At 67.0% G+C, this 54,298-nt stretch carries 58 protein-coding genes and 1 tRNA gene (1 of these 59 only partly in view); 26 read left to right on the forward strand and 33 right to left on the reverse strand.

Annotated elements, in window-relative coordinates; all coding sequences use genetic code 11:
- Positions 1–22 precede the first annotated feature (22 nt).
- Complete coding sequence (gene yddG / locus ACZLZY_RS20050; RefSeq protein WP_472935927.1) at positions 23–922, forward strand: aromatic amino acid exporter YddG; 900 nt, start codon at positions 23–25, stop codon at positions 920–922.
- 33 nt (positions 923–955) lie between these two features.
- Here yddG and ACZLZY_RS20055 read toward each other — a convergent pair whose 3' ends face one another.
- Together ACZLZY_RS20055 and gloB are read right to left on the reverse strand one after the other, a co-directional pair.
- The gene (locus ACZLZY_RS20055; protein WP_472935817.1) at positions 956–1,402 is read right to left on the reverse strand and encodes a cupin domain-containing protein; all 447 of its coding nucleotides are present in this window, start codon (positions 1,400–1,402) and stop codon (positions 956–958) included.
- Positions 1,402–2,166, reverse strand: a complete 765-nt coding sequence (gloB, locus tag ACZLZY_RS20060) for a hydroxyacylglutathione hydrolase (RefSeq protein WP_472935818.1) — start codon at positions 2,164–2,166, stop codon at positions 1,402–1,404. The genes ACZLZY_RS20055 and gloB overlap by 1 nt, the downstream gene beginning before the upstream one ends.
- A 216-nt stretch (positions 2,167–2,382) precedes the next feature.
- Between gloB and ACZLZY_RS20065 the strand changes: the two genes are divergently transcribed.
- The 3 genes from ACZLZY_RS20065 to ACZLZY_RS20075 all read left to right on the forward strand — a co-directional run bounded on the left by ACZLZY_RS20065 (position 2,383) and on the right by ACZLZY_RS20075 (position 5,882).
- Positions 2,383–3,126 carry a class I SAM-dependent methyltransferase gene (locus ACZLZY_RS20065; RefSeq protein ID WP_472935819.1) on the forward strand — a complete coding sequence of 248 codons (744 nt, stop codon included), beginning with the start codon at positions 2,383–2,385 and terminating at the stop codon, positions 3,124–3,126.
- 311 nt (positions 3,127–3,437) lie between these two features.
- Positions 3,438–4,601, forward strand: coding sequence for an N-acetylmuramoyl-L-alanine amidase (locus ACZLZY_RS20070; protein ID WP_472935820.1), 1,164 nt, complete (start codon positions 3,438–3,440; stop codon positions 4,599–4,601).
- 297 nt (positions 4,602–4,898) lie between these two features.
- Positions 4,899–5,882: an aldo/keto reductase gene (locus ACZLZY_RS20075; protein ID WP_472935821.1), complete on the forward strand. Its 984-nt coding sequence runs from the start codon at positions 4,899–4,901 to the stop codon at positions 5,880–5,882.
- Here ACZLZY_RS20075 and ACZLZY_RS20080 read toward each other — a convergent pair.
- The 4 genes from ACZLZY_RS20080 to metX form a co-directional block, all read right to left on the reverse strand.
- Entirely contained in the window at positions 5,872–6,150 is a 279-nt protein-coding gene (locus tag ACZLZY_RS20080) for a BrnA antitoxin family protein (RefSeq protein WP_472935822.1), read from the reverse strand. The two genes, ACZLZY_RS20075 and ACZLZY_RS20080, sit on opposite strands and share 11 nt — an antisense overlap.
- On the reverse strand, positions 6,134–6,397 hold the full coding sequence (locus tag ACZLZY_RS20085) for a BrnT family toxin (protein WP_472935823.1): 264 nt from the start codon (positions 6,395–6,397) through the stop codon (positions 6,134–6,136). Before ACZLZY_RS20085 ends, ACZLZY_RS20080 begins: the two co-directional genes overlap by 17 nt.
- 120 nt (positions 6,398–6,517) lie before the next feature.
- Positions 6,518–7,171 carry a methionine biosynthesis protein MetW gene (gene metW / locus ACZLZY_RS20090; protein ID WP_472935824.1) on the reverse strand — a complete coding sequence of 218 codons (654 nt, stop codon included), beginning with the start codon at positions 7,169–7,171 and terminating at the stop codon, positions 6,518–6,520.
- Complete coding sequence (gene metX, locus ACZLZY_RS20095) at positions 7,168–8,349, reverse strand: homoserine O-acetyltransferase MetX (protein WP_472935825.1); 1,182 nt, start codon at positions 8,347–8,349, stop codon at positions 7,168–7,170. Before metX ends, metW begins: the two co-directional genes overlap by 4 nt.
- 164 nt (positions 8,350–8,513) lie before the next feature.
- On the opposite strand from metX, the gene pheA reads away from it, so the two are divergent.
- From pheA to ACZLZY_RS20120, 5 genes are all read left to right on the forward strand, one after another.
- Positions 8,514–9,320 (forward strand): chorismate mutase, encoded by an 807-nt coding sequence (gene pheA / locus ACZLZY_RS20100; RefSeq protein ID WP_472935826.1) that lies wholly within the window; start codon positions 8,514–8,516, stop codon positions 9,318–9,320.
- 45 nt (positions 9,321–9,365) lie between these two features.
- Complete coding sequence (gene hisC / locus ACZLZY_RS20105) at positions 9,366–10,475, forward strand: histidinol-phosphate transaminase (RefSeq protein ID WP_472935827.1); 1,110 nt, start codon at positions 9,366–9,368, stop codon at positions 10,473–10,475.
- Positions 10,472–11,428: a prephenate/arogenate dehydrogenase family protein gene (locus ACZLZY_RS20110; RefSeq protein WP_472935828.1), complete on the forward strand. Its 957-nt coding sequence runs from the start codon at positions 10,472–10,474 to the stop codon at positions 11,426–11,428. The genes hisC and ACZLZY_RS20110 overlap by 4 nt, the downstream gene beginning before the upstream one ends.
- A gap of 135 nt (positions 11,429–11,563) precedes the next feature.
- Positions 11,564–11,854, forward strand: a complete 291-nt coding sequence (locus ACZLZY_RS20115) for a ribbon-helix-helix domain-containing protein (protein WP_472935829.1) — start codon at positions 11,564–11,566, stop codon at positions 11,852–11,854.
- Positions 11,841–12,161, forward strand: a complete 321-nt coding sequence (locus tag ACZLZY_RS20120; protein WP_472935830.1) for a type II toxin-antitoxin system RelE/ParE family toxin — start codon at positions 11,841–11,843, stop codon at positions 12,159–12,161. Before ACZLZY_RS20115 ends, ACZLZY_RS20120 begins: the two co-directional genes overlap by 14 nt.
- On the opposite strand, the gene ACZLZY_RS20125 is transcribed toward ACZLZY_RS20120, so the two are convergent.
- Positions 12,158–13,186 (reverse strand): DUF2125 domain-containing protein, encoded by a 1,029-nt coding sequence (locus ACZLZY_RS20125; protein ID WP_472935831.1) that lies wholly within the window; start codon positions 13,184–13,186, stop codon positions 12,158–12,160. The two genes, ACZLZY_RS20120 and ACZLZY_RS20125, sit on opposite strands and share 4 nt — an antisense overlap.
- A gap of 56 nt (positions 13,187–13,242) precedes the next feature.
- Between ACZLZY_RS20125 and ACZLZY_RS20130 the strand changes: the two genes are divergently transcribed.
- Complete coding sequence (locus tag ACZLZY_RS20130) at positions 13,243–13,761, forward strand: gamma-glutamylcyclotransferase (protein WP_472935832.1); 519 nt, start codon at positions 13,243–13,245, stop codon at positions 13,759–13,761.
- 88 nt (positions 13,762–13,849) lie between these two features.
- Here the strand turns inward: ACZLZY_RS20130 and ACZLZY_RS20135 are convergent, their stop codons facing one another.
- The 4 genes from ACZLZY_RS20135 to ftsE form a co-directional block, all read right to left on the reverse strand.
- The gene (locus tag ACZLZY_RS20135) at positions 13,850–14,626 is read right to left on the reverse strand and encodes a lysophospholipid acyltransferase family protein (RefSeq protein WP_472935833.1); all 777 of its coding nucleotides are present in this window, start codon (positions 14,624–14,626) and stop codon (positions 13,850–13,852) included.
- A gap of 97 nt (positions 14,627–14,723) precedes the next feature.
- Positions 14,724–15,341, reverse strand: a complete 618-nt coding sequence (locus ACZLZY_RS20140; protein ID WP_472935834.1) for a YdcF family protein — start codon at positions 15,339–15,341, stop codon at positions 14,724–14,726.
- Between the two features lie 242 nt (positions 15,342–15,583).
- Positions 15,584–16,570, reverse strand: a complete 987-nt coding sequence (locus ACZLZY_RS20145; RefSeq protein ID WP_472935835.1) for a cell division protein FtsX — start codon at positions 16,568–16,570, stop codon at positions 15,584–15,586.
- Entirely contained in the window at positions 16,563–17,222 is a 660-nt protein-coding gene (ftsE, locus tag ACZLZY_RS20150) for a cell division ATP-binding protein FtsE (protein ID WP_472935836.1), read from the reverse strand. The genes ACZLZY_RS20145 and ftsE overlap by 8 nt, the downstream gene beginning before the upstream one ends.
- Positions 17,223–17,421: 199 nt before the next feature.
- On the opposite strand from ftsE, the gene ACZLZY_RS20155 reads away from it, so the two are divergent.
- The 3 genes from ACZLZY_RS20155 to ACZLZY_RS20165 all read left to right on the forward strand — a co-directional run bounded on the left by ACZLZY_RS20155 (position 17,422) and on the right by ACZLZY_RS20165 (position 19,142).
- The gene (locus ACZLZY_RS20155) at positions 17,422–18,078 is read left to right on the forward strand and encodes a hypothetical protein (RefSeq protein WP_472935837.1); all 657 of its coding nucleotides are present in this window, start codon (positions 17,422–17,424) and stop codon (positions 18,076–18,078) included.
- Positions 18,075–18,614, forward strand: a complete 540-nt coding sequence (gene hpt, locus ACZLZY_RS20160) for a hypoxanthine phosphoribosyltransferase (RefSeq protein ID WP_472935838.1) — start codon at positions 18,075–18,077, stop codon at positions 18,612–18,614. The genes ACZLZY_RS20155 and hpt overlap by 4 nt, the downstream gene beginning before the upstream one ends.
- A gap of 111 nt (positions 18,615–18,725) precedes the next feature.
- Positions 18,726–19,142, forward strand: coding sequence for a response regulator (locus tag ACZLZY_RS20165; RefSeq protein ID WP_472935839.1), 417 nt, complete (start codon positions 18,726–18,728; stop codon positions 19,140–19,142).
- Between the two features lie 6 nt (positions 19,143–19,148).
- Here the strand turns inward: ACZLZY_RS20165 and ACZLZY_RS20170 are convergent, their stop codons facing one another.
- From ACZLZY_RS20170 to tlpA, 3 genes are read right to left on the reverse strand one after another with little or no spacing between them, the layout of a single operon-like run.
- Positions 19,149–19,547, reverse strand: a complete 399-nt coding sequence (locus ACZLZY_RS20170) for a type II toxin-antitoxin system VapC family toxin (protein ID WP_472935840.1) — start codon at positions 19,545–19,547, stop codon at positions 19,149–19,151.
- Positions 19,544–19,765 carry a type II toxin-antitoxin system VapB family antitoxin gene (vapB, locus tag ACZLZY_RS20175; protein ID WP_472935841.1) on the reverse strand — a complete coding sequence of 74 codons (222 nt, stop codon included), beginning with the start codon at positions 19,763–19,765 and terminating at the stop codon, positions 19,544–19,546. The genes ACZLZY_RS20170 and vapB overlap by 4 nt, the downstream gene beginning before the upstream one ends.
- A 60-nt stretch (positions 19,766–19,825) precedes the next feature.
- Entirely contained in the window at positions 19,826–20,488 is a 663-nt protein-coding gene (tlpA, locus tag ACZLZY_RS20180) for a thiol:disulfide interchange protein TlpA (RefSeq protein WP_472935842.1), read from the reverse strand.
- 36 nt (positions 20,489–20,524) lie between these two features.
- Here tlpA and argH point away from each other — a divergent pair, with 36 nt between their 5' ends.
- The 5 genes from argH (at position 20,525) to tam (ending at position 27,397) form a co-directional block, all read left to right on the forward strand.
- The gene (gene argH, locus ACZLZY_RS20185) at positions 20,525–21,931 is read left to right on the forward strand and encodes an argininosuccinate lyase (RefSeq protein WP_472935843.1); all 1,407 of its coding nucleotides are present in this window, start codon (positions 20,525–20,527) and stop codon (positions 21,929–21,931) included.
- A 58-nt stretch (positions 21,932–21,989) separates the two neighbouring features.
- A complete protein-coding gene (locus tag ACZLZY_RS20190; RefSeq protein WP_472935844.1) occupies positions 21,990–22,289 on the forward strand; it encodes a hypothetical protein in 300 nt (99 codons plus the stop codon).
- A 72-nt stretch (positions 22,290–22,361) separates the two neighbouring features.
- Positions 22,362–23,630, forward strand: a complete 1,269-nt coding sequence (gene lysA, locus ACZLZY_RS20195) for a diaminopimelate decarboxylase (RefSeq protein WP_472935845.1) — start codon at positions 22,362–22,364, stop codon at positions 23,628–23,630.
- 148 nt (positions 23,631–23,778) lie between these two features.
- The gene (locus ACZLZY_RS20200) at positions 23,779–26,535 is read left to right on the forward strand and encodes a TIGR02302 family protein (protein WP_472935846.1); all 2,757 of its coding nucleotides are present in this window, start codon (positions 23,779–23,781) and stop codon (positions 26,533–26,535) included.
- Positions 26,536–26,608: 73 nt separating this feature from the next.
- A complete protein-coding gene (tam, locus tag ACZLZY_RS20205; RefSeq protein ID WP_472935847.1) occupies positions 26,609–27,397 on the forward strand; it encodes a trans-aconitate 2-methyltransferase in 789 nt (262 codons plus the stop codon).
- Positions 27,398–27,579: 182 nt separating this feature from the next.
- Here tam and ACZLZY_RS20210 read toward each other — a convergent pair whose 3' ends face one another.
- The 9 genes from ACZLZY_RS20210 to ACZLZY_RS20250 all read right to left on the reverse strand — a co-directional run bounded on the left by ACZLZY_RS20210 (position 27,580) and on the right by ACZLZY_RS20250 (position 37,299).
- On the reverse strand, positions 27,580–28,461 hold the full coding sequence (locus tag ACZLZY_RS20210) for a 3-hydroxybutyryl-CoA dehydrogenase (protein ID WP_472935848.1): 882 nt from the start codon (positions 28,459–28,461) through the stop codon (positions 27,580–27,582).
- A gap of 183 nt (positions 28,462–28,644) precedes the next feature.
- Complete coding sequence (locus ACZLZY_RS20215; RefSeq protein ID WP_472935849.1) at positions 28,645–29,574, reverse strand: electron transfer flavoprotein subunit alpha/FixB family protein; 930 nt, start codon at positions 29,572–29,574, stop codon at positions 28,645–28,647.
- 25 nt (positions 29,575–29,599) lie between these two features.
- Positions 29,600–30,349 carry an electron transfer flavoprotein subunit beta/FixA family protein gene (locus ACZLZY_RS20220; protein ID WP_472935850.1) on the reverse strand — a complete coding sequence of 250 codons (750 nt, stop codon included), beginning with the start codon at positions 30,347–30,349 and terminating at the stop codon, positions 29,600–29,602.
- 247 nt (positions 30,350–30,596) lie between these two features.
- Positions 30,597–31,328 carry a rhomboid family intramembrane serine protease gene (locus ACZLZY_RS20225; RefSeq protein ID WP_472935851.1) on the reverse strand — a complete coding sequence of 244 codons (732 nt, stop codon included), beginning with the start codon at positions 31,326–31,328 and terminating at the stop codon, positions 30,597–30,599.
- A 91-nt stretch (positions 31,329–31,419) separates the two neighbouring features.
- A complete protein-coding gene (locus ACZLZY_RS20230) occupies positions 31,420–34,533 on the reverse strand; it encodes an autotransporter domain-containing protein (RefSeq protein ID WP_472935852.1) in 3,114 nt (1,037 codons plus the stop codon).
- 510 nt (positions 34,534–35,043) lie between these two features.
- On the reverse strand, positions 35,044–35,484 hold the full coding sequence (locus ACZLZY_RS20235; protein WP_472935853.1) for an antibiotic biosynthesis monooxygenase family protein: 441 nt from the start codon (positions 35,482–35,484) through the stop codon (positions 35,044–35,046).
- 2 nt (positions 35,485–35,486) lie between these two features.
- Entirely contained in the window at positions 35,487–36,059 is a 573-nt protein-coding gene (locus tag ACZLZY_RS20240; RefSeq protein WP_472935854.1) for a cob(I)yrinic acid a,c-diamide adenosyltransferase, read from the reverse strand.
- A gap of 73 nt (positions 36,060–36,132) precedes the next feature.
- The gene (locus tag ACZLZY_RS20245; RefSeq protein WP_472935855.1) at positions 36,133–36,324 is read right to left on the reverse strand and encodes a twin transmembrane helix small protein; all 192 of its coding nucleotides are present in this window, start codon (positions 36,322–36,324) and stop codon (positions 36,133–36,135) included.
- Positions 36,325–36,405: 81 nt separating this feature from the next.
- On the reverse strand, positions 36,406–37,299 hold the full coding sequence (locus ACZLZY_RS20250; protein WP_472935856.1) for a DMT family transporter: 894 nt from the start codon (positions 37,297–37,299) through the stop codon (positions 36,406–36,408).
- A gap of 294 nt (positions 37,300–37,593) precedes the next feature.
- Between ACZLZY_RS20250 and ACZLZY_RS20255 the strand changes: the two genes are divergently transcribed.
- On the forward strand, positions 37,594–38,550 hold the full coding sequence (locus ACZLZY_RS20255; RefSeq protein ID WP_472935857.1) for an AEC family transporter: 957 nt from the start codon (positions 37,594–37,596) through the stop codon (positions 38,548–38,550).
- 50 nt (positions 38,551–38,600) lie between these two features.
- Here ACZLZY_RS20255 and gluQRS read toward each other — a convergent pair whose 3' ends face one another.
- On the reverse strand, positions 38,601–39,473 hold the full coding sequence (gluQRS, locus tag ACZLZY_RS20260) for a tRNA glutamyl-Q(34) synthetase GluQRS (protein WP_472935858.1): 873 nt from the start codon (positions 39,471–39,473) through the stop codon (positions 38,601–38,603).
- Positions 39,474–39,545: 72 nt separating this feature from the next.
- On the opposite strand from gluQRS, the gene ACZLZY_RS20265 reads away from it, so the two are divergent.
- On the forward strand, positions 39,546–40,232 hold the full coding sequence (locus tag ACZLZY_RS20265) for a DNA-3-methyladenine glycosylase family protein (RefSeq protein WP_472935859.1): 687 nt from the start codon (positions 39,546–39,548) through the stop codon (positions 40,230–40,232).
- Between the two features lie 142 nt (positions 40,233–40,374).
- A complete protein-coding gene (locus ACZLZY_RS20270) occupies positions 40,375–40,935 on the forward strand; it encodes an HNH endonuclease (RefSeq protein ID WP_472935860.1) in 561 nt (186 codons plus the stop codon).
- Between the two features lie 49 nt (positions 40,936–40,984).
- On the opposite strand, the gene ACZLZY_RS20275 is transcribed toward ACZLZY_RS20270, so the two are convergent.
- Positions 40,985–41,506, reverse strand: coding sequence for a disulfide bond formation protein B (locus ACZLZY_RS20275; protein WP_472935861.1), 522 nt, complete (start codon positions 41,504–41,506; stop codon positions 40,985–40,987).
- Between the two features lie 177 nt (positions 41,507–41,683).
- Here ACZLZY_RS20275 and ACZLZY_RS20280 point away from each other — a divergent pair.
- Positions 41,684–41,768 (forward strand) — tRNA-Leu (locus ACZLZY_RS20280).
- A gap of 115 nt (positions 41,769–41,883) precedes the next feature.
- On the opposite strand, the gene ACZLZY_RS20285 is transcribed toward ACZLZY_RS20280, so the two are convergent.
- Positions 41,884–43,650, reverse strand: coding sequence for a putative bifunctional diguanylate cyclase/phosphodiesterase (locus ACZLZY_RS20285; protein ID WP_472935862.1), 1,767 nt, complete (start codon positions 43,648–43,650; stop codon positions 41,884–41,886).
- Between the two features lie 592 nt (positions 43,651–44,242).
- Here ACZLZY_RS20285 and ACZLZY_RS20290 point away from each other — a divergent pair.
- Positions 44,243–45,037, forward strand: coding sequence for a phosphodiesterase (locus ACZLZY_RS20290; protein ID WP_472935863.1), 795 nt, complete (start codon positions 44,243–44,245; stop codon positions 45,035–45,037).
- A gap of 28 nt (positions 45,038–45,065) precedes the next feature.
- On the opposite strand, the gene ACZLZY_RS20295 is transcribed toward ACZLZY_RS20290, so the two are convergent.
- The 4 genes from ACZLZY_RS20295 to ACZLZY_RS20310 all read right to left on the reverse strand — a co-directional run bounded on the left by ACZLZY_RS20295 (position 45,066) and on the right by ACZLZY_RS20310 (position 49,087).
- Positions 45,066–45,575, reverse strand: coding sequence for a hypothetical protein (locus ACZLZY_RS20295; RefSeq protein WP_472935864.1), 510 nt, complete (start codon positions 45,573–45,575; stop codon positions 45,066–45,068).
- A 45-nt stretch (positions 45,576–45,620) separates the two neighbouring features.
- A complete protein-coding gene (locus ACZLZY_RS20300) occupies positions 45,621–46,892 on the reverse strand; it encodes a GNAT family N-acetyltransferase (RefSeq protein ID WP_472935866.1) in 1,272 nt (423 codons plus the stop codon).
- Complete coding sequence (locus tag ACZLZY_RS20305; protein ID WP_472935867.1) at positions 46,889–48,313, reverse strand: flippase; 1,425 nt, start codon at positions 48,311–48,313, stop codon at positions 46,889–46,891. Before ACZLZY_RS20305 ends, ACZLZY_RS20300 begins: the two co-directional genes overlap by 4 nt.
- Positions 48,314–48,541: 228 nt before the next feature.
- Entirely contained in the window at positions 48,542–49,087 is a 546-nt protein-coding gene (locus ACZLZY_RS20310) for a DUF924 family protein (RefSeq protein WP_472935868.1), read from the reverse strand.
- 92 nt (positions 49,088–49,179) lie between these two features.
- On the opposite strand from ACZLZY_RS20310, the gene ACZLZY_RS20315 reads away from it, so the two are divergent.
- The gene (locus ACZLZY_RS20315) at positions 49,180–49,428 is read left to right on the forward strand and encodes a sulfurtransferase TusA family protein (protein ID WP_472935869.1); all 249 of its coding nucleotides are present in this window, start codon (positions 49,180–49,182) and stop codon (positions 49,426–49,428) included.
- 75 nt (positions 49,429–49,503) lie between these two features.
- Here ACZLZY_RS20315 and ACZLZY_RS20320 read toward each other — a convergent pair whose 3' ends face one another.
- Positions 49,504–50,670: a CobW family GTP-binding protein gene (locus ACZLZY_RS20320; protein ID WP_472935870.1), complete on the reverse strand. Its 1,167-nt coding sequence runs from the start codon at positions 50,668–50,670 to the stop codon at positions 49,504–49,506.
- A 5-nt stretch (positions 50,671–50,675) separates the two neighbouring features.
- Positions 50,676–51,917 carry a D-alanyl-D-alanine carboxypeptidase family protein gene (locus ACZLZY_RS20325; RefSeq protein ID WP_472935928.1) on the reverse strand — a complete coding sequence of 414 codons (1,242 nt, stop codon included), beginning with the start codon at positions 51,915–51,917 and terminating at the stop codon, positions 50,676–50,678.
- Between the two features lie 160 nt (positions 51,918–52,077).
- On the opposite strand from ACZLZY_RS20325, the gene ACZLZY_RS20330 reads away from it, so the two are divergent.
- Entirely contained in the window at positions 52,078–53,247 is a 1,170-nt protein-coding gene (locus ACZLZY_RS20330) for a M20 aminoacylase family protein (protein ID WP_472935871.1), read from the forward strand.
- A 13-nt stretch (positions 53,248–53,260) separates the two neighbouring features.
- Here ACZLZY_RS20330 and ACZLZY_RS20335 read toward each other — a convergent pair whose 3' ends face one another.
- Positions 53,261–53,755, reverse strand: a complete 495-nt coding sequence (locus ACZLZY_RS20335; RefSeq protein WP_472935929.1) for a CreA family protein — start codon at positions 53,753–53,755, stop codon at positions 53,261–53,263.
- Between the two features lie 229 nt (positions 53,756–53,984).
- Between ACZLZY_RS20335 and ACZLZY_RS20340 the strand changes: the two genes are divergently transcribed.
- Positions 53,985–54,298: the 5' end (the start) of a hypothetical protein gene (locus ACZLZY_RS20340; RefSeq protein WP_472935872.1), read on the forward strand. Its footprint extends 376 nt past the window's final position; the window shows 314 of its 690 coding nt (coding positions 1–314); it begins with the start codon at positions 53,985–53,987; its stop codon lies beyond the right edge, outside the window.

Raw genomic sequence — 54,298 nt, forward strand, 5'->3', positions numbered from 1 at the left:
AAGCCACGCGAACCCGAGGGGAATCACCGTGGCGACATTGCTGGGCTTTTCGGCCGTCCTGATGTGGTCGCTGCTGGCGATGCTGACGGCGCGCAGCGGCGCGGTGCCACCGTTCCAGATGAACGCGATGACATTCGCGATCGGCACGCTCGTCGGGCTTGGCTGGCTCGCCTTTCGCCGCCGCGACGGCACGCCGCTGGCGGCGACCTTTCGCCAGCCACCGGCAGTCTGGGGGCTCGGCATCGTCGGATTGTTCGGGTACCACGCGCTCTATTTCGCCGCCCTGCGCAACGCGCCGGCGGCGGAGGCGAGCCTCATCGCCTATCTCTGGCCGCTGCTGATCGTGCTCGGCTCGGCGCTTCTCCCGGGTGAGCGGCTGCGCTGGTATCACTTCGCCGGCGCCGTGCTGGGACTCGCAGGCGCAGCGCTCATCATCCTCGGCAAGGGCGATGCCGGCTTCTCCGGAGACTATGCGCTCGGCTATGGCCTTGCCGCGCTTTGCGCCGTGTTCTGGTCGGCCTACTCGCTGCTGTCGCGCCGCTTCGGCACGGTGCCGAGCGAGATCGTCACCGGCTTCTGCGCGGCGACGGCCGCGCTGTCGCTGATCGCCCACCTCGCCTTCGAGACAACGGTCTGGCCGGCGGACGCGGGACAGTGGGGGGCGGTGCTGCTGCTCGGACTGCTGCCGGTCGGCGCGGCGTTCTACATCTGGGATCACGGGGTCAAACACGGCGACATCCAGCTGCTTGGCGCCGCCAGCTACGCCGCCCCGCTTTTATCGACGCTTGTCCTGGTGCTGGCCGGCGAAGCCGAGATCACCGGCGCCGTGGTTGGCGCCGCGGTGCTGATCACCGTCGGCGCCGCCCTTGCTGCCTTGCCGCTGTTCAAGCGGCTCCTCGACAAACGCTCTGCAGTTTCCTGAAATCTCGCAACCGCGCGTCGCACAGCGTTCTCGTCAGCGGCGCGGGCGCGGCGTCGGGCGCCAGTTCGGCGGTGCCATCTCAAGGCTCTCGAACTGGAAGCCGGGCGAGACCGTGCAGCCGACGAGGGTGAACTCGCCGAGCGTGGTCGCCGTCTGCCACGCGCCGGCCGGTACAACGAGCTGCGGCATTTCGTTCTCGGAAAAATTCGGCCCGAGCCGGTGAGCGGAGGCGTCGTGGCCGTTCGGCGAGAGGGTGATCACCATCGGCGCGCCGGCATACCAATGCCAGACTTCAGCCGCATCGGTGACGCGGTGCCACTCCGACGTCTCCCCGGCCTCCAGCATGTAGTAGATCGCGGTCGAGCGGGGACGGCCGGACTCGTCCACCGCCTCGTCGCGGAAACTCTCGCGGTACCAGCCGCCCTCCGGATGGGGTTTAAGGCCGAACTGGCGGACGATCGAAAGCGCCTTGGAGCTCATCAGTAGCCGTTCCTCTTTTCACGCAGCATGGCAAAGGTCGCGACCGGGTCGGCGGTGCCGAGTTCGGCCATTAGGTCGGGATTATCGGCCCGCAGGAAGGGGTTGGTGTGCTTTTCCTGGCCGAGCGGGACCGGCAATGTCGGCTTGCCCGCAATGCGCAGCCGTTCGATTTCCTCCACCCGGTTGCGCAAGGCGGTGTTGCCGGGGTCGACGTCGACGGAGAAGCGCGCATTGGTGGTCGTGTACTCGTGTCCGCAGTAGAGCGCGGTGTCGTCCGGCAGCTCCCGCAGCCGCTGCAGCGAGGTCCACAGCATGGCAGCATCTCCCTCGAACAGCCGCCCGCAGCCGAGCGATAACAAGGCATCGGCGGCGAACAGCGCCTTCGCCTCCGGCAGGTAGTACGAGACCTCGCCAAGAGTGTGGCCGGGCGTGTCGATCACTTCGACGTCGATGGCACCGAGGGTCAGCCGGTCACCGCCGGTGACGGTGCGGTCGATGCCGGGGATCTTCGCCTTCTCCTTCACCGGTCCGATGATCTCGCAGCCATAGGCGGCCTTCAGCGCCTCGTTGGCGGCGACATGGTCGGTGTGGTGGTGGGTCGTCAGGATGTGCGTCAGCGTCCAGCCTTCGGCTTCCAGCACCGCCACGATCGGGGCCTCTTCCGGCGCGTCGATCGAGACCGTCACCCCGGAAGAGGCGTCGTGCACGAGCACGCCGAAATTGTCGCTTCGGCACATGAACTGGCGGATGTCGATGTCGGCCATGTCGGTTCCTTGGAGGGAGGATGCGACAGGAGCTAGCGCGCGATGCCGATCCGGGGAGTGCGCCTTTCCTCAGCCGGCGAAGAGGGCCGGCCACGCTCCGCTGTTTCCCGCAGCGAACTCAGGTGGTTCGCCGGCGGATGAAGTTTTCTTCACCCGGCGCTGCACGGATGGGGCTATAGACGGGGGACCGCATCCGCCGGAGCAGCCCCGCTGAGCATGAATGCCGATATCGTCGATCTCCGCGACTTCTATTCGGGCCGCCTCGGTCAGGCCGCGCAAAGGGCGATCGCCGCCGGGCTGACGCCGATGTGGCAGCCGATCCCACAGGAGCGCCTCCTCGGCCTCGGCTATGCCCTGCCCTATCTCGACCGCTTCTCCGCCGATTGCGAACGCGCGCTCGCCTTCATGCCTGCGAGCCAAGGCGCGGTGAACTGGCCGCTCGGCGCGGCGTCGCGCACCGCCCTGGTCGGGGCCGAGGAACTGCCGCTCGGCGACGCCGCGATCGACCGCATCCTCCTCGTCCACGCGCTGGAGTTTGCCGAGAGCCCGCTCGACATGCTCAGCGAATGCTGGCGGGTGCTGGCGCCGGGCGGGCGCATCGTCATCGTCGTGCCGAACCGGCGCGGCGTCTGGACGCGCTTCGAGCACACGCCCTTCGGTTCCGGCCGGCCGTGGTCGCGCGGACAGCTGCTGCGGCTTCTGCGGGAAGCGATGTTCACGCCGACCGCCTGGTCCGACGCGCTGCTCTTTCCGCCCTTCCAGCGCCGCACCCTCCTCGGCCTCGCCCCGGCGCTCGAGCGCTTCGGGCGCAAGCTCTGGCCGCTGTTTTCCGGCGTCATCCTGATCGAGGCGACCAAGCAGGTCTATCGCGGCGTGCCGGTGGCGTCAGTGCGGCGCGAGCGGCGACGGGTGGTGAAGCCCGTGCTGGTGCCGCAGGGCGCCGGGGCGCACCGGCGCTAGAGCATCCGAAAGGATAGAGCGCCCTTTGTGCGTCTTTACGGACGCTTGGCGCTCTAGCGAGTGCCGGCAGCGTCCTTCAAAGCGGTAGGTCAGACCTTACCCAAGCATCCACGCCACCCTGGACACATGCGCTGCGGCTTGGCGAAACGCCCGTCTCCGCATTTTCGCGGACGCGCTCATGGTGCGCGCCCGCCGAAGACGCTTGGCCGGATACACATTTCCCAAGGGAAGGTTCATGGACGCCGCGAGCGCACTGTGCAATCATGGATTGCAGTCCACTTATCAGTCTTGGCCGTTTAATGGAGCTCATTATGGGTACGCCAGAGCAGCGCCTTGAATCCGCAAAATCCATTCTGAACCTCGAAGCCCGGAGAGATGCGCGCGGCCATCTCGCCGTCTACCACCTCCCCATAGAGGACGGCGGCGGCACCTACGAAGTCGCCGGTATTAACGAGAAATACCATCCGGACGAGGCCGCGCGGCTGGCCTCTCTGATCGGGGAAGGAAAACACGATCAGGCCGAAAGCGAGGCGATCGAGATCATCGCCAAGTTTACCGATGTGGTGTCGCCCTGGTGCGACGTGTTCGCCATCGAATGCTATCTCCGAGACTGCACCTTCAACCGCGGCCCGCGGGGCGCTGCACGAATACTACAACGTGCGGTAGAAGTTGAGGACGATGGCGACATCGGCCCGCTAAGCAAGGCTGCCATCGCTAACCGGAAGAGGAACCCCAACGCCTTTCTCACTGCGCTGCGGGCGGCCCGTGAAGACTACGAGCGCAAAGTGGTCCACCGTGACGAAGGCAGCATTTTCTGGAACGGTCTGGTCAACCGCTGGAACAAGGCCTTGGCTTTCGCGCAGGGCTTCGTCGTTGCGCCGGCACTGGCGCTCGACAGGACGCAGGCTGGGCAACCACCTGAAACGCCGGCTGGCGCAGTCTGCGAGAGCTGCGGTCCGGACGCCGATACCTTCGCGAAGCCCATCGTCCATCGTTGGGAGCCCACCTCCCACCAGTCCAGCCGCAACAACCGGGATATCGACCGGGTCGTCATTCACTACACGACGTCCAGAAACATCGAGGGATCAATCTCCTGGTTCAAGCATGGCAGCCCGCGCACCTCTGCCCATTACATCGTGGGGCAGGACGGCGCGCTGGTTCAGATGGTCAACGACAGCGACCGCGCTTGGCACGCAGGCAATGCCGATATGAACGCCCGGTCCATCGGCATCGAGCACGTGGCCGCCGTGGGCGATCGAATCACCGGCGCGCAGGCCAAGACATCGGCGGCGCTGATCGCCTGGCTTATGGCGGAGTACAACGTCGACAAGGATGGCGTCATCCCGCATTGCTGCGTCAAAGACACCAGTTGCTGCGGCGATCTGTTCCAGGATTTCGGTGGCGGTGCCGGCAAGTCCTGCGACGTGCAGAAAGGGGCGCTTTACAAGTGGATGACGTCCGCGGGGATCAACTGACTAAGTGGACGTTGCGGCAAGGGACGAAGAGGAGCGACAGCGCCGAACTAAATGACAGCGTGTAGTCGTGCCGGAGGAGAGACACAGAACAGCGTCCTTCGTGCAAAGCGGCATCAGCACTTTGCGGCCTTGCGAAAGAAGATCCTTTCGAACATCGGAAGCATGGGATCTACAGCGTCCTGCTGAGAACCGCGCCCCGGCAACGCCGTGCGCCTTATCGCACGGGCGGCGTTGTAGGATGACGGATGACCGCGTCGCCCTACTTGAACCTTCATCCGACCACAGGAAGGTTCATCCATGGAAAAGCGCACACTCGGCCGCGATCTCGACGTCTCGGCACTCGGCCTCGGCTGCATGGGCATGTCGGAATTCTATGGCGAGGGCGACGACGCCGAATCAATGAAGGTGATCCAGCGGGCGATCGGGCTCGGCGTCAGCTTCCTCGACACCGCCGACATGTACGGCGTCGGCAAGAACGAGGAGTTGGTTGGCAAGGCGATCAAGGGGCGACGCGACGACGTCGTGCTCGCCACCAAATTCGGCAATGTGCGCGGACCGAAAGGCGAGCGGCTCGGCATTTCCGGCCGGCCGGAATATGTCCGCAGCGCCTGCGAGGCGAGCCTCCGGCGGCTCGGCGTCGAGGTGATCGACCTCTACTACCAGCACCGCGTCGACCCCAACACGCCGATCGAGGAGACGGTCGGCATGATGGGCCGGCTGAAGGACGAGGGAAAGATCCTGCATCTCGGCCTCTCGGAAGCCGCACCCGAGACCATCCGCCGCGCCCACAAGGAGCGCCCGATCGCCGCGCTGCAGACGGAGTATTCACTCTGGAGCCGCGAGCCGGAAGAGGAGATCCTGCCGACGGTGCGCGAGCTCGGCATCGGCTTCGTGCCCTATTCGCCGCTCGGCCGCGGCTTTCTCACCGGCAAGTTCAAGTCCGAGGCGGATTTGGCCGAAGGCGACTTCCGCAAGGGCTCGCCGCGCTTCTCCGGCGAGAATTTCGCCCGCAACCTGAAGCTCGTCGAACTGGTGGAATCGATCGCCGCTAAGAACGGCGTGAAAGCCGGCCAGGTCGCGCTCGCCTGGGTGCTGGCGCAAGGTGACGACATCGTGCCGATCCCGGGGACCAAGCGGGTGAGCTACCTCGAGGAGAACGTCGCGGCGGCTAGGGTCGAGCTGTCGCAGGCGGACCTCGAGGAACTGGGCGAAGCGTTCCACAAGGACGCAACGGCCGGTACGCGCTACCCGGAGGCGGGGATGAAGGCGGTCAATCTCTGACGGACGGCTTTGCGGAAATCGATGCCTTGAGCGCGGCATCGATTTTCCCTCGCCAGTCGGGTCCGGACGATCTGAAGTGACGGAGCACGTCTCGGCTCAGCCGAATTGACACGAGCTCCGTCTCTTCGCCCCTGCCAGCAATTTTCGTATTTGGAAAAGCCGCCAGAACCTCTGCCGGCAACCCGCTGGTCGGCACGGCACGCCGGAAGTCGCCGTCCGTCCACTCCGGATTCTCGTCGTCGATGATCGGTTCAAGATCGCGGGACATGGCGCTTCATTTCTCTCGCATGCGCCCGGCGCAGGCTGATCGCCCGAATATGTCCCTCGCGCAGGACATAGACAAGGCAGTGGTCGATTCCGTCGACCTGGCCGTAGGCGCGGAAACGGGACTCGCCGTAGTCGTCGCGGTCGTCCGCCACGACGGCCTCGATGGCGAAGTCTGCGGCCCGGGCGAGTGAAATGCCGTGTTTCGCGACGTTCACCCTGTCTTTGTCCGGATCGACGCTGACGACCATGGCAGCCCCTGTCGCCCCTAGAGCATCCTGCCATTGGGTGGACTCACCCAATCAAGGAAAGATGCTCTAGACTTAAATAGATAGAGCGTCCTTTGTGCGTCCTTTCGGACAAACGGCACCCTACCGGCTCAGCACGAACACACCCTGCTGGCCGAACAGGTTCCAGAACGCCCAGGGCATCCGCATGCCCATCTTCTGGCCGGTGCCGTTGATCGCCACGGCCGTTTCGATGCGGGCACCGATCTCTTCGGTCAGCTCGACGAAGTCGCGCATGGTGCAGAAGTGGATGTTCGGGGTCTCGTACCAGGAATAGGAGATGTTCTTCGTGACCGGCATGCGGCCTGTCAGCCCGAGCGACAGCCGGATCGACCAGTGGCCGAAGTTCGGGAAGGAGACGATCGCCCGCTCGCCGATCCGCAAGAGCTCCTGCAGCACGATCTTCGGGTTGCGGGTCGCCTGGATGGTCTGCGACAGGATGACGTAATCGAACGCATCGTCGGGGTAGTAGACGAGGTCGCGGTCGGCATCGCCCTGGATCACCGACAGGCCGCGGGCGACGCATTCGTTGACGCCGGCCTGGCTGAGCTCGATGCCGCGGCCGTCGACCTTGCGACGCTCCTGCAGCAACTGCAGCAGCGCGCCGTCGCCGCAGCCGACGTCGAGGACGCGGCTGCCCGGCGTCACGAGGTCGGCGATCAGCTGCAGGTCGATGCGTGTCTCGGCCTCGGCCGCGACGGTGGCGCTGGTCGGCAGAGGCGGCTGGATCGGGGTCATGCGAGACCTCTCAGACGAGCGGCCGACGAGATGAAGCCATCGATCGCCTCGAAGAAACGCGGCTCTTCCAGAAGGAAGGCGTCGTGGCCGCGGTCGGTGTCGATCTCGACGAAGGAGACGGAAGCCGCCGCCGCGTTCAGCGCGTGCACCACGGCGCGGTTCTCCTCGGTCGGGAACAGCCAGTCGGAGGAGAAGGAGACGAGGCAGAAGCGGGTCGTCGTGTTGCGGAAGGCTTCAGCTAAGCTGCCGCCGAACTCCGCGGCGATGTCGAAATAGTCCATCGACCGCGTCATGTAGAGGTAGGAGTTGGCGTCGTAGCGGTCGACAAAGGTCATGCCCTGGTGGCGCAAATAGCTTTCGATCTGGAAGTCGGCGTCGAAGCCGAAGCCGAGCTGCGTGCGGTCCTGCAGGTTGCGGCCGAACTTGCGCTGCAGCGCGGCCTCCGAGAGATAGGTGACGTGCGCGGCCATCCGCGCGACGGCGAGCCCCTTGTGCGGACGCGTGCCCTCGATGATGTAGCGCCCTTGCCGCCAGTCGGGATCGGCCATCACCGCCTGCCGGCCGACCTCGTGGAAGGCGATGTTCTGCGAGGAATGCCGGGCACCGGTGGCGATCGGCAGCGCGGCGAACACCCGGTGCGGGTAGCTCACCGTCCATTCCAGCACCTGCATGCCGCCCATCGAGCCCCCGACGACGGCGAACAGCGTGTCGATGCCGAGCCGGTCGACCAGCATCGCCTGCGCCCGCACCATGTCGCGAATGGTCAGCACCGGCAGATCGATGCCGTAGGGCTCGCCGCTGGCCGGATCGATCGAGGCCGGTCCGGTCGAGCCCATGCAGCCGCCGATGACGTTGGAGCAGACGACGAAGTAGCGGTCGGTATCGATCGGCCGGCCCGGACCGACCAGCGCGCTCCACCAGCCGGGCTTGCCGGTGACCGGATTGGTGCTCGCGACATACTGGTCGCCGGTCAGCGCGTGGCAGACGAGGATGGCGTTCGAGCGCTCGGCATTCAGCGCGCCGTGCGTCGTATAGGCGATTTGGAACGGCGCGAGGTCGCGGCCCGCATCGAGCCGCAGCGGCTCGTCCGGGCCGAAACGTGCGACGAGGCTGGACGGGTGCCGGGCCTCGCGGCGGGCGGCGTCCTCGGTCTCGTCCCGGGAGATGGTGTCGGTCATATCGGTCGATCTTTGCTCGGTCGGTCGCGACAATCACCATGCGCGCGGCGCGGACGCAAGCATCGGGCGGTGCCGTGCGTGCCACAGGACGGCACGCGGCTTTGCAAGTTCGCGGTTGCGCCGATAGAAGAACCGCCGACAGGATCCAATCCAGAGGTGAGACGATGACGGTCGCCACGGCGTCAGACCCTTCGAGGCTGGCGGAACTCCGCGCCAAGATCGACGCGATCGACGAGTCCGTGCACCGGCTGCTGATGCAGCGGGCGATGGTGATCGACGAGCTGATCCAGGTGAAAGGTACGGCACGCAACGGCGCCGCCTTCCGCCCGGGGCGCGAGGCCGACATGATGCGCCGGCTCGCCGCCCGCCATCAGGGCCATCTGCCGCTGACGGCGATCGAACACCTCTGGCGCGAGATCATCTCGACCTTCACGGCGCTGCAGGCGCCGTTCGACGTCGCGGTTTCGCTGGGCGGCCACCCGGTGGCCGCGGTCGAGGCAGCACGCTTCACTTTCGGCTTCTCGGTGCCGCTTAAGGCGTGCCCGGCCGCCGGCGACGTCGTCGCCTGGATGGAGGAAGGCGGCGACCGGCTCGGCGTTATCCTGCTGCAGGAGGAGGCCGGCGCCTGGTGGGATCGGCTGCGCACGGCGCAGATCGTCGCCCGCCTGCCCTTCTTCGAGGCCGGTCGTCGCGAGGCCGGCGTGCCGGCGCTGGTGCTGGCCCCGCCGCTGGCCGATCCGGTGCCGCCGGAGATCGCCTGCTACGCGGTCCGAGGCCAGTCTGGGGCGGTCGATGCCCTCGTCGCAACGCTCGGCGCCGAGAGGTTGGCCAGCCACCGCGACGGCGATCACGTCTCGACGCTGATGGCAGCGCCCGACAGCGGCACGGCCAGCGCGGCGATGGCCGCGGCGGCAGGTCTCGACATCGCCGCCGTCGGGGGGTATGCGGCACCGCTCGGCATCGACGCCTGAACAGCCGCCCCGCGCGCGCTTCTCACAGAGTTCAAGGACACTGACATGGCACCCGTTTTGCGGCCGGTTCCCAAGCCCGGCATCATGGACATCACGGCCTATGTCCCCGGCAAGAGCGCGGCCCCAGCCGGGGTGAAGCTCCACAAGCTGTCCTCCAACGAGACGCCGATCGGCCCTTCGCCCAAGGCACGGGAAGCGATGCAGGCGAGCCTCGACCATCTCGAGCTCTACCCGGATCCGCAGGCGAAGGCGCTGAAGCAGGCGATCGCCGAGACACACGGGCTGAACCCGGCCAACATCTTCTGCGGCAATGGCTCGGACGAGGTGCTGGGCCTCCTCTGCGCCGGCTACCTCGCGGCGGGCGACGAGGCCATCTACACCGAGCACGGTTTCAGCGTCTACGACGTCTACATCCGCGCCGCCGGCGGCGCCCCGGTGATCGCCCGGGAAACCGATGCGCGCGCCGACGTCGATGCCATCCTCGCCTGCGTCACCGAGCGCACGCGGCTGGTGTTCCTCGCCAATCCGAACAACCCGACCGGCACCTACATCCCCTTCGACGAGGTGCGGCGCCTGCAGGCCGGCCTGCCGCCGCACGTCATCCTGGTGCTCGACGCCGCCTATGCCGAATACGTCCGCAAGAACGACTATGGGGCCGGCATCGAGCTGGTGTCGGAGGTGGAGAACGTCGTGATGACGCGCACCTTCTCGAAGATCCACGGCCTTGCGGCGCTCCGCGTCGGCTGGATGTACGCGCCCACCGCCATCATCGACGCGCTCGACCGAATTCGCGGGCCGTTCAACCTTAACGCCCTAGCCATCGCGGCGGGCGCGGCGGCGATCCGCGACCGCGCCCATGTCGAGAAGGCCGTCGCGCACAATAATGAATGGCTGGACTGGCTGACGGCTGAATTGACCGCGCTCGGCCTTGAGGTCACGCCGAGCGTCGCCAACTTTCTGCTGGTCCATTTCCCCGAGACGCCGGGCTTCGGCGCGGTCGAGGCGGATGCCTTCCTCACCGCACGCGGCTACATCCTGCGCGGCGTCGCCGGCTACGGCTTCCCCAACGCGCTCCGGATGACCATCGGCACCGAGGAAGCCAACCGCGGCGTCGTCGAGACGCTGCGCGAGTTCCTCGGCAAGGCACCGGCATGAGCGAGCCCCTGTTCGAGCGCGTCGCGCTGATCGGCATCGGCCTGATCGGCTCGTCGATCGCCATCAACATTCGCGACAGAGGCCTTGCCCGGCACGTCGCGATCTCGACACGCAGCACCGCAACGCTCGCGCGCGCCGAGGAACTGCATCTCGGCAACAGCTACCACGCGGATTCCGCCGAGGCGGTGCGGGATGCCGACCTCGTCATCCTATCGGTGCCGGTCGGCGCCTCGGGCTCGGTGACACAGGCGATCGCGGCCTCGCTGAAGCCCGGCGCCATCGTTTCCGACGTCGGCTCCGTCAAAGCCTCGGTGGTCGAGCAGATGCAGCCGCACCTGCCGGCGAACGTCCATTTCATTCCCGCCCACCCGATCGCCGGCACCGAGGAATCTGGGCCGGATGCGGGCTTCCTGACGCTCTTCGAAAACCGCTGGACCATCCTGACGCCGGTGCCGGACACCGACGGCGCCGAGGTCGACCGGCTGCGCGCCTTCTGGAGCGCCTGCGGGGCGCGGGTCGAGGTGATGACGCCGGAGCACCATGACCTTGTGCTCGCCATCGTCAGCCACGTGCCGCACCTCATCGCCTACAACATCGTCGGCACCGCCGCCGATCTCGAGACGGTGACGCAGCAGGAAGTGGTGAAGTTCTCCGCCTCCGGCTTTCGCGACTTCACGCGCATCGCCGCCTCCGACCCGACGATGTGGCGCGACATCTTCCTCAACAACCGTGACGCGGTGCTGGAAATGCTCGCCCGCTTCTCGGAGGACCTCGCCTCGCTGCAGCGCGCGATCCGCTGGGGCGACGGCGACGCTTTGTTCGACCTCTTCACCCGCACCCGCGCCATCCGCCGCTCGATCGTCGAGGCCGGCCAGGACACCAACGAGCCGAACTTCGGCCGCCAGCCGATCCGACGGGACGTGTGGAACGAGGACGGCGAGCCCAAGAGGTAAATTTGCCAACGGCCTACCCCAGTTGACCAAGATACGTATCGGTGGTTTCGTCGTGTCGCTTCGCGGTCTTGTGTCAGCACTGATGCCGATCGTCCGGAATGATGGGTACGCATAATGGCAGTGAAAGGTCACTCCATGCCTGAAACCGACAACGATCGCATTATGCTTAAATCGGAAACGATGCGGCTTGTCCACGAAGCGGTCGACGCGGGCGAGTTCGGGTCGACATCAGACGCGCTTGAGGATGCTGTGCGCGTCTGGCAGCGCGGGCGTATCGAGAACATAGAGCGTCTGGACGCAATCCGGGAACGCATCCATCGCTCGCTCGCCGACCCTCGCCCAAATCTGACAAGGGCCGAAGTCGAAGCAGAACTCGAGCGTTTCATAGAAGAACGGGCGCTAAGTTCGCGCCATGTGGCGCGCTAAAGTCGTCTATCGACCTGAAGCGAACGCAGACGTCCAGCGGATACTGACCGTCGTCACGGAACGCAGCGGCAGTGCGATCGTCGCGCGTCGCTTTGTCGACCGTATTTTGGCGCGCTGCGAGAAAATCGGTGATGCGCCGCATGGGGGTCGACCGCGCGATGATCTAGCGCCGGGGCTGCGCACCGTTCCCTTCGAGCGAGTAGCGGTAATTTTCTATTGCCTGACTGACGTCGTCGTCATCTCGAACGTCTTCTACGGCGGCAGGAACTACGAAGCGTTGTACCGGCCAAGCGAAGACGCGTCTTAATCTAGCCGCGGAACCCGTCCGAGCGGGATCATCCCGAGTGCCGCCTTGCCGTCGCGGACGGTGATCTGGATCGTCGTCTTGCCGTTTTCAGTGCGGCCGGCGAAGGCGATGCCGGAGGCGACGGTGGAGGCAAGGCCCGCGAGCTGCGGTGCGGCGGCAGTAACCAGCGAGACGACGCCCTCGACGTCGGCGACCACCACGGTGAAGTCGCCCGAGACGCGCTTCTCCGTATCGACGCTGAACGGGCCGGAGACGGTAGCGCTGCCGGCAGCGCCCGGGAGGACGACCGAGAGGGTGCGGATCGCGCCGGACTTGCCGGCGAGGGCGTCACCGAGCGTCTGGCCCTCGCGCTGACCCGCCAGCCAGTCGGCCGCGCCTTCCACCGTGACGTCGGCCGCAACGTCGAAGGCGGGAACGGCCGCCAGATGTGGGGCCATCAGCCGGATCCCTCTGTCGGTGACGGCGACGTCGAGCGCTCCATCGCGGCGGCGGGCATGCACCTCGACATGGTCGGACTGCACCATCGGCAGGCGGGCGCCGGCCGGCTGGTTGAGCGCAATCTTCGGCGCCTCGAGCACCAGAGCGAAATGGTCGATGCCGGCGGTCCAGAAGCTGGTGCTCGACTGCGCCAGCGCCCAGGTCACCTCGAAGGGCGGCATGCCGCTTGCTGCGATGGTCAGCGGTCCGTCGAGCTCCGCGACGACCTTGTTCGGCTGGTAGATCTGCGCGGCCGTCCGCAAGGCGCCGCCATCGGCGCGAAAATTCTTCTCGGGCGCGTCGATGTCAAGCGCGTCGCAGCGAAGGCCGAGCCGGAAGGGGTAGCCGAAGACGCTCTGCTTCTCGCAGCCGATCCGCACCCCTTGCCCGCCGGCCGTCTCGATCCCGGCGCGGACCGCGCGGTCGAGCTGGTTGGCCAGATAGTACCAGGCGCCGGACAGGGCCGCCGCCAGAAGCACCGCCACGAGCGCGATCCAGACGAAAGGGCGAAACGGCCGGTTTTTCGCCGGCAAGCTTGACGGGGCCATGCTCTATCCTCTCAGTGCCACCCCATCCCGGAAAGAGACGAGGTGATCCGACCGCAATGAACGATCTATGGGTTTTTGGCTACGGCTCGCTGATCTGGCAACCCGGCTTCGCCTTCGAGGAGCGGGTGAAAGCGCGTTTGGCCGGCTATCGCCGCTCGCTCTGCATTCGCTCGACCGTGCACCGCGGAACGCCGGAACGGCCGGGCCTTGTGTTCGGGCTGGACCGCGGCGGCTCTTGCATCGGGATGGCGTTCCGGATCCGTCACGAGGACCGGGAGACGGTGACGGCCTATCTGCGCGAACGCGAACTTGTGACCAACGTCTATACCGAGCGCACGCTGTCGGTGCGCTTGCTCGACGGTCGCCAGATCCAGGCGACGGCTTTCGTGGTCGATCGCGGCCACAGCCAGTATGCGGGCAGCCTGTCGGTCGACCATGCCGCGGAGATCGTCGCGCGCGGGCACGGTCGCTCGGGCGCCAATGTCGACTATGTCCGCTCGTCGCTGCAAGAGATCCAGGCGCTCGGGTTGAAGGACACTTGGCTGGAATCCGTGGTCGCCCGGCTGCCGTCCTGATTCGGGAAAGCTGATCTCAAATGGCCATCGACACCAGGCGACGCTGGCGGCCGCCCGGCTCTGGGGGAAGACGACAGGCCTCGGAGCCTCAGGCCTCTTCTGCGAGCCGCGCGGCGATGAGGTCGGTCATCGGCAGGTCGGTCCGTCCGCGATAGGCCTCGCGAAGTTGTGCGTTCGAGCGGCCCTCAATGGCGCCCTTCAACCCACGCAGCATCTGGTGGCGGTCCAGCCCCGGCGGCAGCGCGGGCATGAACTCGGCCTGCACGGTACCGGCGCGGCGCAGGAAACTGTCGCGCGGCCAGAACACGCCGGAGTTCAGCGCCACCGGCACCAGCGGAACGCCGAGCTGGGAGTAGAGGAAGTGGACGCCCGGCTTGTAATCGGGCTCGGCCCCGGGCGCGGTGCGCGTTCCCTCGGGAAAGATGATGATCTGCCGGCCTTCCGCTACCGCCCGGGTGGCGCCGACTAGGATCGACTGCAGGGCGGCGCCCCGCTTCTCCCGGTCGACCGGGATCATGCCGAGCCGGCGCGAATACCAGCCAAACAGCGGGATCTTCATCAGTTCCTTCTTCAGGATGAAGGTCGGCCGGTCGAGTTCGGGCACCAACGCGAAGACTTCCCAGAAGGCCTGGTGCTTGGCGGCGATCAGCGCCGCGCCGGGCGGAATGTTCTGCCGGCCGGAGAATTCGGCCTTCGTGCCGGTGATCACCTTCAGCAGCCAGAGACTGGTCTTCGCCCAGCTTTTCGTCACCCACCAGATCACGCTCTCACGCCCGAAAAACACCATGGGCGCAAAGAGCACCATGTGGCCGATCAGGTTGAGATAGAAGAAGGCCGTGAAGACGAACGATCGCAGGGCGGTCATCGTGGCAAGGTTTCCGTCTGAGGGGCACAAGCTGCGCCGGGCCGACGCGCGCGTGCACGATGCCGTACCAAGCCCATAGCCGCCATCGATGGCGGCATCAAGACGGGCGCTTGACCGCCGAACCTGCGGAGAACAGCGCCCGCGGCGCCTCGACACCCGCGGCAAGTCGCAGCCGGGTGGCGATGAGCTTGGCGTACTCGACCATCAGGACCTTCATGCCGAGGGCTGTCGGCACGGTCTGGGTCGACCAGAGATCGCCGCGTGCCACCGGATAGGGACGGATCACCGAGACATGGGCAAAGCGCTCGAACTCCAGGAGCGTGCGCGGCATGTGGTAGTCGGAGGTAACCAGGATGAGTTCCTTAAAGCCGAGATTGCGCGCCCAAAGATCGGCCATCTCCGCATTACCGACGGTGTTCAGTGCGTCGTAGTCGAGGTCGACGCAGCAATCGAACCAGCCGCGGTCGGTATCGGTCAGCTTGGAGAGGGTTGCGATACTCGTTCCGGGGTTGACGCCCGAGATGAGCAGCCGCTTGGCGCGGCCTTCCTTCAACAGGTCGATCGCTTGGTCGACGCGCAACGCGCCACCGGTGAGAACGACGATACCATCCGCCGACTGAACGCGCTGCGGCGTGTTCAGCGATGCGACTTCCTGGGTGAAGCGTAGGAACCCGCCGCCGAGATAGCCAAGCCCGAGAAGGCTTGCGGCCGCCACCGTCAGCGCCAGCTTCCGGCGCCTGCTGCCCCGACCGCCCTTCCCTCTATCCAGGCCCTTGCGAGCATCACCCGCCGCCGGCCGACCGGCGTCGTGAGACGCCGCGTGCCGGGAGGAGAAGGGAGCTGAGAACGACGACATCTGGATTAAGCTGGGTTCCGTTTCGGTGGTGTAAAGGGTGGGCGCAAATGGTTAACGATTTGGTTTGACGTCCCGATCGGAAACCGGCGCGCCAGAGATATTCATGCCTCGACCGGCGAAATCATATCGATCGCGGCGAGTTGCCGCTTCACCGTCAATCGCGAGGTGAACGCAGTGAGACCGCCGACTGTTGCAATCAGCACGACGACGCCGGCATAGCCCCTCCAGCCGATGGCGAAGGAGCCAAACAGCGCGCTGATCTGGTCAGCCTCCGGCGTTGCCTGGTTGGACTGAGTCCAGAAGCCCATCAGGACGAAAACCATCAGCGCGACGGATCCGCCGGCCATAGCCCCGACGAGGCCGAGCTTCAGGAAGTGGCCCTGGAATTCCGCGGCGATGAAGCTCGACCGCGCGCCGACGAAATGCAGCACCTCGATGATGTTGCGGCTGCCTGACATTGCGCCGCGGGTGGCGAAGATCACCGTCAGGACGGTCGCGATCATCACCAGAATGAGGATCGCCGCGCCGATCAGCACGGTGGCGTTGGCCATTGAAACGAGGCGTGACACCCAGGCTCGGTGATCGTCGAGGCTGGCCTGCGGCACGGCCGCGACAAGCTTGGCCCGAAGTGCGGCGAAGTCGGGCTGGGCGGATTCGTCGATGGCGACGAGCACGAGCCGCGGCACCGGCAGGTCGTCGAGGTCGAGACCTTCGCCGAGCCAGGGCTCGAGCAGCCGGCCGGTGGCAGCATCGTCCATGATGTTGGCGCTGGCGACGCCCGGCGTTGCCAGCGCGATGCCGCGCACCGTCTCCAGCGCCTTGCGCATGTCGAGCCCATCGTCGGGGCGCACCTGCACGGTGATCTCGCGCGAAATCTGGCTCTCCCAGACCGAAGCGGTGTCCGAGACCAGCGTCACCGCGCCGAGCGTCAGGCTGGCGAGAAAGGTCATGATGCCGATCACCGTCATCAGCGCCCGGCCGGCGACATTGCCGGGCGGCACGATCGGCGTCGGCTTGTCGACCTGCCGACGGGCGAAGCGCCGGATCCGGCCGCGCAGGCTGGCAATGAGGGCCTTGCGGTCAATCATAGATGTCGAGCCTGCCGTCGGACAGGATCAGCCGGCGCGCCTCGACCTGGTCCATCAGGCCGAGATCATGCGTGGCGATGATGACGGCCGTGCCGGTGCGGTTGAGCTCCATGAACAGGCGCAGCAGCCGGCGGGCGAGAGGCGGGTCGACATTGCCTGTCGGCTCGTCCGCGAGGAGGATGTCGGGCTGGTCGATCAGCGCCCGAGCGATCGCCGCGCGCTGCTTCTCGCCGCCCGAGAGCACCACCGGCAACGCGTTCATGCGTTCGCCGAGGCCGACCCATTTGATGAGGTCGATGACATCCTGGCGGTAGCTCGCCTCCTCCTTGCCGCGCACCCGGAGCGGGAGCGCGACGTTCTCGTAGGTGGTCATGTGCTCGAGCAGCCGGAAATCCTGGAAGACGACGCCGATGCGCCGGCGGATCGACGGCAGGTCGGCGCGCGAGAGAGTCGAGGCGTCCTTGCCGAGCACGGTGATCAGCCCGCGCGTCGGCTTCAGCGCCAGGAACAACATGCGCAGCAGGCTGGTCTTGCCGGCGCCCGAAGGGCCTGTCAGGAACTGGAAGGACTGGCGCTTGATCTCGAACGTCAGGTCGCGAAGCACCTCCGGCCCCATGTCGTAGCGCAGCCCTACATTCTCGAAACGTATCACACGATGCCTTTCCCGTGGCCGCAACGGACGCCGCCGGCAGGAACCCCTGCCCGCCGTCCTCGCCGTCGCCGCATGCTACTCTCAAACGCCGACAGTGTGTTCATTTCTGGCCGGCGCCGCGGCCAGGCTCCGGCACCCGCTTCACCCTTCGTTAACCATCATTCCTTACCTCATCCTAAACGGAACGGAGGAATCCGCGATGACGGAGCATCTCAATCGCGGTTCGGCCCGCCCGCGGCCAGCCCTGGTGATCGACGGCGAGGCGGTGCTGATCGCCCGGCATGCACGGGCCAAGCCGGTCGACGGCGAGGCATGGGCCGAAGCGCCCGCCCGCGCCGTCCCGCCCGCTTCCTCCGGCAGGTCCCGGCCGCAGCAGACGCGGCGGCGGACGCCGCCTGCCCCCGACCTTCTGTTCCAGGGCGCACCACGTCAGAGCTTCGCTGCCTCGGCTGAAGGGTCGCGCTCCGTCCTCCCGCGCTCTGTATGGATCGCCGGGGTGGTGACGCTGGCAGCCCTCGTGCCGCTCGCCGCGGTTTCTGTCTATACCGGCTTGGAGCGCGGGGCGCCCGAGGTCGCGGCCCTGTCGCAGCCTTCCAGCCCTTCATGGTCCCCTGCCCCGACCGTCGCAGCCGCAAAACAGGCCGACAAGCCGATCCGGATCCTCTATGCCACGCCGGCCGTGGCACCGACGCGTCTCGCCTTTAGCGGGGATACCCACCCGGCACCGCTTCCCGGCACGCTCGGCGGCGTCTATCCTGTCGCCGCCGGCTCTCATCCGGCCGGCGTCGCGCGGCTCGGATCCGTGCAGAATGTCCGCGACCTCAAGAACGCCGCCCGAAGGACACCTGCCGAATGATCACCGTGCGCGGCCGAGACATCGAGACGCTGTTTTCGCAGGAGGCGATCGCCGCCGAGATCGAGCGCCTGGCCGGCGAGATCGCCCGCGAAGCGCCGGAGGACCTCTTGGTGGTCGCCGTGCTGAAGGGCTCCTTCGTCTTCGCCGCAGACCTCATTCGCGCTTTGCACCGCGCGGGGGTCGCGCCGGAGGTCGAGTTCATCTCGCTGTCGAGCTATGGCGCTGGTACCACCGGCGGGACAGTACGCGTCGTGCGCGATGTCGAGACCGACGTCGCCGGGCGGAGCGTCCTGATGATCGACGACATCCTGGAATCCGGCCGTACCATCAAGTTCGCCCGCGACCTGATGCTCTCGCGCGGGGCGACGGCCGTCGAGGTCGCCGTGCTCCTCGACAAGCGCATGAAGCGCAAAGCCGACATCGAGGCGGACTATACCGGCTTCGACTGTCCCGACCATTTCGTCGTCGGCTATGGCATGGACGTCGCGCACGCCTTTCGCGAACTTCCCTTCGTCGGCCGCGTCGTCGAGGCCTGATGCGCGAAACGACAGGGTCAGGCTGGCGCAAGCCCGCCCTGCCATGCAAGACCTTTAGGCAAGACCGCATTGCGCCGCTTGCCCTTTCCCCACGTGTGGAAGGATAGAGTCATGGCCCGCATCCTGGTGGCCGAAGACGATGCCGGCGTGCGCCTTCTGGTGACCCGCGCCTTGCGGCTGGAAGGCCACAGCGTCGTCGCGGTGGAAGACGGCGAATATGCGCTGGAGCGGCTCGTCGAAGACGACGGCGCCTACGACCTGCTGCTGTCTGACATCCGCATGCCCGCGATGACCGGCATCGAGTTGGCTCACGCGACGCACCGGCAATGGCCCGACCTGACGATCCTCCTGATGACCGGCTATGCCGAGCAGCGCGAGGCCGCCGAGGACCTGATGCGCATCGTCGCCGGCGTCGTCGACAAGCCGTTCACCCTCAGCGAGATCAGAGAGCGGGTGGATGCGGCGCTCGGACCGCGAAGCGCGGCAGCGGAGATGGGCGAGGACGTGCCGCTGCGACGGTACGGGTAATGGACCCTACCAGTCCTCGCTTCGCAGTCCCTCGACCCGCGAGAACTCGCCCAAATTGCCGGTCACGACGACCAGCCCGCGGCTGCGAGCATGGCCGGCGATGAGAAGATCGTAGGCACCGATCTGAAGACCCTGTCGCTGAAGCGACATCCTGATCTCGGCAGCATGCGTCGCGGCATCCTCGTCGAAAGCGAGGACGGCCATACGCCCGGCCAGCCTGTTCACGTCGCGGCGGCTCTCAGCTGGCCGCGCAGATTTCTCGGCGCCGAACAACAGCTCGGTCCGGACGACCGTCGAGATGCACAGTGCATCAGCCTCTTCGTTGAACTTTTCGCGCAGGTACGGCGGACGATCACGCAGAACCCGAATACAAAGATTGGTATCCAGCAGATACCGCAGGCTCACAGCGCGTCTCGCTCTTGCACCGGCGGGTCCTCCGGCTCCTCGATTATGGTGCCTGGCTCGAGGAAGAAATCGTCCCAGGCGGCATCGGCGGGCGTGATGATCCGGCGAGGGCCATCGCGGATAATGACCACCTCCGTCACAGTGTCGGGAAAGGCAACGTCCTTGGCGAGCCTGACGGCCTGCGTCTTGTTCGACTTGAACAGGCTCGTCCGGGTCATAGAATGCTCCCTTAAAACAGGACACATATACAAGCGGTATATATCCTCAGCGACTGCTTCCTACAAGCTTCGCGCCTTCACCGCCTGGACCATGCCAATGGCGTCCGGGCTCGCCCATTCAGCGGGTCCGGTGATGACGCCGCGGGCGCATCCCTTGGCATCGACGATCAGGCTGACCGGCAGGCCGATGGTGACGCCCTGGGCCTTCAGGTCGTTGAACACGGCCATCGTGTCGTCGCGGTAGAACGGCAGCGCCTGGATGCCGGTGTCGGCGTAGAAGGCCTTCGGCGTATCCACGGAGCCGAGATCGACATTGATCGGGACGACCGCGAAGTCATCGCCGCCCTGGCTTTTTTCCAGCGCGTCGAGCGCCGGCATCTCGGCCCGGCAAGGCACGCACCAGGTGGCCCAGAGGTTGACCAGCAGCGTCTTCCCGGAGAACTCAGCGAGCGTTACCGGCGTGTCGTCGCCCTTGCGGAAGGCGAGCGTCGAGGCGTCGAACGGCGTATCCAGCGGCGTCACGGCCGCGACCTCCCCCTTGGCGGTATCGTTGAGCGCCTGTCGGAAGCCCTCGCTCGCCGGGCAGTTGCCGGCGAGCGTTTGATTGCCAGAGCCCGCCTCCATCACGTATATGCCGACGGCGCCCGCGAGGACGCCGGCGACGAGGGCCAGGACGCCGACAAGGGCGAAGCGGCGGCGTGGCGTTGCGTTCTGTTGAGACATGGCTGACCTTTTCCAAGCGTATTCGAAAGAACCGAGATGACCGAGAAGACGGCGGGCAACGAGATGTGGGGCGGCCGCTTCGCCTCGGGCCCCGACGCCATCATGCAGGAGATCAACGCGTCGATCGATTTCGACAAGCGTCTCTTCCAGGAAGACATCGCGGGTTCCAAGGCCCACGCGGCCATGCTCGCCGAACAAGGCATCATCACGTCCGAGGACGCCGCGGAGATAGCACGCGGTCTCGACATGATCCGACAGGAGATCGAAAGCGGCGCCTTCACGTTTTCGCGGGAACGCGAGGACATCCACATGAACGTCGAGGCGCGCCTCGCCGAAATCATCGGCCCGGCGGCCGGCCGGCTGCACACCGCCCGCTCGCGCAACGACCAGGTCGCCGTCGATTTTCGCCTTTATGTCAAACGCGCCTGCCAGGCGGCGGAGGCCGCCTTCACCGGCCTGATCGAGGCGCTGCTCGACCGGGCCGAGGAGCATGCCGAGACGGTGATGCCGGGGTTTACCCACCTGCAGGTCGCCCAGCCCGTGACCTTCGGTCACCATTGCCTCGCCTATGTCGAGATGGCCGCGCGCGACCGTTCGCGCTGCACCGACGCGATCGAGAGGATGGACTGGTCACCGCTCGGCGCGGCCGCCCTCGCCGGCACCGGCTTTCCCATCGACCGCCACAAGACGGCTTCGGCGCTCGGCTTCTGCGGCCCGACCCGCAACTCGATCGATTCGGTGTCGGACCGCGACTTCGCGCTGGAATTCCTGTCGATGGCCGCGATCGCCGCCGTGCACCTCTCGCGCTTTGCCGAGGAACTGGTGATCTGGTCGACGCCGCAGTTCAACTTCATCCGGCTGTCCGATGCCTTCTCCACCGGCTCCTCGATCATGCCCCAGAAGCGCAATCCGGATGCGGCCGAACTGGTCCGCGCCAAGACCGGGCGCATCAACGGCGCGCTGGTCTCGCTGCTGACGGTGATGAAGGGCCTGCCGCTCGCCTATTCCAAGGACATGCAGGAAGACAAGGAACAGGTGTTCGACGCGATCGACAGCCTGGCCCTCGCCCTTGCCGCGGCCACCGGCATGGTCCGCGATCTCGTCGTCAATGTCGAGGCGATGCGCAAGGCCGCCGGCCATGGCTTCTCGACCGCGACCGACCTTGCCGACTGGCTGGTGCGCGAGATCGGCTTGCCCTTCCGCGAGGCGCACCATGTGACCGGTCGCGCCGTGGCGCTGGCCGAAGGCCGCGGCACCGGGCTGGAGGATCTCACCGTCGAGGATCTGCAGACGCTGGAGCCGAGGATCACCGATGCCGTCTTCGCCGTGCTGGGCGTCGACGCCTCGGTGCGCAGCCGGACAAGCTTTGGCGGAACCGCGCCCGACAACGTTCGCCGCGAGATCGCCGAATGGCGCCAACGCCTTGCCGCCGCGCGGGGGTGATTTCTCCGGCGGGAGAAGCTATCAAGGGCGCGGGGAAGCGCTGGGGATGAATGCGACGATGAAGACCTTCAGGCTTTCGATGGTAATTTTGGCAGCGGGTCTCGCCTTGACCGGCTGCGGGCGCAAGAACCTGCCAGTGGCTCCAAGGCCCGTCACCGCGCCGATCACCTCAGGCGGCAGCGCCGGCACCAGCACCAGCCTAGCGCCAGTCCCGACAGGCTCGAGCGAGGCCGCGACCTTCCAGCGGGCGCAGCGCCTCGGCGCCAATGACAGCAACCTCAACGTCTCGCCGGCGGAAGTCAGCCGCAATACCAAGGCCGAGAAACAGAGTTTTCCGCTGGATTTCCTGCTGAACTGACCCCCCCCGACGCGATCGACGTCCGCACGGCCTGCCCTAACGGGCGCGCCCGGCGTTCCGGATGCCCTGACGATGAACCATTTCGAGTACCGCGACGGCACGCTCCACGCCGAGGACGTCGGCATCGCCGAGATCGCCAATGTGGTCGGCACGCCGTTCTACTGCTATTCCACCGCGACGCTGACCCGGCACTACCGCGTCTTCGCCGAGGCCTTTGCCGATATCGACGCCCTCGTCTGCTACGCCATGAAGGCGAATTCGAACCAGGCGGTTCTGACGACCCTCGCCCGTCTCGGCGCCGGCGCCGACGTCGTCTCCGGCGGCGAACTGCAGAGGGCGCTCGCCGCGGGCATCGCGCCGGAGAAGATCATGTTCTCCGGCGTCGGCAAGACGGCGGACGAGATCGACCAGGCGCTCAGCGCCGGCATCTTCTGCTTCAACATCGAGTCCGAGCCGGAACTGGAAATGGTCTCAGCCCGCGCCAAGGCGCTGGGCAAGACCGCGCATGTCTCGTTCCGGATCAACCCCGACGTCGACGCCAAGACCCACCACAAGATCTCCACCGGCAAGAAGTCCGACAAGTTCGGCATCGCCTTTGACCGGGCGCTGCCGGTCTATGCCCGGGCGCGCGACCTGCCGGGCATCGCGGTGTCCGGCATCGACATGCACATCGGCAGTCAGATCACCGATCTCGAGCCGTTTGACCTCGCCTTCAGCAAGCTCGCCGTTCTCGTCGGCGAGCTTCGGGCCGCCGGCCATACGATCAGCCATGTCGACGTCGGCGGCGGTCTGGGCGTGCCTTACCGCCACGACAACACGCCGCCGCCGCTGCCGGTCGAATACGCCGAAACGGTCAAGCGGCACGTGCGAGGTCTCGGTTGCAAGGTGGTGTTCGAGCCCGGCCGACTGATCGTCGCCAATGCCGGCATCCTCGTCTCCAAGGTGCTCTACGTGAAGGACACCGGCGACAAGGTCTTCGTCATCGTCGACGCCGCGATGAACGATTTGATCCGGCCGACCCTTTACGAGGCCTGGCACGACATCCGGCCGGTGACCGAAAGCCTCGGCGCCCCGCACATCACCGCCGACATCGTCGGCCCGGTCTGCGAGAGCGGGGACTTCATGGCGCACGACCGCTCGATCCCGGCGGTTGCGGCCGGCGATCTCATCGCCATCGCCTCGGCCGGCGCCTACGGGGCCGTGCAGTCCGGCACATACAACACGCGGGCGCTGGTGCCCGAGGTGCTGGTGAACGGGGACGCCTTCTTCACGGTCAGGCCCCGCCAGACGGTCGAGCAGCTGATCGCCCTCGACCGCTTGCCGCCCTGGCTGGAAGACTGACGCCTGTCGGTCAGCCGCGGCGGGATGCTCGGTCCGTCCGAAACCGCTGCGGGGACTGACGGGACGTTCACAGATCGGTCACCGCCTCGCCTTCGCCGCAAAAAATGCTAGGCTGGCCGCTGGACTGCACCAGACGAGATCGGGCCGAATGCCGAAAGATTCCAAGAAGGTCGCGTCCGCCGCCATGCCCGCCGACGCGGCACGGCTTCGGTCGACGCGCCGTCTGGCCGGGGCAGCAATGCTGTTCGAGCAGATCTGGCCGACGCTCTTTGCGCTCGCATCGATCCTCGCGGTCTTCCTCGCCTTCGCCTGGTTCGGCCTTTTCGCGCTGCTGCCGGGCTTTCTGCGCCTTGCCGTGCTGGTGGCATTCGCTGCCGCGGCCGGGCTGACGCTCTGGCGCGCCCGCGGGCTGCGCCTAGCCTCCCCGGCGGCGATCGACCAGCGGATCGAGAGCCGCAGCCGCCTCGACCACCAGCCGCTGCAGGTGCAAGCAGACCGGCCGACCGGCACGGACCCGATCGCCCTCGCCCTCTGGCACGAGCACCAGCGCCGCATGGCACTGCGGCTGCGCCATCTCACCGGCGGTACACCGGAGACCCGGACGGAGCGGCTCGACCCTTACGGGTTGCGCGCCATTGCCGCACTGCTGCTCGTCACCGCCTTCGCCTTTTCCTACGGCCCGGTCGGCGGCCGCCTGACCGACGCCTTCGCCTCGCCTGAGGCCTCGCCGCTGCTGGCGGCACGCGTCGATGCCTGGGTGACGCCGCCGTCCTACACCGGCCGCGCGCCGATCTTCCTGACCGATGTGGCGCTCGCCGGGGCCCGGGCAGAGACAGCCGACAGCCCGGCCGCGGCGATCGAGGTTCCCGAGGGCAGCGTCCTGTCGGTGCGGGTGTCCGACGGCAGCGACACCAAACTGACCTTCACGCCGGAGGGTAGCGACGTCGCCGAGGACATCGCGCCGGGTGGCGCCGGCGAACCTGCGGCCGCGGATGTAAATTCACTCGATGCGGACACCACGCCTAGCGACAAGGCCGCCGCTAATTCAGCGGTCGATGCGGGCTCCGTGGCTCGCCCCGCTTCCGGCCAGGACACGGCGGAACGGCCGGCGGCGGGCGAATTCGACGTGCCGCTCGTCGACAGCGGCACGGTTCAGCTCGCCTCGACTTTCCGCACGCTCGGCGACTGGCGTTTTACCGTCACGCCCGACGCGCCGCCGACCATCGCCTTCACCGACGAGCCGGCTGCCGCCCGCAAGGGCGCGCTGGAAATTCCGTTCACCGTTGGCGACGACTATGGCGTTCGCAAGGGGACGGTCGCGATCGAAGTGCGCGGCGCGCAGGCGGCCGGCGCGCGGCCGCTGGTTCCCGTACCGGAGATCACGCTTTCCTTGCCGCGGCGGACCAAGGGCGAGGCGAAGGGACGCACGTCCATCGATCTGACCGAGAGCCCCTATGCCGGCGCCGAAGTTGGCATGACCCTCGAAGCGACCGACGATGCCGGCCAAACCGGACGGTCCGAGACCAAGGTCCTGACCTTGCCCGAGCGGCCGTTCTCCAACCCGCTCGCGCGGGCGGTGGTCGAGCAGCGGCGGATCCTGGCGCTCGATGCCAATGCCGTGCCGCGGGTCACCGAAATGCTCGACGCGGTGACGCTGCGCGGCGAGGACTTCATCGAGAGCGCCTCGGCCTATTTGTCGCTGCGCGCCGCCCGCAGCCGCATCGCCAATGCCGAGGATGACGCGACGCTGGTGTCGGCGCTCGACTTCATGTGGCAGATCGCGCTGGGGATCGAGGACGGCAACCTGTCGCTTGCCGAGAAGAAGCTGCGCGACGCCAAGGAGAAGCTCGCCGACGCGATCGAGAAGGGCGCTGATGACGCAGAGATCGACAAGCTAATGGCCGAGTTGCGCGAAGCCATGCAGGAATACATGCAGGCGATGGCCGAGGCGATGAAGAACCAGCCGCCGATGAGCCAGGAGCAGATGCAGAACGCGCAGGAAATCCGCCCGTCCGACATCGAAAAGATGATGGACCGGATCGAGGATCTTGCGAAGTCGGGCTCCAAGGATGCCGCCCAGCAGCTGCTTTCCGAACTACAGCAGATGATGGACCAGATGCAGGCGATGCAGCAGCCTGGTCAGCAGCAGCAGCAGCAGCAGGATGGCCAGCAGAACGCCATGCGCCAGCAGATGGACAAGCTCGGTGAGATGCTGCGTCAGCAGCAGGCGCTGAAGGACAAGACCTATGAGCTCGGTCGCAAGCAGATGCAGCAGCAGATGCAGGACCAGATGGGCGAAGGGCTGAACAACGAGCCGCAGCCGGGCGAGCAAGGGCAGTCTGGTGAACAGCAGGCTGGCAAGCCGATGACGGCCGATGAGCTGAAGCAAGCGCTGGAGGATCTGAAGAAGCAGCAAGGCCAGCTGCAGAAGGATCTTCAGTCGCTCCAGGACGGCATGAAGGGCATGGGCATGGAGCCCGGCGAATCGCTCGGCGAAGCGGGCAAGGCGATGGGCAAGGCCGAAGGCGCGCTTGGCGAGGGCAATTACGGCGAGGCAGTCGGCCAGCAAGGCCAAGCGATGGAGGCTCTGCGCCGCGGCGCCAAGGACATGATGCAGCAGATGCAGCAGGCGATGCAGCAAGGCGAGGGCCAAGGCCAGCAGCCAGGCCAGCAAGGGCAGATGGGCCAGGGCTTCAGTCAGGGCCAGCAGCGCTCCGGCCGCGATCCGCTCGGCCGGCCGCGCTCCACGCAAGGCGCAGACTTCGGCCAGGACGTGCGCGTGCCCGACGAGATCGACACGCAGCGCGCCCGCAAGATCCTCGATGCGATCCGCAACCGTCTTGGCGACGCGCTATCACCGCAGCTCGAGCGCGAGTATTTGGAGCGGCTGCTGAAGACGCAGTAGCTCCGCTCGGGCGCGGCGCGGAGTCGCGCTTTTCTAACGGGATGGCGGCGCGTCCCGACATCGAAGGCATGGCATGACCACACCCAAGTCCGACTGGGCGCCAGCGCTCTATCTCCGCTTCGAGGAGGAGCGCACCCGCCCCGCCCGCGACCTGCTCGACCGCATCCTGCTGCCAAACCCGCGGCGTGTCGTCGATCTCGGCTGCGGCCCCGGCAATTCGACCGAGCTTCTGGCGAGGCGCTGGCCGGACGCTGAGATTCTCGGGCTCGATACCTCGTCGGCGATGATCGAGGCGGCCCGCCAGCGCCTGCCGGAGTGCCGCTTCGAGATCGCCGACATTTCGGCATGGTCGCCGGAAGAGGCGCCCGACGTGATCTTCGCCAATGCGGTCCTGCAATGGCTGCCCAACCACCAGCAGCTCCTCCCGCGCCTTCTCGCCAGTCTGGCGCCGGGCGGCGTGCTGGCGATCCAGATGCCGGACAATCTCGGCGAGCCCTCGCATGTCGCAATGCGCGACACCGCGGCGGAGCCGGCGTTCGAAGCCTACACCACGGCGGCCGCGGGCGCCCGCACGACCCTCCCGCCGCTCCCGGTAAGCTATGACGACCTTGCAGCGGATGCCGACTTGGTTGATGTCTGGCGGACCATCTACCACCACCGCATGGACGACCCGGCGGCGATCGTCGAATGGCTGAAGGCGACGGGCTTACGACCTTTCCTCGACGCACTGCCGGCCGAGTTGCGACCGGCATTTCTCAAAAGCTACGAGGCGAAGGTCGATGCCGCCTATCCCCAGCGCAGCGACGGACGCCGGCTGCTGGCGTTTCCGCGGATCTTCATCGTGGCGCAGCGGGCACGTTAGCCTCGTAGATCAGTCCTCCGTCATCGGGGTAAGCTGGCGCCCGCCGGCGGCAGGGTAAAACTGCGCTGCTTGGCGGCGGTCATGCCGATTGTCCGGATCCGTCAAGGAAGGACATGAGACATCCGGCTAAATTCCAAGTCAACGGAAGCCAATCGCTCGTTCGCATGCCCGGCCACCGAGCCCTATCGCGTCGGGACCGGCACCTCGCCGCGGTAGTCGTAGAAGCCGCGGTGGGTCTTGCGGCCGAGCCAGCCGGCCTCGACGTATTTCACCAGCAGCGGACACGGCCGATATTTCGGGTCGGCAAGACCGTCGTGCAGGACCTGCATGATCGACAGGCAGGTGTCGAGGCCGATGAAGTCGGCGAGCTGCAGCGGGCCCATCGGATGGTTGGCGCCGAGCTTCATGGCGGTATCGATGCCCTCGACCGAGCCGACGCCCTCGTAGAGCGTGTAGATCGCCTCGTTGATCATCGGCAGGAGGATGCGGTTGACGATGAAGGCGGGAAAATCCTCGGAGACGGTCGTCGTCTTCTCGAGGGTGGCGACGAACTGCTGGGAGGCCTCGAAGGTCGGGTCGGCGGTGGCGATGCCGCGTACCAGCTCGACCAGTTTCATCACCGGCACCGGGTTCATGAAGTGGATGCCGATGAAGCGTTCCGGCCGGTCGGTGGCGGCGGCGAGCCGGGTGATCGAGATCGACGAGGTGTTGGTGGCGAGAATGGCGTCCGGCTTCAGCACCGGGCAGACCGTGGCGTAAATCTTGCGCTTGATCGCCTCGTCCTCGGTCGCCGCCTCGATCACGAGGTCCATCTCCGCGAGATCCTCGACGGCCCTTGCCGGCGCGATGAGGCCGAGCGCCGACAGCCTCTCCTCGGCCGAGATCTTGCCGGAGGCGCGCTGGCGGTCGAGCGTCGCGGCGACCGTGGCGATGCCTTTCTCGGCCCTCTCGGGCGAGACGTCGTAGAGCACGACGCCATAGCCGGCGAGGGCGACGACATGGGCGATGCCCGCCCCCATCTGCCCTGCCCCGACAATGCCGATCTTCCTCAGTCTCTCCGACATCCGTCCATCTTCCGCGTTGATTTTTGGCCCGCTTGCCTTGCGGCCGGTTCAGTCCCGCCCGGCCTGGCGCCGGCGCTGAAACAAACAAGGCCCCGCATCGCTGCGAGGCCCACAATCCTTTCACAAGCCTTCGCGGAGCGAAAGCGGTGAAATTTCCAATCCCCGGCAAGCGGGGCATCACGGCTAGAGCTTGGACTGCAGCTCCGGCAGCAGCGTGAAGAGATCGCCGACGAGGCCGTAATCGGCGACCTGGAAGATCGGTGCTTCCTCGTCCTTGTTGATGGCGACGATGACCTTGGAGTCCTTCATGCCCGCGAGATGCTGGATCGCGCCGGAAATGCCGGCGGCGATGTAGAGGTCGGGCGCGACCACCTTGCCGGTCTGGCCAACCTGCCAGTCGTTCGGCGCGTAGCCCGCATCGACCGCCGCGCGCGAGGCGCCGATGGCAGCGCCGAGCTTGTCGGCGAGCGGCAGGATCAGCTCCTCGAATTTCTCCTTGGAGCCGAGCGCCCGACCACCCGACAGGATGATCTTGGCCGAGGTCAGCTCCGGCCGGTCGGAGGTCGCCAGGCGATCCTCGACGAAGGCCGAGAGCCCCTTGTCGGCCACGGCCTCGACCGTCTCGATCTCTGCCGAACCGCCCTCGCCCGTCGTCGCGAAGGACGCGGTGCGGACGGTGACGATCTTCTTGGCGTCCTGCGAGGTCACGGTCTGGATGGCGTTGCCGGCATAGACCGGCCGCTCGAACGTGTCGGCGCTCACCACCTTGATGACGTCCGAGATCTGCATGACGTCGAGGAGAGCGGCAACGCGCGGCAGGACGTTCTTCACCGTGGTGGTCGACGGCCCGACGATCGCGTCATATTGGCCGGCGAGGCTGACGATGAGGTCGGCCAGCGGTTCGGCGAGGAGGTTGGCATAGGCCGGCGCATCGGCCTGCAGCACCTTGGAGACGCCCGATAGCTTGGCAGCGGCGGCGGCAACGTCGCCGACGCCCGCGCCGGCGACGAGCACGTGTACGTCGCCGCCAAGGGCGGTCGCCGCGGTCAGCGCCTTGGCGGTCAGCTCGGAAAGGCCGTGCGCATCGTGCTCGGCGATGAGAAGCGTGGTCATAGCGAGTTTCCTTTCATCGCTTGGGTCAGAGGACGCCGGCTTCGCCGCGCAGCTTGCCGATCAGCTCGTCGACCGAGGCGACCTTGATGCCGGCGCCGCGCTTGGCGGGCTCGACGGTGGACACGACGGTCAAGCGCGGGGTGACGTCGACGCCGTAGTCGGCCGCGGTCTTTTCCTCCAGCGGCTTCTTCTTCGCCTTCATGATGTTCGGCAGCGAGGCGTAGCGCGGTTCGTTGAGGCGCAGGTCCGCGGTGACGATCGCCGGCATCGTCAGCGCGACGGTCTGCAGGCCGCCATCGACTTCGCGCGTTACGGTCGCTTTGCCGTCCGCGAGCTCCAGCTGGTTGGCGAAGGTGCCCTGGCTCCAGCCGAGCAGCGCCGCCAGCATCTGGCCGGTCTGGTTGCAGTCGTCGTCGATCGCCTGCTTGCCGAGGATGACGAGGTCCGGCTTCTCGACCTCGACGACGCCCTTCAGGAGCTTGGCAACGGCCAGCGGCTCGGTCACGCCCTCGACCTTGATCAGGATGCCGCGGTCGGCGCCCATGGCGAGCGCCGTGCGGAGCGTTTCCTGCGCCTGCTGCGGGCCGATTGAGACGGCGACGATCTCGGTCGCCACGCCCTTCTCCTTCAGCCGGATGGCCTCCTCGACGGCGATCTCGTCGAACGGGTTCATGCTCATCTTGACGTTGGCAAGGTCGACGCCCGTGCCGTCCGGCTTCACGCGGATCTTCACGTTATAGTCCACCACCCGCTTGACGGCGACGAGGATCTTCATCCCGGAACTCTCCTATGACGCGCCCGCGCGGGGCGGGCCAAATGACGGCGGGGATGGCGTGCGTGCGGCTGGCTGCCCCGGTGAATCTGTCCGACCCGATATGATATTTTGACGTAAAGGTCAAAGAAAGTCACCGCAGATGCGGCGATCGAGATCAACTGTGCAAGGGTTTTGAGCCTTCCAATCCGATCTTTCAAGTCTCGGCGCGGCAGCGGCGCGCCTGTCCGCGACGTCGCTCGAATTGACCTCAGTCGTCGAGCACCGGGGGCTTGGCGAACAGCGGCACGCCGCGCCGTCGCAGGACCAAAGTGAGCATCGCCCCGGCAAAGATCCCGCCGGCATGGGCACCATAGGAGACCTCCTTGTCGCCCAGCGCCAGCATGGTGAACTGGTAGCCGATCCACAGCACCAGGAGGACGTAGGCCGGCAGCTTCAGCGGCACGCGGCCAAAGGCCAGCACCCAGATCCAGACACGCGGATGCAGCATCAGATAGGCGGCCGCGACGCCCGAGACCGCGCCCGAGGCGCCGAGCAGCGTCGCCTCCGATTCCGGCATCGACCAGGCATGTGCCGCCGCCCCCGCCGCGGCGCAGAGAAGATAGAACAGGATGAAGCGAAGGTGCCCGAAGGCATCCTCGACATTGTCGCCGAACACCCAGAGGAAAAGCATGTTGCCGAGGAGATGCCAGAAGTCGAGGTGGAGGAAGGCATAGGTGACGAAGGAAAATCCGGTCGGCTGGAGGAGATATTCCGGCGACAGCGCGGCATAGCCGTTCACCACCGCGGGAATGAAGCCATAGGCAAGCTCCGTCCCCGAAACATAGGCGCCGGTCTCGCCGGAAAACGACAGCGCGAGATAGAGCCCCGCACTCAGGAGGACGAGGCCGAGGGTGACGAACTGGAAGCGAATGCTTCGCAGGCGGTTGTCGTCATAGAACGGCAGGAACATTCGCAGCCCGGGGCAAGTGGAGACCGCCATCAAGCCTTGGCAGTCGCCGGAATGCAATGGCTGCAGGCCCCGGGCCGCCGCATCCGCCGCCCCGCATCCCGCGGAACGGCGTATCGAAGGCTCAGAAGACTAGCGAGAAGTCCAACCGCGCGCCGTTGCGCTGCGTGCCGTCGCCGAACTGCCCCTCATAGGACAGGCCGAGGCGGGCATCCTTGCCGATCGCGACGTCGATGCCGGCCCCGAGTAGCGCCGCATTCTCGGCGATCGGGGCGCCGACCACCGTGAAATTACCGGTGCCGGCGAGCGCCAGGCGAGCCGAGGGATCGGTGTCGCCGAAGGCATGCCGCCAGCCGACGTTCGCCGTCAGCGCGGCGTCGATGCCCGGACCTGCAACGGCGCGCGAGAAGCGGAGCCCCAGCGTCGAGAACGTGGTGTCGAGATCCCCGTCCGCCGCCGACAGGGCCGCCGCGCCGCCGCGCTCGGAGAAGCCGTCGACGTCGAGCGAGACATGCGCAAGGCCGGCATACGGCTCAAGGGTGGCAAGGGCCGTGTCGAAGCGGTAGCTGGCCTCGCCGAAAACCTGCAGCGCCCTCGCGTCATAATCGGCGGAGAGCTGGTCCGACACGCCAGCGAAGCCGAGCGAGCGGTCGGTGTCGATGGCATGCCAGGTGTTAATCACCCCGGCGCGCAGGCCGAGCGCGCCGACGCTCGTGCCGGCATAGACGCCGAGGTGGTAATCATCGGAATCGGCCGAGAAGCCGCGGCCGTCGACGTCGAAGCCGGTCTGGCCCCAACCGGCGACAAGGCCGATGCGCATCATGTCGGCCAACTCGGCATCGATGCCGACGAGGAAGCCGCCGCCGTCCGTGTCGGTCGAAGCGGTGCCGCCGTTGCCGTCGGTAGCACTCCAGGCACCGTAGGCCGTGCCCCAGGCTGCAATACCGCGGGGGTCGGGATGAGACGGGTCGCCGGCAAGAGCGGCAGCAGTGCTTTTGCCCGCAGCGATGCCGCCTGAGGCTGCGCGCAGCCGGTCATTGACGATCCCGCCGAGCGAGAAGGACTGCTCGACCAGGGCGCCACGCAAGGCAGCATGGCCTTCACCGGAGAGGCTGTCGAAGGCCGCATTCGCCGCCTCGGCATCGAGCAGCACGAGGGCGTCGTAGACGTCATTGCCGAAGGTCAGCCGGTCGACGCCCGTCGCTACCGCCCGCTGGTTGCGCGTCGCGGCGACGTCGGCAAAGCCGATGTCGTTGCGGTCGAGGCGCAGCGAAACGCTGGTCGCGGTGTAGCCGAGCGTCGGCGACAGGAAGGTATAGCTGGAGGTCGCCTGGCCGAAGCTGCCGACGACGCCGCCGGCCGCGTTGAGGATGGTGTAGGCGGCGGCGGGGCGATAGGTGCCGTTCTCGCCGACATGGAGAACCGACGCACCGTTCAGCGTCGCCGTGCCGGTGACGTCGACGCGGTCGCTGGCCGTGCCTAAGGGATCGACCTCGACCGCATAGACAGAGCCCGCCGCGAAGGTGAGGTTGCCGTCGACGGTGAGCGTGCCGACCGAGTTGCCGGGAGCGAGACGCGCGCCGGTGCCGAGAACCGTCGTCCCGACGGTGCCGCTGCCGCCGAGCGTGCCGCCGGCATCCACCGCGACGCCGCCGCCGAGCCGTCCGTTCACCGACAGAACGCCCTCCTCGACGCGTGTCGTACCGGCGAAGGCCGAGCCGTTGCCGGCATAGATGAGGCGCCCAATGCCGTCCTTGACGAACGCACCTTGCCCCGACAGCGTGTTGGAGAGCGTCGTCGTCTCCGCGGTGTCGAGGACGAGCGTCGCATCCGCCGTGATGGCGCCGCTGCCGAAAGCCGCGCCCGACGTACCGACCAGGCGGCCGCCGAAGACGAGGGTTCCGCCGGCATAGGTGTTGAGCCCGGCCAGCGTCAGCTCACCGGTCCCGGTCTTCACCAGCCCGCCCGGTCCGGAAATGTCGTTCAGCCAGCGATCGGCGGCGGCATAGCCGCCCTTGGAGGCGTCCATGTCGACGGTGACGGTCTGGCGGAAGGCGCCATAGCCGCCGCCGGCGGCAAAGAGGTTCAGCCGGTCATAGCCGAGGCCAATGTCCAGCGGGCCACCGGAGGCGTTCTCGGTCGTCGCCAGCACCTCGCGCCGCTGCTCGGCCGTCAGATAGGAGAAGCGCGTCTCCAGCAGCACCTCGGCATTGGCCGGCACCACGGGGGCGGCATCGGTTGGCCCGATCGCGGCGAAGCCATAGGTGGTCATGGCGTCGTAACGGGCCTTATCGACCTTGAACTGCGCATAGGCCTCGGCCGCCGTCGTCTCGGGATAGCAGAGCGAGACCGAACCGCCGCAGGACGTGGCGAAATAAGCCTGCGCCTGGTCGTAGGCTTCCTGGCGCAGCACCGGGTTCGCCATCAGGTTTTCGATGGCATAGAAGGTCGCGTGCATGCGGCCGCCGATGACGTCGAGGGCCGAATGCATGCCGGCGACGACGCGGTTGTCGCCGAGCTCGGCCGCCCGCATCACGAGATCCGAATATTGCTGCGGCACCGCATAGGCGAGGCCGAGGCCGGCGAGGAAGGCAGCGTTGGTGTGCCCGCTCGGGAAGCCGCCATCGGTCTGCGGCGTCGTGCTCTTGGCCGGCCGGAGCGAGGGCTGCACGATCGCCTTGAGGCTCTGGCCGTCGAGCGACTGGCGATACGGCCGGGGATAGCTGTAGGTCTCCTTGCCCGGCGTCGTCGTCGAATTGGCGCCCCGCAGCGCGCCGACGAGATCGACCACCTTGCCGAGTGCCGACTGGTTGGAGCCGAGGCCGTTGCCGGCATCGTCGAATTTCTGCGTCAGCGCCGCCGCCGGCCGGTCGGTGATGGTGGTGAAGGCGCCGGTGGCCGTCCTGAAACGATCGGCCAGCGGGCCGAGGCCGCTCGTCATGCTGTAGTTCTGGTCGCGGCGGTCGTCGAGATAGGCCGCGGTCTCCTGGGCATCCGTGCGCACGCCGGTCTTCTCGATGCTGATTTCGAGATTGCGCCGCAGCGTGGCCTCGCCCGCCGGCTTGATCGAACCGGTGTTCCACGTCGCCCCCGGCGTCCACAGCGTATCGAAGCCCGACAGGATCCGCACGGCCGCGCCGCGCGGGGCGGCGACATAGGCCTCCTGGGCGGCGGCCTGGCCGACCCCGACAAGGGCGGTGGTGGCGAGAGCCAGGGCGATGAAAGCGGGTTGGGTCATGGTGTCGTGCGCCTGTTGTCCGAACGGTTCGCCCGGAGCGCTAGACACAGTTTGTCACAGACAGATGATAGTCAGGTCGTATTAGTGCTTATCCCGGGGATCGCGGACTGGCAGCCGCCGCATGCCTCGACGATGTGGCCGTCACGCCGCAGTGTGGACCATGGTGGTGCAACCGCGAAGACGCACCAAGAGGTGGCGGGCCGGCTCCACCATCACATTTCGACTGAACATCCTCGTTGTGGGCTTTAAGTTCGCCAGTTTTCAGGCCGTAGACCCCAACGGTCGTCATCCTCGCGCGCAGCGCGGGGACCCATGCCTCAGCGGTTCCACCATCGGTTCACTAACGGAAACGGCTGGCCGAGTGCACCGCCGACGCTTCTTTTACGCCTTGGCATGGGTCCCCGCGCTGCGCGCGAGGATGACGATGCTTCAGAGGTCGGCGACAGTATTGCTCAGAGGTTGCAGGCTATCTTCGGCCTAGAGCTGCTCTCTGTATCGACCTCGGAGACGCTAACGATCGCGCCGCCGAGCCCGCAGAATCGCGCCCGTAAAACCGCTCGGCGGGGCGAAGGTCATGGCTTGATGGTCGGGGCTGGGGTGGCGAACCTTCGAGGGGCGTCCGTCCGAGCGCATGCGTGCCTCCGCCTGATGCCAGTCGGGCAGACCGTCCTCGTCCGTTTCCCCGTGCACGACGGACGCCTCGTCGCACCAGGCGGCAAGCTTCGGCATCGCCTTGCGGTGCGCGCCGTTCAGCATGTAGGCCCGCATCGCCTCGGCATCGTCCCAGCTGGTCAGCGTCCAGAACGTCCAGCCGCGGCCGGGCAGCAGCGATCCCGCCCGGAAACCCGGTGCCTGCTCGACCTGGCGCTGCGTCCGGAGGGCGTGCGGCACGAACAGCGGCAAGAAGCGCCAGGAGCGAAGCTTGAGCCGGGTGACGCTGATGAACGGCATGATCAGCGGCTGGCGCCGGGCACCCAGAGCACGTCGGCTCGGCCTTCGTCATTGGCGATCCGGGCGGCGACGAAGAGGTGGTCAGACAGGCGGTTGATGTAGGTCATCGCCGCCGCCGAGACGGTTTCGCCCTCGGTGCGCACCAGCGCGACCATCAGCCGCTCGGCACGCCGCGCGACGGTGCGGGCGAGATGGAGATGTGCAGAGGCGGGCGAGCCGGCGGGAAGGATGAAGCTCTTTAGCGGCGCAAGGCGCGCGTTCATCGCGTCGATCTCGCGCTCCAGCCGATCGACCTGGGAGGCGACGATCGCCAGCCGCTCATAGGGCAGCGGCTCGGGCGTCTCGGGCGTCGCCAGATCGGCACCAAGGTCGAAGAGGTCGTTCTGGATGGTGGCGAGCATCGCGTCGAGCTCGCCCTCGGTGTAGAGCCGCGCCATGCCGATCGTGCCGTTCAACTCGTCCACGGTGCCGAAGGACTCGATGCGCAGATCCGACTTCACCCGCCGCTCGCCGCTGCCGAGCCCGGTGGTGCCGTCGTCGCCGGTGCGGGTGTAGATCTTGTTCAGCTTGACCATGCGGGAAATGTCTCCGTCGAAATCGCGGGCGGAACGGGATGTTGCTGCGGCCCTTCGGGGCGCAGCGCCGGCGTCAGGCTCGGGAAAACCAGAGCGCGCCGACCATGATCAGCACGGCGATCGCCTGCAGCAGCACGCGCCAGCGCATCAGCTTCTGCGAGGTCATGCCAGACCCGCCGCGCATCATGTTGATGAGGCCGAGCAGCAGCACGATCGCCACGGCGATCATCACGACCAGAGCGAGGATGGAAAGGGTATCGGACATGGCGGCTTTCGGCTCCCAGGCTTGGCCGGTGATATAGGCTGGAACGGCGCGATAGGCGAGCCGCCGCCGCGCGCCCGGCGATCATGTCGCGGCGGGGGTCTCGGCCGCGGGCTTCTGGCGCCAGGTGGCGGCGGCGACGCCGAGACCTGCCAGCGCCATGCCGAAGAGCTGCAGCGGCGTCAGCGTCTCGCCGAACAGGAAGAAGGCCATGACGGCGGTGACCCCCGGCGTCAGGTACATCAGCGACGTTACCCTCGACACGGCGCCCTCGCGGATGAGGTAGAGCAGCAGGAAGACCGCGCCGATCGACAGCGCGACCACCAGCCAGGCCAGCGCCAAAACGAACTCGTGCGCCCAGTCGATCACCCGCGTCTCGAACAGAAGCGAGGCCGCCGCCATCGGCAGGAGTGCGCCGAGATACTGCAAGGCGGTGCCGACGCGCAGGTCGACGCTGCCGACGAAGCGCTTCTGCCAGATCGTCCCGACCGAGATCGCCACCGCCGCGATCACCGCCGGCACCAAGGTGATGGGCCCGAGGCCGCTGCCGGCATGGATCTTCGGCAGCACCACGAGGAAGACGCCGAGGAGCCCGACGGCAAGGCCGAGCCAATGCCGAGGCCGGATCGTCTCGCCTAGGAAACTGCCGGCGAGGACCGCGGTGAGAATGGGCTGCAGTCCGACGATGAGCGCGGCGATGCCTGCCGACAGACCGTGGCGGACGGCAAAGAACACCCCGCCGAGATAGACGCCGTGGATCAGCGCCCCCGCCAGCATGGCATGCAGCGCCGGCCGAAAGCCCGGCCAGCCGTTCGAGACGGTCGCGGCGATCGGCGCCAGGATAGCGAAGGCGATGACGAAGCGCAGCGCCAGGAAGGTGAAGGGCTCGGCATGCGGCATGGCATAGCGGGCGCCGACGAAGCCGGTCGACCAGAGCACCACGAAGACGGCGGGAAAGAAAGGAAGGAGGCGGTGCACGGCATTCCTCTTTGATCCGCAGGAGGGATCGGTGACTGCCCCAAGGCCGAAGCTGGCGCCGGGAGATCGGGGCCGATGGCAAGGCTCGGGTCGAAGGCGGTCCGGGCAGGACATTCCCGCCGGCGATGGACGGAACGCGTAACTGTGCCGCCGGACGAGCGGTAGCAGCGGCAGGCCCGCTCGGGAAGCACATCCGCCACAGGCCAGGCGACAAAGTCCCGCCCTGTCGCTGCGGCAATTGCGCCGCCTTGCGGCAACGCGTATCGCGGCAGGCAGCAACGCCGAGCCGCCGCCATGCAGATCATTCTCAACGTCATCCTGCCGATCTTCGCGGTGATCGCGATCGGCTTCCTCGCCGCGCGGTTCAAGCTTCTGGCCGGCGAGGTCGGCGACGCGCTGTCGAAGTTCGTCTTCGTCATCGCCGTGCCGACGCTGCTGTTCAGGACGCTCGCCACCGCCTCCTTCGGCGACGTCAATCCGCTCTGGCTCTGGGTCTCCTACTTCACCGGCGTGATCGTCACCTGGACGCTGGCCTCGCTGTTCGTGCGCAGCTTCATGGGTGCCGACCGCCGCGCCGGCGTCATCGCCGGCATTTCGGCAAGCTTTGCCAACACGGTCTTCGTCGCCATTCCGGCGGTGCAGCGCGCCTATGGCGACCCCGGGCTTGAGCCGCTGTTCCTGATCATCTCCGTCCACCTGCCAACGATGATGATCATCGCGACGCTCCTGATGGAGCGCGCCGCCGAGCGCGACGCCGCCGCCGAGGGCCGACCGATGCGCAAGGTGACGGTCACAGCGACGATCCGCCAGGTGCTGGTCAATCTCGGCCGCAACGGCATCGTCATCGGCATCCTCTGCGGCATCGCCTGGCGGCTGACCACCATCCCGCTGCCGGCCGAAGCCGAGGAGGTGGCGCGGCTGATCGGCTCGACGGCCGGCCCGGTCTCGCTCTTCGCCATGGGGATGTCGCTGACCCGCTACGGCCTGCGCGGCGACCTCCTGAGTTCGATCGTCGTTTCCGTGCTGTCGCTGACGCTGATGCCGGGTATCGTCTATGCCATCGGCGTCGAACTCCTGCCGCCGCTTTGGCTGAAGGTCGCCGTACTGACAGCCGCCTGCCCCGCCGGCATCAACTCCTACCTCTTCGCCGTCTACTTCAAGTCGAACGAGAAGCTGGCCGCGACGACCATCGTGGTGTCGACGCTGATGTCGGTGATCAGCCTCGGCGCCTGGCTCGCCATCCTCGGCTAGGGCATCCTGTGCCACAAAGTGGCCAGCGGGGACGCTGAACCCCGCTACACCTAGAGCCCTACCATCCGCCGGATGTCCTCTGCCGTCAGCCCCGCTGCCCGGAGCGAGGCAAGCGAGACGTCGCGGGCGCTCTTCGACAGCTTGCGGCCGTCGTCTCCGAGGATCAGCGCGTGGTGGTGATACTGCGGCGCGGGCAGGCCGAGGAGCGCCTGCAAGAGACGGTGGACCGACGTCGCGTGGAACAGGTCGCGGCCGCGCACGACATGGGTGATGCCCTGCAGCGCGTCGTCGACCACCACGGCAAGGTGGTAGCTCGTCGGCATGTCCTTGCGGCCGAGGACGACGTCGCCCCAGGCGGCGGGGTCGGCGGCGATCTCGCCGGTGTCGCCCTCTGGCGATCCGCCGCTCTCCGCAAAGGACAGGGCGCCGAGGCCGGCCAGCGCCGCCTGCATATCGAGCCGCCAGGTGAAGGCCTCGCCGGCCGCGATGCGCGCCTGCCTCTCGTCGTCGGACAGGCGGCGATCGAGGCCGGGATAGAGCGGCGCGCCATCGGGATCGCGCGGCCACGGCGTGCCTTCCTCCTCCTCGTGCCGCCCGGCGGAGGCGCGGATCTCGCCCCGCGACATGAAGGCGGGGTAGACGAGGTTCTCGCCCGCCAGCGCGTCGAGCGCCGCCTGGTAGTCGCCGAAATGACGGGACTGGCGGCGTGGCGTCTCGTCCCAGTCGATCCCGAGAAAAGCGAGGTCGTCGACGATGCCGCGCTCGAAGGCCAGCGTGCACCGGGCCCGGTCGATATCCTCGAGGCGCAGAAGGAAATCGGCACCGGCGTCCCGCGCCAGTCGGTGGTTCAGCAGTGCGGACAGCGCATGACCAAGATGCAGCTCGCCGTTCGGACTGGGGGCGAAGCGGTAGCGGCTCTTCATCAATGTCCTCTCCATCCCGGTTGTTGTCGGAAACGGGTGGCCGGCCTGCAGGCTTTTGGCAAGAATGCCGCGATGATTCTCTCCGACGAAGACCTCGCGCGTGAACTCGCCGCGCTCGCCCTTCTCGACCCGGCGCTCGGGCCGGCGATCGCTGCCGCTGGCACTGTTCCGCTGCGGCAGACGCCGGGCGGCCTGAAGGGGCTGGCGGGCGTGCTCGTCGGGCAGCAAGTATCGCGGGCGAGCGCGGCGGCGATTTTCGGGCGGCTCGAGACGCTCATCGACCTCGACGACCCCGCCGCGATCCTCAAGGCGACGGAGGCGGACTTCCGGGCCGCCGGCATGTCGCGCGGCAAGCAGGAGACACTCCTCGGGATCGCTTCGGCTTGCCTCTCGGGCGCGCTCGACTTCGAGCGGATGGCGCGCGGGGAACCGGCGGCCGCGATCGCCGAGCTGACGGCCCTGCGCGGCATCGGCGCCTGGACGGCCGAATGCTTCCTGCTGTTCTCCGCCGGTCATCTCGACATCTTTCCCGCCGGGGACCTTGCTCTGCAGGTTGCCGTGGCCGAAGCCCTCGGCTGGCCGGCTCGCCCGAAGGAGAAGGCGCTGGCGGCATCGGCGGCGCGGTGGGCGCCGCACCGCTCGGCCGCCGCACGGCTGTTCTGGGCCTACTACGCCGCCGTCACCCGCCGCGATGCCACCCCGACCGTTGCGATTCCCGGAGATCCCTTGCCGCTGAGGAAGGGCCGGCTTCCGCGCTGATTCGCCGCGGACACTTCGGCCAACAGGAAAGCGTGAGCGTAAAGTCTTGCAGCGCCTGCCGGACAGGCTTCACAAAGGCGACACGATAGGACACCATAGTCCCGGCAAACAGACGCAAGTCGTTTGGTGAAGGAGACTGTCCTTGACGATTGCAGTGGCGCAGAACCTATCCCCGGCGCTCGTTCTGAACGCAGACTTTCGCCCGCTCAGCTACTATCCGCTGTCGCTCTGGGGTTGGCAGGACGCCATCAAGGCGGTCTTTCTCGATCGCGTGACCATCCTCGCCGAATATGATCAGACCGTCCGCAGCCCGAACTTTACCATGCAGCTTCCCTCGGTCGTCTGCCTCAAGTCTTACGTCAAGCCAGCCCGGCATCCAGCCTTCACGCGTTTCAATGTCTTCCTGCGCGATCGTTTCCAGTGCCAGTATTGCACCTCGCCGAACGACCTGACCTTCGATCACGTCATTCCCCGCTCCAAGGGCGGCCTGACGACGTGGGAGAACGTCGTCGCCGCCTGCTCGCCCTGCAACCTCAAAAAGGGCGGGCTGATGCCGAAGGACGCTGGCATGCTGCCGCACCAGAAGCCCTACCAGCCGACGGTGCACGACCTGCACAATAACGGCCGCCTGTTCCCGCCGAACTTCCTGCACGAAAGCTGGCTCGACTATCTCTACTGGGATTCCGAGCTCGATCCGGAATAGGCTGAAGCCAGGCGGCTCTATCAGGCCGTCGTCATTCTTGGTCCGGGCGTCAGGTGCGGACGGCCTTCCCAAAAGCCGCACGCAGCGCGATGCCAGCGAACAGCAGCGAGGCGAGGACGTTCCAGCCGGCGAAGGAGAGGCCGAGGAACCGTCCCGCCGCCTGGTCGCAGGCCGGCGGATGGACGCTGTCGATGGTCGACAGGAGGTCGCCGGTGAGGTCGGCATTGCCTGCGGCGGCGCAGCCCGACGGCCCCAGCCAGAAATGCCATTCGACGCCGGCGTGATAGATGGCAAGACCGAGACCGTAGAGCATGGCCAGGCCGACAAGGCCGATCAGCCCGCGGGTGATACCGCCGGGGGCCCGGCGCGCGCCGGCGACAACCGCGACCAGCGCCAGCACGATGGAGACATAGTAGGGCGTGCGTTGCTCGAGGCAGAGGGCGCAGGGGATGTAGCCGAAGACATGCTCGAACACGAGCGCGGTACCGACCGTCGCCGCGCAGCCGACGAGGAGAACGAGCGCCGCCAGCGTCTGGGGCCGGCCGGCTGGCTGCGAGAGGCGTGCGTCCATGCGTCGATCTCCGGGAAGCACCGGGACGCCGCCCGGATCGCCCCTCCTCTAGCACCCGCCGCATCGGCGCGAAACGGCGACGCGCCGTCGCCAGCGACAGTGCGTCAGCGGCTTCACTCCGCACTGGACCAGCGCGGCCGATCTATGGCATGAAACGCCTGCAGTCGAATGGTCCCCGCGGGCGTGGTGGAATTGGTAGACGCGCCGGACTCAAAATCCGGTTCCGCAAGGAGTGTCGGTTCGATTCCGACCGCCCGCACCACCGCTCCCGGACCAGCTCTCCATCTGACGGTTTCCGACGTTTCACGGCGTCTAACGGTGAAGTCAGCTGTGACGACGAGGCCCGACGGCTTCAGGCCGGCGGCACCGCGCGGTGGCTAGGCCGCCAGCGCGCCCTGGCGGAAGGACGCGGTCCAGGCCGCGAAGTCAGAGGCTTCCATCGGCCGGGCGAAGAAATAGCCCTGCGCCTCCTCGCAGCCCATCTCGGCCAGAAGATCGGCAGCCGCGGCGGTCTCGACGCCCTCCCCGACGACACGGTAGCCGAGTTCGTGCGAGAGCGTGATCATCGAGCGGACGAGCGACTGCTCGCGCTCGCCCTCCTCGATATCCCTAACGAAGCTCTGGTCGATCTTGACGACATGCGCCGGGAGCTTCTGGAGGTAGGCGAGACTGCTGTAGCCGGTGCCAAAATCGTCGATCGACAGCTTGATCCCGGCCGCGGCGAGCATACTCAGCCGGTCGAGCGCGTTTTCCGCATCCTTCATCACGGCGCTCTCGGTGACCTCCAGTTCCAGCCGGTCGGGCTGCAAGCCGTGCTCGGCGACGACCGCGAGCACGCGCTGGACGAAACCCGGATCCTCAAGGTTGCTGGCCGAGACGTTGACGGACAATTGCAGGTCGATCCCCGCCGCCTGCCAGTCCTGGATCTGACGGACGGCCTTGCGGATCACCCAGTCGGTCATCGCATGGGTATGCGAGGACGGCTCGATGACCGGGACGAATTCGCCCGGCGCGATGGCGCCGAGCGTCGGGTGGCGCCAGCGCAGCAGCGCCTCGGCGCCGACGCACTGCCGGGTGGCGAGATCGATCCGCGGCTGGAAGACAAGCCGCAACTGGTCATCCGCGCCGAGGGCGGCCTGGAAATCCTGCAGCAGCGTGAACCGCCGGGTATGCGCCGCATCCGCCTGGGGATTGTAAAGTCCAACGGTCAGCGAGGCGTTTCGGGCCTCCTCGACCGCGGACTGGAGGGCGCGCAAGAGGTCCGTCGGCGCGGTGTCGCCGAAGACCATCGGCGCCACACCCGCGACCACTGTCATCAGGAATTGCGTGCTTGATTCCAGGCCAACCTTTGCAAGGGTCGACCGGAGAAGGGGCACATACTCGCTTTCCACCGCGCCTACCGGGGCAAGGTAGGCAAACTGGGTCGCCGAGACATGATAGCCGGCACGGCCCGGTCCAAGCGTGCGCGTAAGCCGCAGGGAGGCTTCGCGCACGATCTTGTCGACGCTGGAGGGGCCGAGCACGCGGGCGTAGTTGCTGAGCTGCGTGTTCTCAGCGAGGTCGACGAGGACGGCCAGCCGCCTCTGGCCGCCATGATCACGCGCCATGTCCTCAAGGTCATCCATGAACTGGTTGCGGTTCGGCAAGCCACTGATGGGATCGACGCGGCCGAAGGCGTGCTGCAACTCGATCTGAGACATGACCATGGCCGCCAGGTCGGTGAGCGCGGCAGCCTCCGCCGTCGACACGGTGCGCGGCTCGGTGCCGAGGACGCAGAGCGCGCCGAGGCCGAAACCGTCCCGCGTCACCAGCGGTGCGCCGGCATAGAAGGCGACGCCGTTCTGGGCGAGATGGCTATCGGCGTAGCAGGGATCGGCGGAAAGGTCTGGAATAACCAGCAATTCCCGCGTCTCCGCCACCTCGGCGCAAGGCGCGTTCTTGCGGGGGATGGAGTCATGTGGGACGCCGACACGCGACTTGAACCACTGGCGATCATGGTCTGTGAGGGATACCGCGGCAACGGGCAGGTTGAAGATCTGGCTCGCCATGCGCGTGATTCGGTCGAAGCTCTCGCTGGCTTCGGTATCAAGCAGATTCAACTGGTGAAGCGCGAGGAGGCGCTCTGCCTCAGGGGGATTCTGCATCGGGGGGTATCCAAGCCTTGGCATTTGCGCCCTACCGAAAGCGACACAGGTTCGGTAGCCGGAACCCCAATAGCGGGCACCACCTTAACACTCAGCAAAAATAACAGATCGACTTTTGAAGCTGTACGGAAAAACCGTGTTTACTAAATAATATATGGGTTTCAAAATGGAGAATTCAATAATTTAGAGTCGAAAGCTTTTCACGTTACAGTAAGATATACCTTCGCTGCACAGCTCTGACGGAAACCCGATCACTGGGAAGAAGCGTCGGCCGCCGGCGGCGCTAGGCTCGGCCCATCGCCGCAGGTTCAGGAGGCTCCGTCTCGACGGGCGAGCGGGACGCTGCCTTCCGCCGCGCGGCGAAAGTTCTTGCCATACGCCTTGCGCTCAGCGGGCCCGAGTTTGCGCATCAGAGGCGAAAACGTAAATGAAACACCCGAGCCGCCCACAGCTCCCTTGCGCACGGTGAAAATTCTGAGTGCTTCCGCAGAGTATCTTCGTCTCTATGAGCCAACCCGCGCTATTCGCAGGCCATCCACTTCGCCGGTCGCGCGGATGGCCCCGAAGGCCGCTGACGGTTGGGAAGGCCGCCATGATCATCGCCCAGATTTCCGACGCGCACCTGCGCCCGCCCGGTGTCCTCTACCAAGGCCTGGTCGATTCCAATGCCATGCTGGAGGAGGCCGTCGCGGCCGTGAACGCGCTGGTGCCGAAAGCCGACATCGTCCTCCTGTCGGGCGATGTGGTGCATGAAGGAAGCGATGCGGAATACGCCCATGCGCGCGATCTCCTGGCGCGCCTCGAAGCACCGCTCGCGGCCCTTCCGGGCAATCACGACGAGCGCGAGGCGTTTCGCCGGGCCTTTGCCGAGCAGCCCTGGATCTCCCGCAACGGACCGATGCACCTCGTGATCGAGGAAGCGGGTCCCGTGCGCATCGTCGGGCTCCACGTCACGGTGCCCGGCGCACACCACGGCCTGTTCGATGCGGTCGCGGCGGACTGGCTCGACGCAACGCTGTCTAGCGCGCCCGGGCGGCCGACGATCGTCATGATGCACCAGCCGCCGATCGCCTGCGGCGTTGGCTATCTCGACGACTACCGCTGCTTTGGTGCAGCCCATCTGGCGGCGGTCATCGGCCGGCATCCCCAGGTCGAGCGGATCGTCTGCGGCCATGTGCACCGGATGATGCAGCAGCGCTTCGCCGGCACCTTGCTGCTGACCGCCCCCAGCACGACCACCGCAATCGCCCTGCGGCTCGGCACCGACGCCGAGCCCGCCTCCTTCGTCGAACCCCCGGCCTTTCTGCTGCACCACTGGCGCGACGGCGGGCTGATCACGCATGTGATGCCGATCGGGACCTACCGAGGCCCCCTGCCCTTCGCCTGAGCGGCCGTCGAACCGATAGGCGCGTGCGTCAGTAGCCGTTCTGCCGGAACCAGGCGGCGTCGGCGGGGTCGCTGACCATCAGCCAGTCGGCCTGACAGAGCAGCTCTACCTCGTTCGTGACGACGGTGCCCTGGACGCCGTGGGTGTGGGTCGCCAGCTGCATCTCGCCCGACCATCGCATGCGGATGATGTTGCCGTTGGCGATCTTCATGAAAGACTTGATCGGCTTCTTCGACAGGTCCGTGGCGAGGAAGGTCGGGCCGTCCTCGTCGAGGCAAGGGAAGGCGCCGGCGAGGTTCTGAGACCATTTCGCCGCATCCGCCAGCATGCGGGTGACGTCGCGCACATAGGGCGGGCGCTTGCTCGTCTTGCTCGAACGCAAGAGATAAACGTCGGTCTCGATGTCGATCAGCCGCTCGTTGGAGACGATGGCGCGTGCATCGTAAAGCGCGAAGACGATCTTCGAGGCGCTGATCCGGTCCAGCGGCTCCCGCAGCAGTTTGCCGAAATCGGCCAGATCCTGTTCGAGTGTTCGCATCGTCCTGCCTTCACCTCGTTGCGGCAACGGCTGAAAGTGCCTGGCTCAGCCGATCCCCAGCGCGTTCTTGATCCGCCGGCGCAGTAGCCGGGCGACATTGGTGGCCGCGCGGGCCTTTACCAAGCCGTTGGCGGCGCGTTCGACCCTGCGGCCGCTTTCCGGCGTCAGGCCGATCACCAGCGTCTTGATCGGTATCCGGCCCTTCCACAAGCGATTCATCAGGAAATGATCGGGAACGGCACAGGAATCGGCCCTGAGCACCGCAGGATCGGCCAGGAGGGCTTCGCTCGCCATCAGCATCATCTGCAGTCCCGGCGAGGCCGCGGCATAGCGCTCGTCATAGCCCATCTTCCAGGCGAAGGCCTCGCAGCCGACGACAAAGCTGACCAGGCTGGCGATGGCGACGCCATCGAGCCGCAGCGTAAAGATGCGCGTGCGGTCGGCATCGGCGAGCTTGTTGACCGCCTCGCGGGCGAAGGCGGCACGGTAGCGGTCCATGATCAGGGCGCTGCGCTCGCGTCCTTTCCAGCCGCTGGCCTCGAGCGTCAGGAACTCCTCCATCGCCGCCAGCACCTCGGAAGGCGTGCGGGCGACGTCGAAGCCGAGCTCGCCCTGTGCGGAGAGCAGGCGGCGCTGGCGCTGCACCTCGCGCCGACGCTTCGGCGACAGCGCGTCAGTGAGCGAGGCTCCCTTGATCAAGGCGGCCCGGTCGAAAGCGTTGACCGCGGTCATCGGCAGGCCGAGCGCGTCGACCGCCTCGGCCATGGTGCGCGCGAACGGCTCGTCGATCCGCAGATCCGGGATCACCATGACGTCCGGCAGCTTGAGCTCCGGGCGCCGCAGCGTGACGAGCAGGCTCTTCAGCGTCGCCTGCGGATCGTCGCTGTCGACCAACGGCGTGCCGAGCGGGCCGAAAGGATGGGTCCAGGCGCGGATCGCCATCGGCCCGCCAAGCATGCCGATCCGCTCGATCGAGAACGGCATCAGGAAGCGCAGGCGGCTGCGGCGCGGGCCCTCGTCGCGCGCCACCATCAGCCGGACATGGCGCTCGTCGAGCCGCGGCATGGCGGGCACCAGGAATTGCGGGGCGAAGAACACGTTCTGGTCGATCGCCCGGCGCGTCAGGAAATCCAGTTCCGCGGCGAGGTCGAAGGCGGCGGCCGGCGCATAGATCGAGAAACGGCGCTTGCCGTCGCCCGACGCGACCTCGACATTGGCTTCCGGATTATCCAGCGGCCGGTCCTGGTCGAGCAGCGCAATCGCCGGGGCGGCGCTAGGCGATGCCAACATTTCGTCGACGAGCGGCTTGCTGCTCATGCCCCGCTCCCCCGGATCGCTGAATCGCGCGGCCGCGCCAGGATGAACAGCTTCAGGCCGAGGCGCCGATAGGCGACGGCGTAGAGCGCCCCTGCCTCGAAGACCATCGCGATCGCCGTCGACGATGCGGCGCCGTAGAGGCCGTGGCGCGGGATCAGGACGATGTTCAGGACAACGTTGACGATGATGGTCGCGAAGTACACGGCGGCGCACGCCTTCTGCTCGCCCGACATGGTGAGGACGCTCTCGGCCGGACCGACGGTCGACCGCGCGAGCACACCGATGATCAGGATGAACAGCAGCGGATAGCCCTCGTCGAATTCGGGCCCGAACAGGCCGAGCAAAAGGTCGCCGCACACCAGCATTAGAACCGCCATGGCGAGCGAGGGCCAGAACGTCCATCGTATCGTCTGGTGGATGAAGCTTTCGTAACGCTCAGCGTCACCGGAGTGCCGGTACTGCGAAAAGCGCTGCGCCGCGCCCGCCTTCACCGCGAAGTAGACGAAGTGCACCAGCGCTAGCGTCTTGACGCTGGCATAGTAGACGGCGACATCGGCCGGCGGCAGGAAGTGGCCGACCATCAGGATGTCGACATTGGTCAGGAGGTTGAAGAACCCCTCGACCAGGAAGATCGGCAAGGCGACCGCCATCCAGCGCCGCATGTCGTTTTCGCGCAGGCCCGGCCCCGCTTCCCGGCTGGTCTTGCGGTGGACGAGCAAGAGTTGTCCGAGCGTCGTCACCCAGGTTGCGACGAGCAGGCCGAGCACCGCGGTATCGGCATCAGGCGCAAGGCCGCCGAAACGCGTCAGGACCGCCATGGCGGCGATGATCAGCAGCGGCCGGACGATGAAGGTCGGCAGCAGCGCGAGGCGCGACAGCGAATGCGCCCGCGCGGTGCCGTCAAGCACCTCGCCCAGCGCCATCACCGGCAGACAGAAGGCGCCGAGCACCAGCGGCAGCAGGTAGTAGCCGGGAACGGCGTCCTGGAAGAGCCAGAGGGCGGTAAGCCCGATGGCGGTGAGAAGGGTCGCCGAGGCCAGCGCGAACAACCGGCTGGCGAGGAGAATGCCGCGCAGGAGATCGATCTGGTCCGTCGCCCGGTATTCGGGGGCGAAGCGGATCACCGCGGTCTGGAAGCCGAGACAGGCGAGGCCGCCGAGGATGACGCTGGCGACCAGCACGAAGACGAAGATGCCGTATTCGTCGCTGCCCATCCAGCGTGCCAGGAGAACCTGGCTGAAGAAGGCGATTCCCGCCGAGACGACCCGAATGGCGAAGGCGAAGAGAGCGATGCGGGCAGAAACCGCCTGCTCGGTATCGCCGGAGAGGGCGAGGTCGAGACGCACGAGAGACGGCCGCAGCCATCCCATCAGCCGCAGCGGCATCACATGCCCTGCGAGTCTCTCGATCGACAATACCACGCTGTGCCCGTTCCCCTGGGATCGGCAGGATCTGAGGTCCGACACTAGGCGCCCAGGCTTAAGATTTGGTCGCGTGGGCGGGTTCAATTACAAGTCAGGCAACCAAAAAGTCTTGTCTTCCGCCTCGCTCACCGCCGGACGTTAAGGCCGCTCAAGCTTTGCGGCCGATGCGGCGCCGTCAAAAGCCCGAGCGGATCTGGCGCCGAGAGCTTGCTGCCGCCGTCGCGGTCAGCCTGCAAAACCGCCTTCGCCGAGATAGGCGGTCTCCTCGGGCGTCGACGGGCGATCCAGGATCGCATTGCGGTGCGGGAAGCGACCGAAACGCTCGACGATGTCCCGGTGCTCGACGGCGAAGGAGACGTTGTCGGGGCCGATCTCCTCCATCCAGGCGACGCAAGCCTCCTGATCGCCCAGATCCTCCGAATGCATCAGCGCCATCGGGAAGAACTGGTTGACGTCGTCGCCGACCGTCAGGTGATCGCCCCGCCCGAGGGCTTCTTTGGCGATCGTCCGGGCCTTGGCATCGGTCGCATACATCCGCGGATCGCCACGGAACATGTTGCGCGGGAACTGGTCGAGCAGGATGACGAGCGCCAGCGCGCCGGTCGGATCCTCCGCCCAGCCGTCGAGCTCGCTAAGCGCCGCACGCTCGTAGATGTCGTGGAAACGCTGGACGATCTCGGCATCGAAAGCCGCGTCCTTCTCGAACCAGTGGTCGGGGCCGGCGTCGCGCCAGAAATCGACGATGGTCTGGGGATCGATGGCGTAGCTCATGGCGGGATCCGAAAAGTTTTCGCAGGCGGGGGATGTGGAAGAAGGCCGATCGTCGCTAGATGGGGGTCCGAATGCGGCGGAGACAAGGGTGAATGAACGAAACGGCGGTGGAACTCGACCTGCGCGGCCTGCGCTGCCCGCTGCCGGCCTTGCGCACGGAACGGCAGCTGCGGGGGATGAGCGCCGGCGAGAGGCTCGGCATCCTTGCCGACGATCCACTGGCGGCAATCGACATCCCGCATCTCTGCCGGCAGTCGGGGCATGTGCTGATCGCCGCGACGACCGAGGCCGATCACCGGCGCTTCCTGATCGAATGCGGCAACGCGTCGTCCGCCGCCTGAAAGCAAGTCGGCCCGCAGCTGCTGGCCAACGGCCTTCGCGGCGCCACCGGCAACAGACGCCCGCCGCCGTTCCGGTCAGAACGACATGCCGGGCACCGCCAGCGGATTGTCGGTCAGCGCCGCGCGGTCCGGCGCATCGAGGCGCGGCTCGCCGGCGAAGGCGGCGAAGAGATCGCGTACCAGCCGCTCGTCGAGCCCCTCGCCGATCAGTACCAGCCGCGAGGCGGGTGCGAAGTCGGCGGGCCAGGCGGCCAGGCGCGCCGGGGGATGCAGATGGTTGCGCACGCCATGCAGCACCAGCGGCCGTCCGGGATGCTCGATGGTCCGCACGATCGCTTTCATCCGAAGGATCCGGTCGCCTTGGAGGTCGCGCAGGAGGTCCAGGAAGGCCTCGACCTGCGCTGTCGGCAGCGGCGCGGCATGCTGGATCGAGAAGGAGCGGATCGCGCCGTGACGGGCGGCAGCGTTGCCGTGCGCCGGCTCGCCTGTAGGGTGCTTGTGCGCATGGGAATGATCGTGCGGCCCGTGCCCGTTCGCATGGTGGTGCGCATCGTGTGTGACCTCGTCGTGTAGCCAGCGCGCGACGTCGGCGGTCTTGGTGGCGGGATCGTAGAGGCCGCAACCCAAAAGCGCCGAGGGCCCCGCCTCGCCGCGCGCGGAATCGAGGATCGGCGCGCCGGGGTTGACCGGCCGGATCAGCCGCGACAAGGCCTGCAGCGCGTCGGGGCCGGCGAGGTCGGTCTTGCTGACGACGACCCGGTCAGCGACAGCGACCTGGCGGCGGGCCTCCTCGCGCTCGGCAAGGTTCTGCGCGCCGGCGAGCGCATCGAGGACGGCGACGATCCCGTCCAGTGCGTAGGCCTGCACGAGAGCGGGATGGCCCATCAGCGCGGCCAAGATCGGCGTCGGGTCGGCAAGGCCCGTGGTTTCCACCACGACGCGCGCGAGCTTCGGCAAGCGGCCGGTCTGCACCCGGTCGGCAAGATCCGCCAGCGTGTCGACGAGATCGCCGCGAATGGTGCAGCAGAGGCAGCCGTCGGAGAGTTCGATGATGCCGTCGCGCGCCGTCTCGACGAGAAGGTGGTCGATCCCCGCCTCGCCGAACTCGTTGACGATGACGGCGGTGTCGGTGACGGCGGGATCGGCGAGCAGGCGGTTGAGCAGCGTCGTCTTGCCGGCGCCGAGGAAGCCGGTGAGGACGGTGACGCGGATCGGGTCGGAAAGGTCCGCAGCCTTTGGCACGGCGATCAGTTGACGACCCCGCTGCGCAGGCCATCGGCCTCGCCGACGACGCTCGTCTCGCCACCGATGCGCGCGCTCTTTCCGTCCGCTGCGGTATTTTCCGCGGCAGGCGCGACGGACGGCGCGGCGGTGGGAGGGGCCCCGTCCGTCGTCGCATCGTCTGGCCGCCAATGCGGCAGCGGAATGCCATAGCCGGCGATCTGCGAGATACCGGCCTGCACCTTCGGACCGGCCGCAGCGCCGCCGAGGCTGACATCAACCACTGAGGGCGGCCGGACCATCTCGTGCAGCAGCGGCGAGCCGGAATTGTGCTCCGTGCGCTTGGCCTCTTCCTCGCGCTCGGCTGCCCGGGCCTGCTGGCCCGCCGGCGAGCAGATCGCCTGGCTGATGTCGGCGGGCGGCCCGTCGGAGGCGGGCAGCTGCTCGATCATGGTGCCGAGCTTGGCGGTATCGGTCTTGAAGCCGTTCTCCAGGAGATCGGCGGAGATGCGGTCGCGGACGATCGGGCTGTCGGCGCCGAGCACCACGGCGACGATGGTGCGCTTGTCGCGGGTGGCCGAGGCGACGAGGTTGAAGCCGGAGGCGCAGATGTAGCCGGTCTTCATCCCGTCGGCGCCGGCATAGCGGCCGAGCAGCGGATTGGTGTTGCGGATCAGCGCGCCGCCGGCCGAGATCGCCTCGACGCCAAAAATCTCGCTGAAGGCTGGAAAGTCGCGGCGCAGGTGCATGGCGAGAATGCCGAGATCCTTGGCGCTGGAATACTGCCCCTCGCCCGGCAGGCCGTTCGGGTTGATGAAGTGCGTGTCCTTCATGCCGAGCGCGAGGGCCTGGCTGTTCATCCGGTCGACGAAGGGTTGCAGCGAGCCGCCGCCTATCGTCTGGCCGATCGCGACCGCGACGTCGTTGGCCGACTTCACCAGCATCATCCGCAGCGCCATGTCGAGGCGCATCACCGATCCCGGCTCGTAGCCCATCTTCGAGGGCACCTGGGTGGCCGCGTACTGCGTCATCACGACGGGCGTATCGAGCGTCGCGTCGCCCGTCTCCATCGCCTTCAGCGCGAGATAGGCGGTCATCAACTTGGTGGTCGAGGCGGGATACCAGCGGGCGCTGGCATTCTTCGACGACAGAACCTTGCCGGTCGCGACGTCGATGACGACGGACACCTCGGCTTTCGCCGCCGGCGAGGCCAGAACGGCGGCGCCGAGCGCAGCTGCGCCGGCAAGGCGCAAAACGGCAGACGCCATCGTCTTCACGGCTTTTTCCTTCATGTCGAACGGCAGATTATTGCACCTGCGCGCCCTATCTCGCCTCTGTGACGCTCTCATGGCAAGATGGCAAGCCTGCCTAAATAGGACCGGCCGCTCCAGTCTCCGTGATCGCAGCCCTCGTTTTCCGGAAGTTCTTATGCCGCTCAACAACCGCATCGCCGACCGCCAGACCGAGATCACCGCCTGGCGCCGGCATCTCCACCAGATTCCCGAAATACTTTACGAGGTGCACGAAACCGCTGCCTTCGTCGCGGAGAAGCTCGCTGAATTCGGCTGCGACGAGGTGGTGACCGGCATCGGCCGGACCGGCGTCGTTGGCGTGATCCACGGACGCAGCGGCCCGGGCAAGCGGCGGATCGGCCTGCGCGCCGACATGGATGCGCTGCCGATCAATGAGGCGACCGGCCTCGACTACGCCTCGAAGACGGCCGGCAAGATGCACGCCTGTGGCCATGACGGCCATACGGCGATCCTTCTTGGGGCGGCGCAGAGCCTCTGCGAGACCCGGCATTTCGAGGGCAGCGTGGTCGTCGTCTTCCAGCCGGCGGAGGAAGGCGGCGCCGGCGCCAAGGCGATGATCGAGGATGGGCTTCTGGAGCGCTTCGCCATCGACGAGGTCTATGCCCTGCACAACATGCCGGGCATCCCGATCGGCCATTTCGCACTGTGCGCCGGACCGATCATGGCCGCGACCGACGAGTTCAACCTCACGGTCCGGGGCCGCGGCTCGCATGCGGCAATCCCGCAGCAGTCGCTCGACCCGATCCTCGCCGGCGCCACGCTGGTGCAGGCGCTGCAGCAGGTTGTCTCGCGCAATGTCGACCCGCTGGCCTCGCTGGTGCTCTCGGTGACAAAGTTCCAGGCGGGCTTTGTCCACAACGTCATTCCGGACACCGCGCTCGTCGCCGGCACGGTGCGGTCGCTGACGGCGGAGACGCGCGATCTGGCAGAGGCGCGCATCGCGGCCATCTGCCGGGGCGTCGGCGAGACGCACGGCGTCGAGATCGACTGCCAGTACATCCGCAACTATCCGGTGACCGTCAACGATGCGGGCGCTGCCGATTTCTGCGCAGCGGTTGCGGCAGAGATCGTGCCGGCAGCCCAGGTCGACACCAAGGTCGCCCCGCTGATGGGCGGCGAGGATTTCTCCTACATGCTGGAGAAGCGGCCTGGCGCCTTCATCTTCATCGGCAATGGCGACAGCGCGGGCCTCCACAATGCCCGCTACAACTTCAACGACGAAGCCATTCCCTACGGCGTCTCCTACTGGACCCGGCTGGTCGAACGGGCGCTCGCCGGCGCCTGAGCCAAGGCTTTGCCTATTGCGGCTTGCCCTTGCTCCAGGTGGGCGAGGCCGCGAACAGCGGCACCGCCGAGATCGCCATCTTGGCGCTGCCCTCCTTCACCTCGCGCGAATGCGAGAGGTAGATCAGCGTGTCGTTGGCCTTGTCGTAGACGCGGGTGACGACCAGCGCCTTGAAGATCAGCGATCGGCGCTCAGAGAAAATCTCCTCGCCGCCCTCGTCGAGGTCGATGTCGCCGATGACGATCGGCCCGGTCTGCCGGCAGGCGATCGACGAGTTCGAGGGATCCTCGAACCAGTTTCCCTGGCGCAAACGGTCGACGACGCTGCGGTCGAAATAGCTGACATGACAGGTAACGCCGGAGATCTTTGGATCGGTGATGGCGTCGATCTTGATGTCGTTGCCGAGCCAGTCCGTCGAGATTTCGCCGACCTGCTCGGCCACGGCCGGTGCGACGGACGGCAGCAGGGCAAGGCTAGCAATCAGGGAAAGGGCGAAACGCATCTGCAGGGTTTCCTTGCGGGCCGGAAGGTCCACCCCACATGGGCCGGACAGCTTGTTTTGCAACGGCCGGTGCAGCGCGCTTGAGCCGCTTCCGTCAGGCCACAGCAGCGGCGCGGTTCATTCTATGGCCGACTTAGTGGATTTCTATCCAGCGGATATATCTGTAGAAGTCTCCCCGTCATGACGTTTCGATGATGGCCAGGGCCGTTGGTGCAAGGCCGGAAAGTTGACCTCCATGCCTTTGAAGAAATCGCCCGAGACCGACGGTCGCCGATCCTGGGAGGGCTCTCTCACACCGCGTCCCCTCCCCTGGCTCGCCGCCGCCCTCCTGTTGCTGGGCGGCGCGATGCTGCTTGGCACCGTCGTGCGCGAGTTCGACGACATCCAGGCCATGTTCATGGAGGACGGCCCGATCGAGATACTCCAGGCGGGCATGCTGGTGATCGCCGCGGCGGTGTTCGCTGTCGGTTTCCTACGATCGGCAGGCTCGCGCGCGCTGTTCTGCGCGGTTGCGGCCTTCGCTCTGATCTTTGCCGTGACCCGCGAGCT

The organism is Mesocryomonas lacus (genome assembly GCF_055730135.2).

Bases quoted from the DNA above. Each gene is read 5' to 3' on its own strand.
- ACZLZY_RS20085 (WP_472935823.1), bottom strand. From the start codon at position 6,397: ATGGTCGTCAGCGTCGATCCGGACAAAGACAGGGTGAACGTCGCGAAA.
- ACZLZY_RS20310 (WP_472935868.1), bottom strand. From the start codon at position 49,087: ATGAGCTACGCCATCGATCCCCAGACCATCGTCGATTTCTGGCGCGAC.
- ACZLZY_RS20285 (WP_472935862.1), bottom strand. From the start codon at position 43,650: ATGCAGAATCCCCCTGAGGCAGAGCGCCTCCTCGCGCTTCACCAGTTG.
- ACZLZY_RS20255 (WP_472935857.1), top strand. From the start codon at position 37,594: ATGCAGATCATTCTCAACGTCATCCTGCCGATCTTCGCGGTGATCGCG.
- tlpA (WP_472935842.1), bottom strand. From the start codon at position 20,488: ATGTCTCAACAGAACGCAACGCCACGCCGCCGCTTCGCCCTTGTCGGC.
- ACZLZY_RS20080 (WP_472935822.1), bottom strand. From the start codon at position 6,150: ATGTCCCGCGATCTTGAACCGATCATCGACGACGAGAATCCGGAGTGG.
- ACZLZY_RS20210 (WP_472935848.1), bottom strand. From the start codon at position 28,461: ATGTCGGAGAGACTGAGGAAGATCGGCATTGTCGGGGCAGGGCAGATG.
- ACZLZY_RS20070 (WP_472935820.1), top strand. From the start codon at position 3,438: ATGGGTACGCCAGAGCAGCGCCTTGAATCCGCAAAATCCATTCTGAAC.
- ACZLZY_RS20120 (WP_472935830.1), top strand. From the start codon at position 11,841: ATGTGGCGCGCTAAAGTCGTCTATCGACCTGAAGCGAACGCAGACGTC.
- ACZLZY_RS20225 (WP_472935851.1), bottom strand. From the start codon at position 31,328: ATGGCGGTCTCCACTTGCCCCGGGCTGCGAATGTTCCTGCCGTTCTAT.
- ACZLZY_RS20190 (WP_472935844.1), top strand. From the start codon at position 21,990: ATGAAGACCTTCAGGCTTTCGATGGTAATTTTGGCAGCGGGTCTCGCC.
- ACZLZY_RS20290 (WP_472935863.1), top strand. From the start codon at position 44,243: ATGATCATCGCCCAGATTTCCGACGCGCACCTGCGCCCGCCCGGTGTC.
- ACZLZY_RS20200 (WP_472935846.1), top strand. From the start codon at position 23,779: ATGCCGAAAGATTCCAAGAAGGTCGCGTCCGCCGCCATGCCCGCCGAC.
- ACZLZY_RS20055 (WP_472935817.1), bottom strand. From the start codon at position 1,402: ATGAGCTCCAAGGCGCTTTCGATCGTCCGCCAGTTCGGCCTTAAACCC.
- ACZLZY_RS20215 (WP_472935849.1), bottom strand. From the start codon at position 29,574: ATGACCACGCTTCTCATCGCCGAGCACGATGCGCACGGCCTTTCCGAG.
- ACZLZY_RS20165 (WP_472935839.1), top strand. From the start codon at position 18,726: ATGGCCCGCATCCTGGTGGCCGAAGACGATGCCGGCGTGCGCCTTCTG.
- argH (WP_472935843.1), top strand. From the start codon at position 20,525: ATGACCGAGAAGACGGCGGGCAACGAGATGTGGGGCGGCCGCTTCGCC.
- ACZLZY_RS20315 (WP_472935869.1), top strand. From the start codon at position 49,180: ATGAACGAAACGGCGGTGGAACTCGACCTGCGCGGCCTGCGCTGCCCG.
- ACZLZY_RS20155 (WP_472935837.1), top strand. From the start codon at position 17,422: ATGACGGAGCATCTCAATCGCGGTTCGGCCCGCCCGCGGCCAGCCCTG.
- ACZLZY_RS20275 (WP_472935861.1), bottom strand. From the start codon at position 41,506: ATGGACGCACGCCTCTCGCAGCCAGCCGGCCGGCCCCAGACGCTGGCG.
- ACZLZY_RS20065 (WP_472935819.1), top strand. From the start codon at position 2,383: ATGAATGCCGATATCGTCGATCTCCGCGACTTCTATTCGGGCCGCCTC.
- ACZLZY_RS20145 (WP_472935835.1), bottom strand. From the start codon at position 16,570: ATGATTGACCGCAAGGCCCTCATTGCCAGCCTGCGCGGCCGGATCCGG.
- ACZLZY_RS20220 (WP_472935850.1), bottom strand. From the start codon at position 30,349: ATGAAGATCCTCGTCGCCGTCAAGCGGGTGGTGGACTATAACGTGAAG.
- ACZLZY_RS20295 (WP_472935864.1), bottom strand. From the start codon at position 45,575: ATGCGAACACTCGAACAGGATCTGGCCGATTTCGGCAAACTGCTGCGG.
- ACZLZY_RS20125 (WP_472935831.1), bottom strand. From the start codon at position 13,186: ATGGCCCCGTCAAGCTTGCCGGCGAAAAACCGGCCGTTTCGCCCTTTC.
- tam (WP_472935847.1), top strand. From the start codon at position 26,609: ATGACCACACCCAAGTCCGACTGGGCGCCAGCGCTCTATCTCCGCTTC.
- ACZLZY_RS20245 (WP_472935855.1), bottom strand. From the start codon at position 36,324: ATGTCCGATACCCTTTCCATCCTCGCTCTGGTCGTGATGATCGCCGTG.
- ACZLZY_RS20300 (WP_472935866.1), bottom strand. From the start codon at position 46,892: ATGAGCAGCAAGCCGCTCGTCGACGAAATGTTGGCATCGCCTAGCGCC.
- hpt (WP_472935838.1), top strand. From the start codon at position 18,075: ATGATCACCGTGCGCGGCCGAGACATCGAGACGCTGTTTTCGCAGGAG.
- ACZLZY_RS20135 (WP_472935833.1), bottom strand. From the start codon at position 14,626: ATGACCGCCCTGCGATCGTTCGTCTTCACGGCCTTCTTCTATCTCAAC.
- ACZLZY_RS20330 (WP_472935871.1), top strand. From the start codon at position 52,078: ATGCCGCTCAACAACCGCATCGCCGACCGCCAGACCGAGATCACCGCC.
- ACZLZY_RS20265 (WP_472935859.1), top strand. From the start codon at position 39,546: ATGATTCTCTCCGACGAAGACCTCGCGCGTGAACTCGCCGCGCTCGCC.
- hisC (WP_472935827.1), top strand. From the start codon at position 9,366: ATGGCACCCGTTTTGCGGCCGGTTCCCAAGCCCGGCATCATGGACATC.
- pheA (WP_472935826.1), top strand. From the start codon at position 8,514: ATGACGGTCGCCACGGCGTCAGACCCTTCGAGGCTGGCGGAACTCCGC.
- gloB (WP_472935818.1), bottom strand. From the start codon at position 2,166: ATGGCCGACATCGACATCCGCCAGTTCATGTGCCGAAGCGACAATTTC.
- ACZLZY_RS20110 (WP_472935828.1), top strand. From the start codon at position 10,472: ATGAGCGAGCCCCTGTTCGAGCGCGTCGCGCTGATCGGCATCGGCCTG.
- vapB (WP_472935841.1), bottom strand. From the start codon at position 19,765: ATGACCCGGACGAGCCTGTTCAAGTCGAACAAGACGCAGGCCGTCAGG.
- ACZLZY_RS20235 (WP_472935853.1), bottom strand. From the start codon at position 35,484: ATGCCGTTCATCAGCGTCACCCGGCTCAAGCTTCGCTCCTGGCGCTTC.
- ACZLZY_RS20240 (WP_472935854.1), bottom strand. From the start codon at position 36,059: ATGGTCAAGCTGAACAAGATCTACACCCGCACCGGCGACGACGGCACC.
- ACZLZY_RS20115 (WP_472935829.1), top strand. From the start codon at position 11,564: ATGCCTGAAACCGACAACGATCGCATTATGCTTAAATCGGAAACGATG.
- metX (WP_472935825.1), bottom strand. From the start codon at position 8,349: ATGACCGACACCATCTCCCGGGACGAGACCGAGGACGCCGCCCGCCGC.
- gluQRS (WP_472935858.1), bottom strand. From the start codon at position 39,473: ATGAAGAGCCGCTACCGCTTCGCCCCCAGTCCGAACGGCGAGCTGCAT.
- lysA (WP_472935845.1), top strand. From the start codon at position 22,362: ATGAACCATTTCGAGTACCGCGACGGCACGCTCCACGCCGAGGACGTC.
- ACZLZY_RS20075 (WP_472935821.1), top strand. From the start codon at position 4,899: ATGGAAAAGCGCACACTCGGCCGCGATCTCGACGTCTCGGCACTCGGC.
- ACZLZY_RS20230 (WP_472935852.1), bottom strand. From the start codon at position 34,533: ATGACCCAACCCGCTTTCATCGCCCTGGCTCTCGCCACCACCGCCCTT.
- ACZLZY_RS20130 (WP_472935832.1), top strand. From the start codon at position 13,243: ATGAACGATCTATGGGTTTTTGGCTACGGCTCGCTGATCTGGCAACCC.
- metW (WP_472935824.1), bottom strand. From the start codon at position 7,171: ATGACCCCGATCCAGCCGCCTCTGCCGACCAGCGCCACCGTCGCGGCC.
- ACZLZY_RS20325 (WP_472935928.1), bottom strand. From the start codon at position 51,917: ATGGCGTCTGCCGTTTTGCGCCTTGCCGGCGCAGCTGCGCTCGGCGCC.